54 protein-coding genes and 2 tRNA genes (2 of these 56 running past the window's edge) are annotated in these 56,029 nt (G+C 64.3%); 13 read left to right on the top strand and 43 right to left on the bottom strand.

What is annotated here, in order from left to right; genetic code table 11:
• On the bottom strand, window positions 1-749 hold the 5' portion of the coding sequence (locus tag WH265_RS22055; RefSeq protein WP_027011401.1) for a type III pantothenate kinase. Its footprint begins 25 nt before the window's first position; the window shows 749 of its 774 coding nt (coding positions 1-749); the start codon lies at window positions 747-749; its stop codon lies beyond the left edge, outside the window.
• Between the two features lie 176 nt (window positions 750-925).
• Between WH265_RS22055 and lysM the strand changes: the two genes are divergently transcribed.
• Complete coding sequence (gene lysM, locus WH265_RS22050; protein WP_021028981.1) at window positions 926-1,390, top strand: peptidoglycan-binding protein LysM; 465 nt, start codon at window positions 926-928, stop codon at window positions 1,388-1,390.
• Between the two features lie 78 nt (window positions 1,391-1,468).
• On the opposite strand, the gene WH265_RS22045 is transcribed toward lysM, so the two are convergent.
• The 6 genes from WH265_RS22045 to WH265_RS22020 all read right to left on the bottom strand — a co-directional run bounded on the left by WH265_RS22045 (window position 1,469) and on the right by WH265_RS22020 (window position 9,011).
• A complete protein-coding gene (locus WH265_RS22045) occupies window positions 1,469-4,315 on the bottom strand; it encodes a class I SAM-dependent methyltransferase (RefSeq protein WP_339559659.1) in 2,847 nt (948 codons plus the stop codon).
• Entirely contained in the window at window positions 4,312-5,694 is a 1,383-nt protein-coding gene (locus tag WH265_RS22040; protein ID WP_339559658.1) for an ABC transporter ATP-binding protein, read from the bottom strand. The genes WH265_RS22045 and WH265_RS22040 overlap by 4 nt, the downstream gene beginning before the upstream one ends.
• On the bottom strand, window positions 5,684-6,511 hold the full coding sequence (locus tag WH265_RS22035) for an ABC transporter permease (RefSeq protein WP_027011402.1): 828 nt from the start codon (window positions 6,509-6,511) through the stop codon (window positions 5,684-5,686). Before WH265_RS22035 ends, WH265_RS22040 begins: the two co-directional genes overlap by 11 nt.
• 101 nt (window positions 6,512-6,612) lie before the next feature.
• The gene (locus tag WH265_RS22030; protein ID WP_021028985.1) at window positions 6,613-7,044 is read right to left on the bottom strand and encodes a rhodanese-like domain-containing protein; all 432 of its coding nucleotides are present in this window, start codon (window positions 7,042-7,044) and stop codon (window positions 6,613-6,615) included.
• A 40-nt stretch (window positions 7,045-7,084) separates the two neighbouring features.
• Window positions 7,085-8,101, bottom strand: a complete 1,017-nt coding sequence (locus tag WH265_RS22025; RefSeq protein WP_445228568.1) for a M48 family metallopeptidase — start codon at window positions 8,099-8,101, stop codon at window positions 7,085-7,087.
• A gap of 82 nt (window positions 8,102-8,183) precedes the next feature.
• Complete coding sequence (locus WH265_RS22020) at window positions 8,184-9,011, bottom strand: lysophospholipid acyltransferase family protein (RefSeq protein ID WP_339537019.1); 828 nt, start codon at window positions 9,009-9,011, stop codon at window positions 8,184-8,186.
• Window positions 9,012-9,793: 782 nt separating this feature from the next.
• Between WH265_RS22020 and priA the strand changes: the two genes are divergently transcribed.
• Window positions 9,794-11,902 (top strand): replication restart helicase PriA, encoded by a 2,109-nt coding sequence (gene priA, locus WH265_RS22015; RefSeq protein ID WP_339559700.1) that lies wholly within the window; start codon window positions 9,794-9,796, stop codon window positions 11,900-11,902.
• On the opposite strand, the gene WH265_RS22010 is transcribed toward priA, so the two are convergent.
• From WH265_RS22010 to WH265_RS21990, 5 genes are all read right to left on the bottom strand, one after another.
• Complete coding sequence (locus WH265_RS22010) at window positions 11,899-12,849, bottom strand: AEC family transporter (RefSeq protein ID WP_339559656.1); 951 nt, start codon at window positions 12,847-12,849, stop codon at window positions 11,899-11,901. The genes priA and WH265_RS22010 overlap by 4 nt on opposite strands.
• A gap of 164 nt (window positions 12,850-13,013) precedes the next feature.
• Window positions 13,014-13,373 carry a hypothetical protein gene (locus tag WH265_RS22005; protein WP_021028991.1) on the bottom strand — a complete coding sequence of 120 codons (360 nt, stop codon included), beginning with the start codon at window positions 13,371-13,373 and terminating at the stop codon, window positions 13,014-13,016.
• A 109-nt stretch (window positions 13,374-13,482) separates the two neighbouring features.
• The gene (locus WH265_RS22000; RefSeq protein ID WP_021028992.1) at window positions 13,483-13,881 is read right to left on the bottom strand and encodes a roadblock/LC7 domain-containing protein; all 399 of its coding nucleotides are present in this window, start codon (window positions 13,879-13,881) and stop codon (window positions 13,483-13,485) included.
• Complete coding sequence (locus WH265_RS21995) at window positions 13,878-14,444, bottom strand: GTP-binding protein (protein WP_339559655.1); 567 nt, start codon at window positions 14,442-14,444, stop codon at window positions 13,878-13,880. Before WH265_RS21995 ends, WH265_RS22000 begins: the two co-directional genes overlap by 4 nt.
• Window positions 14,441-15,145, bottom strand: a complete 705-nt coding sequence (locus tag WH265_RS21990; RefSeq protein WP_312986299.1) for a hypothetical protein — start codon at window positions 15,143-15,145, stop codon at window positions 14,441-14,443. Before WH265_RS21990 ends, WH265_RS21995 begins: the two co-directional genes overlap by 4 nt.
• 272 nt (window positions 15,146-15,417) lie before the next feature.
• Between WH265_RS21990 and WH265_RS21985 the strand changes: the two genes are divergently transcribed.
• The 3 genes from WH265_RS21985 to WH265_RS21975 all read left to right on the top strand — a co-directional run bounded on the left by WH265_RS21985 (window position 15,418) and on the right by WH265_RS21975 (window position 19,182).
• Window positions 15,418-17,496 carry an ATP-dependent helicase gene (locus tag WH265_RS21985; RefSeq protein WP_312986298.1) on the top strand — a complete coding sequence of 693 codons (2,079 nt, stop codon included), beginning with the start codon at window positions 15,418-15,420 and terminating at the stop codon, window positions 17,494-17,496.
• Window positions 17,497-17,502: 6 nt separating this feature from the next.
• The gene (locus tag WH265_RS21980) at window positions 17,503-17,928 is read left to right on the top strand and encodes a hypothetical protein (RefSeq protein ID WP_339559654.1); all 426 of its coding nucleotides are present in this window, start codon (window positions 17,503-17,505) and stop codon (window positions 17,926-17,928) included.
• A gap of 63 nt (window positions 17,929-17,991) precedes the next feature.
• A complete protein-coding gene (locus tag WH265_RS21975) occupies window positions 17,992-19,182 on the top strand; it encodes a phospholipase A (protein ID WP_339559653.1) in 1,191 nt (396 codons plus the stop codon).
• A gap of 46 nt (window positions 19,183-19,228) precedes the next feature.
• On the opposite strand, the gene WH265_RS21970 is transcribed toward WH265_RS21975, so the two are convergent.
• Genes WH265_RS21970 through WH265_RS21910 form a run of 13 tightly spaced genes read right to left on the bottom strand, consistent with a single transcriptional unit; the run spans window position 19,229 to window position 32,499 of the window.
• Complete coding sequence (locus tag WH265_RS21970; RefSeq protein ID WP_339559652.1) at window positions 19,229-20,125, bottom strand: alpha/beta hydrolase; 897 nt, start codon at window positions 20,123-20,125, stop codon at window positions 19,229-19,231.
• Entirely contained in the window at window positions 20,115-20,513 is a 399-nt protein-coding gene (locus tag WH265_RS21965) for a RidA family protein (RefSeq protein ID WP_312986293.1), read from the bottom strand. The genes WH265_RS21970 and WH265_RS21965 overlap by 11 nt, the downstream gene beginning before the upstream one ends.
• Before the next feature lie 27 nt (window positions 20,514-20,540).
• Window positions 20,541-20,996, bottom strand: coding sequence for an acyl-CoA thioesterase (locus WH265_RS21960; protein WP_339559651.1), 456 nt, complete (start codon window positions 20,994-20,996; stop codon window positions 20,541-20,543).
• Between the two features lies 1 nt (window position 20,997).
• Window positions 20,998-21,708, bottom strand: coding sequence for an ABC transporter ATP-binding protein (locus WH265_RS21955; protein WP_339520101.1), 711 nt, complete (start codon window positions 21,706-21,708; stop codon window positions 20,998-21,000).
• Window positions 21,708-22,472, bottom strand: coding sequence for an ABC transporter ATP-binding protein (locus WH265_RS21950; RefSeq protein ID WP_339559650.1), 765 nt, complete (start codon window positions 22,470-22,472; stop codon window positions 21,708-21,710). The genes WH265_RS21955 and WH265_RS21950 overlap by 1 nt, the downstream gene beginning before the upstream one ends.
• Before the next feature lie 11 nt (window positions 22,473-22,483).
• The gene (locus WH265_RS21945) at window positions 22,484-23,494 is read right to left on the bottom strand and encodes a branched-chain amino acid ABC transporter permease (protein ID WP_339520105.1); all 1,011 of its coding nucleotides are present in this window, start codon (window positions 23,492-23,494) and stop codon (window positions 22,484-22,486) included.
• A complete protein-coding gene (locus WH265_RS21940) occupies window positions 23,487-24,407 on the bottom strand; it encodes a branched-chain amino acid ABC transporter permease (protein WP_312986286.1) in 921 nt (306 codons plus the stop codon). Before WH265_RS21940 ends, WH265_RS21945 begins: the two co-directional genes overlap by 8 nt.
• Before the next feature lie 3 nt (window positions 24,408-24,410).
• Window positions 24,411-25,595: an ABC transporter substrate-binding protein gene (locus WH265_RS21935; protein ID WP_339520106.1), complete on the bottom strand. Its 1,185-nt coding sequence runs from the start codon at window positions 25,593-25,595 to the stop codon at window positions 24,411-24,413.
• A 44-nt stretch (window positions 25,596-25,639) separates the two neighbouring features.
• Window positions 25,640-27,271, bottom strand: a complete 1,632-nt coding sequence (locus tag WH265_RS21930; RefSeq protein ID WP_339559649.1) for a benzoate-CoA ligase family protein — start codon at window positions 27,269-27,271, stop codon at window positions 25,640-25,642.
• A gap of 59 nt (window positions 27,272-27,330) precedes the next feature.
• Window positions 27,331-28,506, bottom strand: a complete 1,176-nt coding sequence (locus WH265_RS21925) for an acyl-CoA dehydrogenase family protein (RefSeq protein WP_339559648.1) — start codon at window positions 28,504-28,506, stop codon at window positions 27,331-27,333.
• 1 nt (window position 28,507) lies between these two features.
• Window positions 28,508-29,362: an enoyl-CoA hydratase family protein gene (locus WH265_RS21920; protein WP_339559647.1), complete on the bottom strand. Its 855-nt coding sequence runs from the start codon at window positions 29,360-29,362 to the stop codon at window positions 28,508-28,510.
• Between the two features lie 23 nt (window positions 29,363-29,385).
• Window positions 29,386-30,159 carry an SDR family NAD(P)-dependent oxidoreductase gene (locus WH265_RS21915; protein WP_339559646.1) on the bottom strand — a complete coding sequence of 258 codons (774 nt, stop codon included), beginning with the start codon at window positions 30,157-30,159 and terminating at the stop codon, window positions 29,386-29,388.
• Window positions 30,160-30,171: 12 nt separating this feature from the next.
• On the bottom strand, window positions 30,172-32,499 hold the full coding sequence (locus WH265_RS21910; protein ID WP_339559645.1) for a bifunctional salicylyl-CoA 5-hydroxylase/oxidoreductase: 2,328 nt from the start codon (window positions 32,497-32,499) through the stop codon (window positions 30,172-30,174).
• A 116-nt stretch (window positions 32,500-32,615) separates the two neighbouring features.
• Here WH265_RS21910 and WH265_RS21905 point away from each other — a divergent pair, with 116 nt between their 5' ends.
• Window positions 32,616-33,149, top strand: coding sequence for a MarR family winged helix-turn-helix transcriptional regulator (locus WH265_RS21905; RefSeq protein WP_312986278.1), 534 nt, complete (start codon window positions 32,616-32,618; stop codon window positions 33,147-33,149).
• A gap of 76 nt (window positions 33,150-33,225) precedes the next feature.
• On the opposite strand, the gene WH265_RS21900 is transcribed toward WH265_RS21905, so the two are convergent.
• Complete coding sequence (locus WH265_RS21900; RefSeq protein WP_021029012.1) at window positions 33,226-33,711, bottom strand: universal stress protein; 486 nt, start codon at window positions 33,709-33,711, stop codon at window positions 33,226-33,228.
• 125 nt (window positions 33,712-33,836) lie between these two features.
• On the opposite strand from WH265_RS21900, the gene tgt reads away from it, so the two are divergent.
• Window positions 33,837-35,009, top strand: a complete 1,173-nt coding sequence (gene tgt / locus WH265_RS21895) for a tRNA guanosine(34) transglycosylase Tgt (protein WP_339559644.1) — start codon at window positions 33,837-33,839, stop codon at window positions 35,007-35,009.
• A 377-nt stretch (window positions 35,010-35,386) separates the two neighbouring features.
• Window positions 35,387-36,808, top strand: a complete 1,422-nt coding sequence (locus tag WH265_RS21890; protein WP_148293327.1) for a GGDEF domain-containing protein — start codon at window positions 35,387-35,389, stop codon at window positions 36,806-36,808.
• Here the strand turns inward: WH265_RS21890 and WH265_RS21885 are convergent.
• From WH265_RS21885 to WH265_RS21875, 3 genes are read right to left on the bottom strand one after another with little or no spacing between them, the layout of a single operon-like run.
• On the bottom strand, window positions 36,805-37,590 hold the full coding sequence (locus tag WH265_RS21885) for a DUF2145 domain-containing protein (protein WP_339559643.1): 786 nt from the start codon (window positions 37,588-37,590) through the stop codon (window positions 36,805-36,807). The genes WH265_RS21890 and WH265_RS21885 overlap by 4 nt on opposite strands.
• Window positions 37,591-37,607: 17 nt before the next feature.
• Window positions 37,608-38,084, bottom strand: a complete 477-nt coding sequence (locus WH265_RS21880) for a hypothetical protein (protein WP_339559642.1) — start codon at window positions 38,082-38,084, stop codon at window positions 37,608-37,610.
• Window positions 38,085-38,122: 38 nt separating this feature from the next.
• Complete coding sequence (locus tag WH265_RS21875) at window positions 38,123-38,623, bottom strand: YiaA/YiaB family inner membrane protein (protein WP_339559641.1); 501 nt, start codon at window positions 38,621-38,623, stop codon at window positions 38,123-38,125.
• 224 nt (window positions 38,624-38,847) lie between these two features.
• Between WH265_RS21875 and mdeB the strand changes: the two genes are divergently transcribed.
• The 3 genes from mdeB to WH265_RS21860 all read left to right on the top strand — a co-directional run bounded on the left by mdeB (window position 38,848) and on the right by WH265_RS21860 (window position 44,007).
• Window positions 38,848-41,487, top strand: coding sequence for an alpha-ketoglutarate dehydrogenase (mdeB, locus tag WH265_RS21870; RefSeq protein ID WP_339559640.1), 2,640 nt, complete (start codon window positions 38,848-38,850; stop codon window positions 41,485-41,487).
• 254 nt (window positions 41,488-41,741) lie between these two features.
• Window positions 41,742-42,947: an ABC transporter substrate-binding protein gene (locus WH265_RS21865; RefSeq protein WP_021028330.1), complete on the top strand. Its 1,206-nt coding sequence runs from the start codon at window positions 41,742-41,744 to the stop codon at window positions 42,945-42,947.
• Window positions 42,948-43,098: 151 nt separating this feature from the next.
• Entirely contained in the window at window positions 43,099-44,007 is a 909-nt protein-coding gene (locus tag WH265_RS21860) for a dienelactone hydrolase family protein (RefSeq protein ID WP_339559639.1), read from the top strand.
• A gap of 83 nt (window positions 44,008-44,090) precedes the next feature.
• On the opposite strand, the gene WH265_RS21855 is transcribed toward WH265_RS21860, so the two are convergent.
• The 3 genes from WH265_RS21855 to WH265_RS21845 are packed head-to-tail and all read right to left on the bottom strand — an operon-like array spanning window position 44,091 to window position 47,299.
• Window positions 44,091-44,384 (bottom strand): putative hemolysin, encoded by a 294-nt coding sequence (locus WH265_RS21855; protein WP_339537039.1) that lies wholly within the window; start codon window positions 44,382-44,384, stop codon window positions 44,091-44,093.
• Between the two features lie 28 nt (window positions 44,385-44,412).
• Window positions 44,413-46,389: an MFS transporter gene (locus tag WH265_RS21850; protein WP_339559638.1), complete on the bottom strand. Its 1,977-nt coding sequence runs from the start codon at window positions 46,387-46,389 to the stop codon at window positions 44,413-44,415.
• Between the two features lie 55 nt (window positions 46,390-46,444).
• Window positions 46,445-47,299 (bottom strand): hypothetical protein, encoded by an 855-nt coding sequence (locus tag WH265_RS21845; protein WP_339559637.1) that lies wholly within the window; start codon window positions 47,297-47,299, stop codon window positions 46,445-46,447.
• A gap of 91 nt (window positions 47,300-47,390) precedes the next feature.
• On the opposite strand from WH265_RS21845, the gene WH265_RS21840 reads away from it, so the two are divergent.
• Window positions 47,391-48,143, top strand: a complete 753-nt coding sequence (locus WH265_RS21840; protein ID WP_116926318.1) for a helix-turn-helix domain-containing protein — start codon at window positions 47,391-47,393, stop codon at window positions 48,141-48,143.
• Here the strand turns inward: WH265_RS21840 and WH265_RS21835 are convergent.
• Together WH265_RS21835 and WH265_RS21830 are read right to left on the bottom strand one after the other, a co-directional pair.
• Complete coding sequence (locus tag WH265_RS21835) at window positions 48,140-49,393, bottom strand: FIST signal transduction protein (RefSeq protein ID WP_339559636.1); 1,254 nt, start codon at window positions 49,391-49,393, stop codon at window positions 48,140-48,142. The two genes, WH265_RS21840 and WH265_RS21835, sit on opposite strands and share 4 nt — an antisense overlap.
• Window positions 49,394-49,471: 78 nt before the next feature.
• Window positions 49,472-50,428 carry a PhaM family polyhydroxyalkanoate granule multifunctional regulatory protein gene (locus WH265_RS21830; protein WP_339559635.1) on the bottom strand — a complete coding sequence of 319 codons (957 nt, stop codon included), beginning with the start codon at window positions 50,426-50,428 and terminating at the stop codon, window positions 49,472-49,474.
• Between the two features lie 155 nt (window positions 50,429-50,583).
• On the opposite strand from WH265_RS21830, the gene WH265_RS21825 reads away from it, so the two are divergent.
• Window positions 50,584-50,997 (top strand): VOC family protein, encoded by a 414-nt coding sequence (locus WH265_RS21825; protein ID WP_027011219.1) that lies wholly within the window; start codon window positions 50,584-50,586, stop codon window positions 50,995-50,997.
• Between the two features lie 150 nt (window positions 50,998-51,147).
• Here WH265_RS21825 and WH265_RS21820 read toward each other — a convergent pair.
• The 9 genes from WH265_RS21820 to secY form a co-directional block, all read right to left on the bottom strand.
• Window positions 51,148-51,224, bottom strand: a tRNA-Met gene (locus WH265_RS21820).
• A 209-nt stretch (window positions 51,225-51,433) separates the two neighbouring features.
• Window positions 51,434-51,510: transfer RNA gene (locus tag WH265_RS21815), tRNA-Met, on the bottom strand.
• A gap of 166 nt (window positions 51,511-51,676) precedes the next feature.
• Entirely contained in the window at window positions 51,677-52,063 is a 387-nt protein-coding gene (gene rplQ, locus WH265_RS21810; protein WP_021028321.1) for a 50S ribosomal protein L17, read from the bottom strand.
• 104 nt (window positions 52,064-52,167) lie between these two features.
• Window positions 52,168-53,163, bottom strand: coding sequence for a DNA-directed RNA polymerase subunit alpha (locus WH265_RS21805; protein ID WP_021028320.1), 996 nt, complete (start codon window positions 53,161-53,163; stop codon window positions 52,168-52,170).
• Between the two features lie 119 nt (window positions 53,164-53,282).
• Window positions 53,283-53,906 (bottom strand): 30S ribosomal protein S4, encoded by a 624-nt coding sequence (gene rpsD / locus WH265_RS21800; RefSeq protein ID WP_021028319.1) that lies wholly within the window; start codon window positions 53,904-53,906, stop codon window positions 53,283-53,285.
• A gap of 82 nt (window positions 53,907-53,988) precedes the next feature.
• On the bottom strand, window positions 53,989-54,390 hold the full coding sequence (rpsK, locus tag WH265_RS21795) for a 30S ribosomal protein S11 (RefSeq protein ID WP_021028318.1): 402 nt from the start codon (window positions 54,388-54,390) through the stop codon (window positions 53,989-53,991).
• A gap of 18 nt (window positions 54,391-54,408) precedes the next feature.
• A complete protein-coding gene (gene rpsM, locus WH265_RS21790; protein ID WP_021028317.1) occupies window positions 54,409-54,774 on the bottom strand; it encodes a 30S ribosomal protein S13 in 366 nt (121 codons plus the stop codon).
• A gap of 22 nt (window positions 54,775-54,796) precedes the next feature.
• The gene (gene rpmJ / locus WH265_RS21785; protein ID WP_003050535.1) at window positions 54,797-54,910 is read right to left on the bottom strand and encodes a 50S ribosomal protein L36; all 114 of its coding nucleotides are present in this window, start codon (window positions 54,908-54,910) and stop codon (window positions 54,797-54,799) included.
• A 93-nt stretch (window positions 54,911-55,003) separates the two neighbouring features.
• A protein-coding gene (secY, locus tag WH265_RS21780) for a preprotein translocase subunit SecY (protein ID WP_021028316.1) crosses the window boundary here: on the bottom strand, window positions 55,004-56,029 show its 3' portion. It continues 294 nt past the right edge of the window; only the last 1,026 of its 1,320 coding nucleotides appear in the window; its start codon lies beyond the right edge, outside the window — the gene reads right to left on this strand; its stop codon occupies window positions 55,004-55,006.

The following is a 56,029-nucleotide window of genomic DNA, read 5'->3' as shown; positions in this document are numbered from 1 at the left end:
TGGGCGATATGCAGCAAGCCGTCAAAAATCAGGTTTTCGACCAGCTCGAAGGGCCGCGTCATGCTGGGCATCATCTTCCAGCCGGCGCCGCCGGTCATCACGCAGGCAGGCTCCTGGCCGCAGTGGGCCATCACATGCTGCACCATGCGCTCGACCGCACCGGCGATTGCATAGGTGCCGCCGCTGGTCAGTGCATCGCTGGTGTTGGTGGGAAATGGCCGCACCTCGCCGGTCGGCACATGCAGGCCGGCCGTGCCCGACTCCAGCGCCTTGAGCATGATGCCGTGGCCCGGCAGTATCAGCCCGCCCAGAAACTTGCCATCGGCATCGATGGCCTCGACGGTCACCGCCGTGCCCACCATGACCACCACCACCGGGCGCTGGCGCCCCTGGGCCAGCACATGGTGCCAGGCGCCCACCATCGCCACCCAGCGGTCCGTGCCCAGGCGGCTGGGGTGGTCATAGCCATTGGTCAGGCCCGCCTCCGCATTGGACGACACCACCCAGTTGGGCGCCAGGTCCCAGATGTCCATCTGCGTCTGCACGCGGCGGCGCACCACGTCGCCGGCCACCACGCAGCCGAGCATGTACTGCGGCTCGGGCAGCTCGGCCCAGCTGCCCTCGGCCAGGCGTTCGATATTGTCCAAAAACTCCACGCCATGGGCCAGCACGGCGGCGCCCGGTTGTGCTGCGTCATACATCGCCCACTTGAGGCGCGTGTTCCCTACGTCGATGGCCAGAAAATGCATGGGCGGCATTATCGGCCTTTTTGGCCGCCCGCCTTGTTGCACGTGCAACATCCCGGGGGCCGCGCGTCTTCCTGGCGCCACTGTGAATTTTTTTCAAGCGACCCCGTCTGACTTCATGGCGTTCACAAATAGCTATATATTGGACAGTTCCTGTAACCAACCCTCTAGGAGTCACCATGGGACTGTTCAGCTTTATCAAGGAAGCCGGTGAGAAATTGTTCGGCGGCAAGGAAGCAGCTGCCGCAACCGCAGCACAAGACCTGAACGCGACAGCGGGCGCTGCCATCGAAAAATACATTGGCACCCAGAACCTGGGCGTGTCCGATGTGAAGGTGGCCTTTGATGCCGGCAAAGTCACGGTAACCGGTGTGGCTCCCACCCAGTCGGCAAAGGAAAAAGTCACGCTGTGCTGCGGCAATGTCTCGAGCGTCAGCGATGTGGACAACCAGATGACCGTGACCAACCCCGAGCCAGAAGCCAAGTACTACGATGTGGTCTCGGGTGACACGCTGTCGGCCATCTCCAAGAAGATGTATGGCGATGCCAACAAGTACATGGTGATTTTCGACGCCAACAAGCCCATGCTGAGCGACCCCAACAAGATCTACCCCGGCCAGAAGCTGCGCATTCCTGCGCTGTAATCCAGCCCAGCAGCTTGGATAAAAAATCCCGCAGACGGCCCTGGCCGCTGCGGGATTTTTTTTGTCCAGGTGTGCTGGTTAACGGGCCTGCGTCTGCTTGAAGCGCTCGACCAGCTGGCGCAGGTCCTGCTCGGCCTTGTAGATAACCGCCAGGTACTCGTGGTTGTTGATGCCCCAGAGCGAGGAGTCCATGTCGGTGGTGTGGGCCACCAAGAACGGCAAGGTGGTGACCACCCGCATCTGGGCACGGCCCTGCAGGTAGCTGTCAATGGTGTTGGTGTGCGGGTCGCGAATGGAAGAGTTCCACTCGGACAGCGCTTCGAGCGCCGGCCGGGCGTAGATGTTGTGCACCATGCTGGTCATGCGGTCCAGCACCACAAAGGTCTCGCCGTCCTGCTCCTGCACCTCCAGCACCTGGGTGCCCGGGTGGATCTTGGCGATCAGGCCGGCAAAGATATCCCACTGGCCGTCATGGGCGGCCAGCCAGCCATCGACGCGGGCGCGGCGCTGGGCATAGTCGGGCGGCATCTCGACATCGTCTTCCATGATCTCCAGCTGCGTCGCGCCGGTCTGCAAGGCCTTGCGCGCCAGGTACTGGTAGCTCATCGCGCAGCCCAGCCAGCCGGGGCTGAAGCGCACGCCATCGAACACCGCCACCTCGGACTGCAGGCCCGGCAAGGTCTGCTCGATGAAATGGGCGCGGCGGCGCACGGTCTCGGGCATGCTCAGCACCATGCAACTGCCAGGCAGCGGCTGCTGCACCGTCAGCGCCTCCCACTGCGCCGCATCGATGCGGCCCAGCGCATAAAGCGCGCGCAGCACCATGAATTCAAACTGCTGACCGCTGCGGGCCACCTCATCCGCCAACCCTTGCTGCAGCTGTGCAGGCGCCTGCGCTTGCTGCTGCAGCATCTCCTGCACGGCCTGCACCATCGCCTGGGCGTCGCCCACCGGCGTCACCCGCAGCGCGGGGTTGTCCAGCAAGGCCGCATGCTGGTGGATATCGGCACTGCTCTCGGTCACCACAGGCGTGCCCAGGCTCAGGCATTCGTACACCCGGGTGGTTTCCAGCAAGGCGCCTTCGTAGTAGTGGATATTGACAACCACCCGCGCCTGGCGCACGGCCTGGCGCAAGGCATCACCAAACAGGTTACCCTCGATGCGCACCTTGAACTGGCGCTGCAAGGCCTGCAGCATCTCCTGGCGGCGCGGCGCATTCACATCGCCGTAGAACAGCACATCGCAGCTCGGCTCGGCGGGCGGCAATGCAGGCTCGCCGCAGTCCTGCAGCAGCTGCGAATACGCGGCCACGCCGCCAATGGGCACCAGGAAGGTGTGCGGATAGCGGATGCCCTTGGTCTCCAAAAAGGCCAGGTTGGCTGGTGCATAGTCCCAGGCGGACAGCGAGTTTTCCAAAATCGCCAGGTAGTCATCGGTGAACCAGCGCGGGCTGACGCTTTGCTCCATCTGAAAGACGATGCGCTTCTCACCGGGCGGCAGCTGCTTGAACATCTGCGGGCAGACCACGATGTACATGTCCAGGCCAAAGCCCTCGGCGGGCACATCCTGCAGCAGGCTCACTTCAAAGCCGGCCTTGCGCAGCACCTGGGCCAGCCCATGGGCGACAAACTGCGTGTGCGCCGTGGCCAAAATGCCGTAACGCCGGTTGCTGCCCGGCAGCAGGGCCACCGCCGGCATAGGCGCGCCCCGGGCCTGGCGCATCTTGCGGCGCAGCGCATGGCGCAGCCGGCGCAGGCCTGCGGGCTCATAGGGCGCCAGCTTTTGCTTGAGCCGGAAGACCACGCGCTTGCCTTTGCGCAGCAAATCAGTGATCTGCCACATCGGCGAGAGCTTGCGCGCCAGCGCCTGCATCTGCTGGGCCTGCTGCTCGATCTGCCACTGCTTTTGGGCCACATCCTGCTGTAGCGCCAGAAGCTTGATGTCTTGCTGCTGCTGGCGTGCCGTCAGCCATTGGCTCTGTGCCTGGGCCTGCTCCAGCGCATTCTGGGCTTGCTGAGCCTGGGCCTGGGAGCCCTCCAGATGGCCCCGCAGCTGCTGGCGCTCCAGCTCCAGGCTGCGGATATCTGCATCGAGCTTCTCGATCCAGCTGTGGCGCTGCTGGCCGGCCGCTTCCAAGGACTGTACCTGCTGCTGCTTGTCACCCAGCGCATGCTGCAGCGCCATCATCTCGGCCTTGGCCTCCAGGCGCGCGCCTAATGTAGCAAACACCCGGCAGACCTCACGTTGAAAGGCCGCATCACTGCGATCACAGAGGCGGCGCAGCAATGCAGGCTGCTGCGCGCCCACTAGCAGCACGCCCAGGCCATTGCTGTGCGGAAAATGCAGGCTGGGGTAGCGCCCCTCCAGCTCCGCCCAGAGCTGGTACACGCCAAAGTCATCGCGGTGCACATTGCTGTCATGGAACAGCACCACACCGCGCTCGCTCAGCTTGGGCAGCCAGGTCTCGAAATCATGGCGCACCGCCTCGTAGGTGTGCAGGCCATCGATATGCAGCACATCCACGCTGCCGTCGGCAATACTCGGCAAGGCCTCGTCAAAGCGCATGCGCATCAGGGTCGAGAACTGGGTGTAGTGCGGGTCATGGGCCTGGCGCAGGCTGGCCAAAATGCCCTCGCCGTAGGCGCCGGCATGGGCATCGCCCTCCCAGGTGTCGACCGCATAGGTGCGCGTCAGCAAGCCCTGCTCCGCAATCGCCTGGCAAAAAGCCAGGTAGGAAATGCCCGAATAAGCGCCCAGCTCGACCAGGCTGCGCGGCTGCGCCACCGCCATCAGCCAGGCGGCAAACGGAATATGCCCGGCCCAGGGGGCAGGATGGGTCAGATGGTAGGGCTCCATCAACGCGGCGGGCAGCAACCAGCCATCGCTGGCGCGCGCTTGCCCCGGGAGGTCTGTCATACGGTTCATGGGGAAGAGGTTTCCTGTTGCGCCTGGCCGGCCTGCAGCACGATGGACCGCATCGGAATGCCCAGCAGTCCGGTGGCCATGTTCGTGGACTCGGACTTGAAGTGCAGCGCATCCTGGATCCAGTGCTGCTGCACATGGTCGTGCTGCGAGCCATCAGCGAGTGCGACGTCGATCGAGTAATTACCCACCGGCATGCGGGGCATGTCAAAACTGAACTCGGCCTGCAGAACCTGGCCGCCGGCGCAGGCCACGGGCTGGCCCAGGTAGCTCAAATAGCTGTTGTCACCAAAAACGGCCTGGCCGGTGCGGTCCTTGACCACAAAGCCGACGATGGGCGACTGCAGAGGCTGATGGCACTGGGCCTGGATGCGCAAGACCACCGGCTCGCCCCCGACCACCCAGTGCAAGGGGCGCTGCTGCGTGTCCATCAGCCAGGCGCCGGTGATGCGCGCCCCGCCCAGGCCAAACGAAGGCGCCTCGGGGTTGAAGCGAAACACCTCGATATCGTTGCGCAGCGGCTCGGCGCGGAAAAAATCGCGCCGCTGGTCATGCCAGGGCAGGCCGGCATCGAACACCGGCGCCGCCGGCGCCGCAGCGGCCGGCCCACTGCCCTGCTCGGCCTCATAGCAGGCCTGCATGTAGCGGTCGCAGACCTCCTTGGTCGGGCCAATCTGCATGACCTGGCCCTTGTCGATCCAGACCACGCGGTCGCACAGGCTCTTGATGGCAGCGGTATCGTGGCTGACAAAGAGCAAGGTGCCGCGCTCCATGAAGCTGCGCAAAAAGCGCATGCACTTCTGGGTGAACACCGCATCGCCCACGGCCAGCGCCTCGTCGACCACCAGGATATCGGCGTCCACATGGGCAATCACCGCAAAGGCCAGCCGCACATACATGCCGCTCGAATAGGTCTTGACCGGCTGGTCAATGAACTCGCCAATATCGGCAAAGGCGGCAATCGAGTCAAAGCGCTCGGCGATCTGCGCATCGCTCAGCCCGAGCAGTGCCGCATTCATCGCCACATTGTCCCGGCCCGAGAACTCGGGGTTGAAGCCTGCACCCAGCTCTAGCAGGGCCGCGATGCGCCCATGGGTGGTGACCGCGCCGCAGCTGGGCGCCAGAGTGCCGCAGACCATCTGCAAGAACGTGGACTTGCCCGAGCCATTGCGGCCAATGATGCCAATGGTCTCCCCCCTGGCTACCTGCAGGTCCAGCCCGCGCAGCGCCCAGAATTCGCGGTGGTAGGGCTTGGGCTCGCGCCCCATGAGGCGCGAGAGGCGCGGCATCATAAACTGCTTCAGGCGGTCACCGGGCGCGTCATAGATATGGAAGCACTTGCCCAGGCCCTGCACTTCCAGTGCCAGAGATTCAGAGGACATCGGCAAATCCCTTGCGCGTCTTCTGGAACCAGGCAAAGCCCAGCCAGGCGACCAGGCTGCAGGCCAGCATGCTGATGGCCCAGCCGCTCCAGTCCGGCATACGGCCCCAGATAAGCACGGCGCGCGTCTGTTCAATGAAAAAAGTCAGCGGATTGAGCCACATCGCGGTCTGAAAGCTCGCAGGCAGCGCATGCACGGGAAAGAAAATCGGCGAGATAAACATCAGCATCGTCGTCATTACCCCGGTGATCTGCTTGAGATCGCGGGCAAACACGCCCAGCGACGCAAAAAACCAGCCCACGCCGACACTGAGCAAGACCAAAGGCGCCCAGACCAGCGGCAGCAGCACGGCCGTCAGCGGGATCTTGCCGTTCAGCACCAACAGCGCCACGAGCAGCACCACCAGACTGGCCAGCGCCTGGAACAGCGCCGAGCACACGGCCACCACCACCAAAATCTCCAGCGGAAACACCACGCGCTTGACGTAGTTCACATTGGCCAGCACCAGGTGCGGGGCGCGGTTGAGCACATCGGAGAACAGGCCGTAGACGATCAGGCCGGCAAACAGCACCATCGCAAACTGGGTCTTGGACTCGGGCCCCTCGCCCCAGCGTGCCTTGAACACCACCGAGAACACAAAGGTGTAGATGACCAGCATGCACAGCGGTATCAGCACCGCCCACAGCCACCCGCCGAGCGATCCCTTGAAGCGCTCACTCACTTCCCGGCGCGTCATCTTGACCACCAGCGGCCAGTGCGCACGCACGCTACCCACCAACGCGCGCGCAGAGGCAGCGCTGCCTACACCGACAGTCAATGTGAGACTCCATCCATCATGAGGCGGCCAAGTTTACAGGCTCGGCGCTATCCCGACTGCCTCGGAAGCGGCTCGGTTACAAGCGGCGACGATTACACCGCTCATTGAGACCAGGGCAAACCCTGGTAACGCCAGCCACCAAGCTGGCCACGCTGCCCCTGGGCATTCGCATCGCCCTCAAAGCCCTGCAAGATGTTGTAGGCCTCCAGCCCCAGCTGGCTGGCGCGCTGCGCCGCTGCCACCGAGCGCACGCCGCTGCGGCACAGCAGCACGATCTTGGCGCCGGGTGCCCGCTGGGCCAGGGCCAGCAGCTGGGCATCAAAATCCGGGTTCATCGCCATGCCCGGCCATTGCTTCCAGGCAATGGCCACGGCGCCAGGCACCTGGCCGACCCAGGCACGTTCGGCATCGGTGCGCACGTCGACCAGCACGGCCTGCTGGTTTTGCACCCAATGCCAGGCCAGGCGGGCACCAATATCACCGGCATAGCCATTGGCAGGCGCAATGGTCTGCTGTTCTGCGGTCAAGCTCATAGATACATCTTCCAAAAAATAGCGGGCAGACCCAGCCCCGCTATGCTGCCCGGTCCCAGGGCGGGGCCGGCATGTCCTTGAGCTGCTGGCGCAGCGCGCGGTGGTCAGGCACCACCTCGGCCACGGTATCCCAAAAGCGGGGGCTGTGGTCCATCACCCGCAAATGCGCCAGCTCATGGGCCACCACATAGTCGATCACGGCTGGCGCATAGTGCATCAGCCGCCAGTTCAGCCGGATCGAGCCATCGGACTTGGCACTGCCCCAGCGCGTCTCGGCACTCGAGAGGCGCAAGCTGGTGTAGTGCACGCCCAGCAGCGGCGCAAAATGCGCCAGCCGCGCCAAAAAATGCTGGCGCGCGCTCTGGATGAACCAGGCCTGCACCAGATCGCGGATCTGCGTGCGCCCCGCACTGGGCGGCAGCGCCAGATAGAGACGCGAGGGCGAGCCCGGCGCCTCTTCCTCGACCCGCCAGACGGCCCCGGAGCGCGCCACGCGCTGCTCGCTATCGACCACCAGCTGCAGCGGCTGGCCCAGAAAGGGCAGGCTCGCCCCATCTTCCCAGCGGATGCTGGCGCTCAGGCTGCTGGCGCGGCGCTGCTGCATCTCGGCGATCTTGCGCACAATCCAGCCGGCCTTGTCCTGCAGCGCCTCGTCAATACCCGGCTGCGTCACCCAGCGCGGCGCGCGCACCACCAAGCCTTCCTCACTCACCACAAAGCCAATACTGCGCCGCTTGGCACGCTGGAGCAAGTAGGCCACCCGCTGGCCCTGCAACAGAATGCTGCGGTTGGCCGCAGGGTGGGCCTGCAAGGAGGCTGGTGCTGCGGTGGCGGCAGGGGTGGGAAGAACGGTTGGCCGGGCGTCCGGTGCGGGCCGCGGCGCCGACATGGGCACGGGCACAGGCCGCGGAGGCGCTGCAGCGGCAGGCGCAGGCGCCAGCACAGGCTTGGCATCGGCGGCCATCGCCGCCGCAGGAGCCGGTGGTGGTGGCCGCGCAGCGGCAGCTGGCTCGCTGCGCTCCCACAGGTCCAGCGCCATCTGCACCAGGCGGCGCACATCAACCATGGCAGCACCCCGCTCTGCGGCAGCAGTAGGTCAACAAGACACGCTCAGCGGCGGACACGGCAGTCTTTTTCCTTTATTTGGTAGCGCTACCCGGCTCGGCAGCGGCGGATGCTGCTGCCATGGCCACAGCTGGCGCCTGCAGCGCCGGCTTGCCCACATAGGCCTCGGGGTCCAGGCGGCGCATTTCGGACTCGATCCAGTACTCGACCTCGGCCATCAGCTCGTCATGCTTGCGGCCCTTGCTGTCGATGGGCTTGCCCACGGACACATCGACAATGCCGGGCGTCTTGACAAAGGCCTTGCGCGGCCAGCATTTGGCCGAAGTCACCGCAATCGGCACCACCTGGGCACCGGTCATGATGGCCAGGCGCGTCGCGCCGGTCTTGTAGTCGCCGCTCTCACCACGTGCAATGCGTGTGCCTTCGGGGAACATGATCACCCAGATGCCCTGGCCCAGCAGGCGCTTGCCCTGCTCCACCACCTTGTGAAAGGCGCGGCTGCCATCCTTGCGGTCGATATGGATCATGTCCAGGCTGCCAATGGACCAGCCAAAGAACGGAATCTTCAGCAACTCCTTCTTGAACACATAGGCCAGCGGCGTGGGCATGATCGCGGGCATCAAAAAAGTCTCGAAGGTCGACTGGTGCTTGCACAGCAGCACCACACCCTTGTCACTGCCGGGCTGGCCGGCGACCGGCAAATTCTCCATGCCCTGCGTCCGGACTTTGATGCCGCAGAACCAGCCAGCGCTGTCTGCCGACAGCTTGAGCCAGCGGCGCGCCACCGCATAGCGGGCGCGGCTGCTGGCACCACAAACCCGCAGCAGCAAGATGGTCAGGGTGTAGGGAATGACCGTCAGGCCCATGAAGAGCGTATGCAGTATCGATCGGAGCAATGACATGGATCAAGTAGAAAAGGCAGGGGGACGCAAAAAGCCAGGCCCCTGGCTGGCCAACGCCAGCGGGCCCAGCCCAGAGCCGCGAACCAGCGCAGCTGCGTCGCACAGTGCGCCAAAGGCTGCTGCAAAAATTCGACCCACGCCATGCAAAACAGCAGGGCGCAGGCGTGGTTGGCGCTAAATCATATCGGAAGCCAAGGCCCCCGTCCGCAGCCGGTGGAACGAAGCTGCATAGATCGACTGCATAAGCACCCACCAAAACCCCAATTTCTGAATCACATCAAAGAATTGCGGTGGATAACTCAGCCAATTTACGAAAAAATGTGGATAAGAGGCGATGGCCTCCGCGCCCGCTCGGTGCCGCGCCTGGCACCGGAGCAAGCACTTATGCACACAATGTGGAAAGCAGACCCTCTAGCACAATATCCTGACTCTATCGACAAGATTGCCAGATCATAAAACATAACTCAATGAAAGATATAAATAAAAAAATTTTGTCAGCCAATCCTCCAAGCCAACTGACAATGTGTGGTAATTCTGATCCAGGTCAGAGCGCCGATATTTCAACAAAGTTATCCACAGAAATCCAAGTCCTGTATTGATTTTTCTTGAGATTTGCCTTGTGTATAAGTTCTTTGGTTTGTCACAAGATTGCAGTAGACCCAGATGCAATCAGGAGAAACACCATACGGGCCGGCTCAGGCACCGGGGCGGGCTTTGGCTCATGCGGTGGCGCGCCAGTCGCTACACTCGAAGCTCTCGCGTCTCTTTCCGCCCCCCCCTTGATTTTTCTGTCCATCGCCGTCCACACGCCCGCCTACAGTGCCATCAGCGCGGCCAGTGAACTGCTGACCTACCAAGCCCCCCATGCGCTGCCCGCAGGCAGCCTGGTGCGCGTGCCGCTGGGCAAACGGGAGGTGCTGGGCGTCGTCTGGGGTCCGGATACCGCATTTGCCGGCGACCCGGCCAAGATCAAACCGATCACCGCGGTGCTGGAGGCGATTGCGCCATTGCCTGCAAGTTGGCTGCGTTTGGTACATTTTGCCGCCCGTTACTACCAGCGCAGCTTGGGCGAGATGGCAATTACTGCGCTGCCCCCCGCGCTGCGGGACCTGACGGTCGAGCAACTGGCCCGCCGCCTCAAGCGCAAAAAGACGGCAATAGACAGCGATGTCGCCGCCGACCAGGCACTGGCCTTAAGCCAGGAGCAGATGGCAGTTTGCGCGCAAATAGACAAAAATCCGGGCCCATTCCTGCTTTTTGGCAGCACTGGCAGCGGCAAGACCGAGGTCTACCTGCACCAGGCCGAGGCTTTGCTCGAACGCGATCCCCAGGCCCAGGTGCTGGTGATGGTGCCGGAGATCAACCTGACGCCCCAGCTGGAGGCCCGTTTCCAGGCACGCTTTTCGGCCCGCCTGGGCGACAGTGCGGTCGTCAGCATGCACAGCGGCATGACGGCACCCCAGCGCCTCAAGAGCTGGCTCGCGGCCCATACCGGCCAGGCACGCATTGTGCTGGGCACACGCATGTCGGTGTTTGCCTCACTTCCCCATTTGCGGCTATTGATCGTCGACGAGGAGCATGACGCCAGCTACAAGCAGCAGGAAGGGGCGCGCTACTCAGCGCGCGACCTGGCCATCTGGCGCGGCCATGACCTGCAGGCCCAGGTGATTCTGGGCTCGGCCACCCCCTCGCTGGAGAGCTGGTGGGCCAGCCGGCCTGCCAGCGGCGAGGATGCCGGCGGCCGCTACCTGCGGCTGGCCATGCCCAGCCGCATTGGCGCCGGCCAGATGCCCCGGCTGCGCCTGGTCGATATGCGCCAGCAGCCGCGCCAGGCACTGTTCTCACCCGCGCTGCTGCAGGCCATTACACAGCGGGTGGAGCGGGGCGAGCAGGCGCTGGTGCTGCTCAACCGGCGCGGCTTTGCGCCGGTGCTGTTCTGCGGCGACTGCGGCTGGAAAAGCGATTGCCCGCACTGCAGTGCGCACCAGGTCTTCCACAAGATAGACCGCACGCTGCGCTGCCACCACTGCGGCTACAGTCAGCGCGTGCCGCTGGCCTGCCCCAGCTGTGGTAACCCGGATATTCTGCCGCTGGGCAAGGGCACCGAGCAGCTGGAAGAGGCGCTCGAGCGCCTGCTGCGCAATGTGCAGCGTCCCGATGGCCAGCCGGCCCGCATCGCCCGCATCGATGCCGACACCACCAAGGCCAAGGGTGCGCTGGAAGAAAAGATGGCCGATGTGCATGCCGGCGATGTCGATGTGCTGGTCGGCACGCAAATGGTCGCCAAGGGCCATGATTTTCGGCGTGTGACCCTGGTCGCCGCCGTGCAGCCCGATGATGCGCTGATGTCCAGCGACTTCCGCGCGCCCGAGCGCCTGTTCTCGCTGCTGCTGCAGGCGGCCGGCCGCGCCGGGCGCGATGCGGCTTACGTGGCCGCCCAGGGCAGCGCCGTCGAGATGTGGCTGCAGACCCAGCAGCCCGAGCATGCCGTCTACCAGGCCCTGCGCCAGTGGGACTACAGCGGCTTTGCCGCCCAGCAGCTCAAGGAGCGGCGCGATGCGGCCATGCCGCCCTTCGCCCACCAGGCCATCATCCGCGCCGATGCAAGGTCGCAGCAGGAGGCCCAGGCCTTTTTGCGCACCGCCTCCGAGCTCGCGCACAGCCAGCAGCTGCTGGACGGCAACGAAGTCTTTGTCTACCCGCCGATTCCGTTGTCGATGCAGCGCGTGGCCAATGTGGAGCGCGCCCAGATGCTGATCGAGAGCCCCTCACGCAAGGCCTTGCAGCAGTTCCTGCGCGCCTGGCAGCCTTGCCTGCACTGGCTGCGCGCGCATCCGGAGCACAAGGGCCTGGTGCGCTGGCTGGTCGATGTCGACCCCCAGGCTATCTAGACCAACCAGGTCACCGCCGCCGAAAAGCTGACAAAGGCCAGCGCCGTGCTGACCAAGATAATGTGCGCAATGCGGCCATTGTGGGCGCCATAGCGCCCGGCCAGCAAGGTGACATTGCTGGCACTGGGCAACGCAGCCACCAGTGCGACGACCAGCAGCGCAAACGGCTGGATCGGCAGGCCCGCCGCCATCGCGGCATGGCCCAGGCCCAGTACCAAGAGCGGATGCACAAAAAGCTTGACCAGCGCCAGCGGCACATAGCTGGCGGGGGCCGCGTATTCCTCTTCCACCATCTTGGAGCGGGCCAGCACCGCGCCCACGGCAAACAGCGCCACCGGGGTGGCAGCGCTGCCCAGCAGGCCTGCGGTCTGGTCCAGCGCCTGGGGCAGCTTCCACTCCATGAACGAGGCCAGCGCGCCCAGCAAGATGGCCCAGGGCATGGGGTTGGTGAGCACACCCTTGAGCGCCTTGAGCAGCGCCGCACGTGCATTGCCTGCCGCCCCGTCCATGCGCGACAGCGCCAGGCACAGCGACGTGGTGAACACCATGTCGACCAGCATCGTGACGATGGCCGGGCCGGCCGCCGCATCGCCCAGCAGCGCCACCAAGAGCGGCAAGCCCATGAACCCGGTATTGGGAAAAGCCGTCACCAGCGCGCCAAAAGCGCTGTTGTTCCAGTCCATGCCGCGCAGGCGCGAGGCCGCCACGCAGCCCACCACCAGCAAGAACTGGCACAGCACATACAGCAGCAAGATGGGCAGGTTCATCAGCTGCGCAAAAGGCAGCGACGAGCCGGCCTTGTACAGCATGCAAGGCAGCGCGAAATACAGCACAAAGGCATTCACGCCCGCAATCGCGGGCAGCGGAAAAATGCCGCGCCGCGTGGCCACAAAGCCGCACAGAACCAGCGCAAAAAACGGAAAGGTGACTTGGAAGACGGACAGCACGGCTCGATTGTGCCCAGAATGCGCCAGCACAGATGTAGCGCGAGGGACCGGCACTGGCTGGCGCGCGGTCCACAAAAGAAAAGACCGGCCCCATCGATGGCCGGTCTTGCAAGGCCCTGTCTACACCTGCGTGTCAGATCAGAGCCCAAAACGATCTAAAGCACTTAGATCGTCACCAATTTCTCGACTTCCGCGCATTTACGCCGGGCCAGCGCCAGGTTGCTGCGCTGCTTGTCCAGCACCAGGTACAGGAACAGACCTTCCTTGAGCGCCACCGGGCGGATGATGTGGTACTGCGAACCCAGGGTGATCAGGATGTCATCGATCGAGTCTTGCAGACCCAGCGATTTCATCGTCTTGAGCTTGGCCCGCACAACCTCGGTGTTGCCGGCCGCTGCCAGCTCCAGGTCCAGGCCCGATCCGGCACTGCCCAAAAGCATGCCGCTGCCACTGTCCACCAGCGCGGCGCACATGGCGCCCTCCACCGTCAAAAGTTGCGTCAACGTGTCTTGAACCGAAGCCATCTCACTCCCCCTTCACACACTGGCGGTTTATCGTTGCTGCGCCATGCGGCCAGTGCGGCGCATACGCAGCTCTCCCACAACAAGGTGCCGGCCGCAGCCAGACTTGCCATCAGACTTTGTTCATCTCCGCGCCCACTTCGGCCGCGGCCCACAGCACGCGGCCCAGGATCGCATTGGTATCGAGAACCATGCACAGAATGCAGGGGAACTCGGAGGTGACCGACTGGAACACGACCACGCCGCTCTCGGTCTCGAAGGTCAGGCGCTTGCAGCCGGTGTGGTTGATTTCGCGCCCCACGGCACGCGCCATCGCCATCAGCGAGCCGGCCATGGCCGACAGGCGGTTGAGCTGCAGCTCGCTGTTCGTGCGCAAGGATGCAATTTCAAATCCATCGGGCGTGCTCAGCAGTGCCACACGCACGCCATCAACAGGACCAATAAGCTTATCAAGCGCCTGCTGGCCTGCCTTGACGACCTGGGCAGGGATCAGAGGTTGTGATGCAGTCATGAATTCTCGCTTTGCAGGGACAGCATGGAAACAAGTACGCTCATCGCATCCAGCAGCTGCCCACGGTCGCGCGGGTCCGCTTCCAGAACGGGAATCACCCCATGGCCAGCAGAATACACGCCTTGGGCGAATGTTTCAATTTGTTCTGTTTCGGCCGGGCGTGCGCTCAGCACCAGCGTGACAGGTGGCTGGGGCAGTTGCGCGATCTCGTCGAGGATATGGTTGGTCTCGGCCAGGCTGGTCGGGCTGTTTACATCGGTCATGATGAACACGCCCATCGACACCGACAGCACCCACTGGCGCACAAAGCTGAAACGCTCCTGGCCCGGGCAGCCGCAGATCTGCACCACCTCACCGCCACCCAGATCGATCTCGCCAAACTCGGTGCCAACTGTGGTGAGCTCCTTGCTGTGGGCCGCCAGATCGAGGTTGCGGACATCGGAGCTGGACATCAGCGCACCGCACAGCGAACGCACGGCGGTGGTCTTGCCAATGCCCATGGGCCCGCACAGCGCAATGCGCGGCATCTTGTGCGGCCCGACTCCGCCTGATTCTTGATTCATCCCGGCTTACCTCCCCCTCGTATCCATCGGCCCAAACGGCTGAGCAAACCTTTGGAGTGTAGCGGCTCGCGATGGTGGGAGGGGGAAGAAGCAGCGGAAATGACAGGCATGGCCACGCCGCGCAGCACGCCGCGCCGGCCCAGCTCGACCAAAAGGCCACGGGCCACCGTGTTGTCCAGCCCGCTGTGCAGGCACAGCTGGACGATGGAGACCGGTTCGCGTGAAAGCAGCGCCAGCGCGCGGATGCAGGGACCGGTATTGAAAGGCGCGCCCACCGACACCCAGGACTTGAGCTGGTAGCGGAACTCCTGGCGGGTCGTCGGTGCAGGCTGTGCAGCGGCCTGCACCGATTCCTGGCGGATGACCTTGTTGCGCGCATCCCAGTCGAGCAGAAAGACCGCTGCGCGGTCAAACATGTCGATCAAATCGCTCAAGGTGTAGTCCGCCTCCAGCCGACCCACCCAGCTGGCGCCATCGAGCATCGCCGTCTTGACCTGCCCGATGCAGACCACGCAAGGTGCCTTGCCCAGCGACGAGATTGCATCGGCCATGCCCTGGTCCAGCACAATCAGCTGGGCGCGGTCACGGGGTACCTCCTTCCAGGGAAGCACCGATTTGCGCGAGGCCACGCCATACAGCGGCGCAAAGCGGTTGCGGCTGCTGGGGGTCAGCAATTCTGCGGAAATACCGGCGGTCTGCATGGCGATAATTTCACACTTTTATTGGCTTAATTAATAGGGTTTGCCACTTAGCCGCAGCAATACTATCGGCATTCTAAAAGCTTGCTTGCCAGACGCAAGTGTTTCTTTGGGGGTTTTACCATCTGCTCTACATTCATTGACAATTTCAAAAAATCTGTGGTTTTTTGTGTAAGCAAACATGTAAAAGCCAAAGTCCTGAATCTGCAGATGCCTGTCGTTGCGGCTATTCTTCTGCGCTCTCCTTCCTGATCTGCAAAGGTACGCTCGCCACCATGGCCGCTGGTCTCAATCTCGCCCAATTACAAGCTGTGCACTACACCCAGGGCCCCTGCCTGGTGCTCGCCGGTGCCGGATCGGGCAAGACCCGGGTGATCACCCACAAGATTGCCCGCCTGATCGAGACCGGCATGGCGCCGCGCAAGATTGCGGCCATCACCTTCACCAACAAGGCCGCCTCCGAAATGCGCGAGCGCGCCAAGAGCCTCATCGGCCGCCAGGCCAAGGATGTGCTGGTCTGCACCTTCCATGCGCTGGGGGTGAAGATGGTGCGCGAGGACGGCCATGTGCTCGGGCTCAAGCCCCAGTTCAGCATTCTGGACAGCGACGACGTGGTCGGCATCCTCAAGGATGCCGCTGGCGGCACCGCCGATGTGGCCACCGCCCGCCAGTGGCAGTGGACCATCAGCAAATGGAAGAACATGGGCCTCGACTACAAGGAGGCGCTGGCCCAGGCTGCCGATGACAACGAGCGTGCCATTGCCGTGCTGATGCAGCGCTACGACGAGCGGCTGACCGCCTACCAGAGCGTGGACTTTGACGACCTGATCGGCATGCCGCTGCGCCTGCTGCGCGACCACCCCGAGGTCCGCGCCAAATGGCAGGCCAACCTGGGCCATGTGCTGGTCGACGAATACCAAGACACCAATGCCACCCAGTACGAGCTGCTCAAGCTGCTGGTGGGCGAGCGCGGCCATCTCACCGCCGTGGGCGATGACGACCAGAGCATCTACGGCTGGCGCGGCGCCACCTTGGACAACCTCAAGAAGCTGCCGGTCGACTACCCCCAGCTCAAGGTCATCAAGCTCGAGCAGAACTACCGCTCGACCAGCGCCATCCTGCGCGCGGCCAACAATGTGATCCAGCCCAACCCCAAGCTGTTTCCCAAGACCTTGTTTTCTGAGCTGGGCGAGGGCGAGCCGGTGCGCATCGTCGATTGCGACTCCGAAGAGCACGAGGCCGAGCGCGCCGTCGCCCGCATCCTGAGCCTGCGCGCAGCGGCCAACCCGCCGCCGGACTGGAAGAACTTCGCCATCCTCTACCGCGCCAACCACCAGGCCAAGCCTTTCGAGAAGGCGCTGCGCAAGGCCAATGTGCCCTACAAGGTATCGGGCGGCACCAGCTTTTTTGACCGCGCCGAAATCCGCGACCTCTGCGCCTGGTTCCGGCTGTGGATCAACAACGACGACGACCCGGCCTTTCTGCGCGCCATCACCAACCCCAAGCGCGGCATCGGCCACACCACCTTGGGGCGCCTGGGCGAATTCTCCAAGGCCCACCGCTGCAGCATGTTCGGTGCGCTATTCAATGCCATGCTCGAAGACGCGATGCCCGCCAAGGGCCGCGAGAGCCTGCTGGAGTTTGGCCGCTATATCAATGACCTGGAATACCGCGCCCGCCAGACACGCGGGGCCGAGCAATCGCTGGCCTTTCTGCTCGACTGGCTCAAGGAGATCGGCTACGAGCAGCACCTCTATGACGCCGAAGACAGCGAGAAGGTCGCCGCCGCCCGCTGGACCAATGTACTGGAGTTCTGCGACTGGATGGCCCAGCGCGCAGGCGGCCAGACCACGACGGCGGCCGATACCACGACCGTGAGCGAGTCCAAGAGCCTGCTCGAAGTCTCGCAGACCATCGCCCTGCTCTCGACCATCAGCGAGCGCGAAAAGGAGCAGGACATGGTGATCCTCTCCACCCTGCATGCCAGCAAGGGCCTGGAGTGGCCCCATGTGATGCTGATCGGCGTCAACGAAGGGCTGCTGCCCTTCAAGCTCGATGACGATGACGGCCGCCAGCAAAAGGTCAGCGACGATACCGCGCAGCGCCTGCAGGAAGAGCGCCGCCTGATGTACGTGGGTATCACGCGGGCCCAGCGCTCGCTGGCCGTGAGCTGGACCAAGCGGCGCAAAAAGGGCCGCGAGCTGGTCTCCGCCCTGCCCAGCCGCTTTATTGCCGAGATGGGCCTGGACAGCAGCACCGCCCGCGAAGACCCGCGCGAGAAACTGCGCCAGCTGCGCGAAGAGTTCGCGCGCAAGGCCCAGAGCACCGCTGCCGCCAGCCCCGATCCCCTCTGACTATCCATGACCAAGACCCTGATCCTGACCGTTTTTTGCGCAGCGCTGAGCAGCGCCTGCACCAGCCCCCCCGCACCCCGCCCCGCCTGCCCCAGCGCGCTGCAGATGGAGCAGCCCGAGCTGCTGGGCCACTGGCAGGCCGAGCTGCCCGGCCTGCCCGGGCCCGTCACCCTGCAGCTGGCCCCCCACCCCGAATGGAACGGCACCGTCAAAGGCCAGATCCAGCGCCCCGGTGGCACGGCCATCGTCGTTGGCGATGTGGACAAGGGCAAGCTGACGATGGAAGAGTCGGCCGATGGCAAAAAGGTCTCGGGCACCTGGCTGGGCGAGGTGGTCGACGGCAGCTGCGGCCGCGAGATCCGGGGCGAATGGTTGGATGCGAACGACAACAGCCACGCCTTCGTCATGCGCAAGCCATCGAAAACGCCCTAATCGCCGCAATAATGGGCATCCGCGCAGCCGTCCCAGCCACGCGTCCTACCTTCCTCCTCGACCATGACAACAACGAAATTTCTGCGCTCGCCAGCACCGCTGGCGGCGAGCCTGCTGATGGCCGGTCTGCCGCTGGGCAGCTTTGCGCAAACCCCTGCCAGCGCCAGCGCCACAACGGCCACGGTGTGGCAGCAGTGCACGGCGCTCAGCGACGGCCCGGCCCGCCTGGCCTGTTTTGACCAATGGGCGCAGCAGCAGTCGCAGCAGCCCCTGCTCAGCCAGCAGGCCCAGCCCGCAGCCAGCACCCCTGCCGCCTCGGCCAACGCCATGGTCGGCCTGACCCCGCCAGCTGGCGCCCTCGCCGCCGCCGATGCGCCCGCCCCGATTGGTGGCTGCCGCGATGACGCCTACACCGAGATGTCGCGCTTTTGGGAGCTGGAAGCGGGCACCGATTGCGGCCAGTTCAGCTTCCGTGGCTACCGCCCACTGTCGGTGTCGGTGGCCGTCGGCGACAAGGTCAACCGCCAGCCCAGCTCGCTCAATCCGGTCAATTCGGCCACCACCGAGACCGACTACCAGCGTCAGGAGATGCGCATCCAGCTGTCGGTGCGCACCAAGCTGGCGCAAAACCTGCTCACCGACCCCAATGGCAAGCTGCGTGATTCGCTGTGGATTGGCTACACCGGCCTGTCCTACTGGCAGGTGTTCAACTCGGACCTCTCGCGCCCCTTCCGCACGACCGACCACCAGCCCGAGATCTTCTACGTCTACCCGACCACCGCCCAGCTGCCCTTTGGCTGGCGCTGGCGCTACAGCGGCGTTGGCCTGGAGCACCAGTCCAACGGCCAGAGCGACCCGCTCTCGCGCAGCTGGAACCGCACCTACCTGATGACCGGGTTTGAGCTGGACAACCGCTGGCAGCTGCAGGCCAAGATCTGGCACCGCATCAACGAGAGCGCGGAAGACGACAACAACCCCAATATCCAGAACTACATCGGCCGCAGCGAGCTGAAACTGGGCTGGAACGTCAACCAGCGCAACTGGATGGGCGTGACCGCACGCGGCTCGCTCAACGGCCATGGCAAGGGTTCTGGCCGCGTCGAATGGATGCATACCCTGGGTGATGGCTGGATGGGCGGCAAGAGCAACCTGCGCCTGCATGCCCAGCTCTTCCACGGCTATGGCGACAGCCTGATCGACTACAACTACAAGCGGACTGTGTTCTCGCTGGGCTTCAGCCTGCTGGACTTTTAAACAGGACGTCTGCTCAGCAGACGTTTCCCGCTGCCCGAGAGGATCTTTAGGCAGACAGCCGCAGCAGGCGCTGGCACAGATCCGACTGCGGATCCTCCAGCCCATGGAGCACCGTGAAATGGTCGCAGCCGGGCAGCGCCGCCTGCTCGGCCACATTGCCCGCCGCCTGCCAGGCGCTGTGCATCAGCAGCGACTGGCGCTCAAACTCGCTTTGTTCGCGCCCGCCCCAGACCAGGTGCATGGGGGTGGCGCAGCGCCTGGCCGCAAACGCGGGCGAGTTGCGCGCAACCAGCCCGTCGTCAAGCTGGATCAGCGGCTGCAGGTAGCTGTAGCGCAGCGGCGCGATATCGTAGAGGCCGCTGATCAGCAGCGCGCCGCGCAGCGGGTCATCGGGCAGGCCATAGTCGCGCTCCCAGCGCGTTTGCAGGCACATCGCAGCCAACTGGCCACCAGCAGAATGCCCGCCCACCACCACCCTTGCCGGGTCGCCGCCATAGGCCTCGATATGGCGCAGCACCCAGGCCAGGCTGGCGCGGCACTGGCGCACGATTTCGTCAATGCTCACCTGCGGGCACAAGGCATAGTTCACCACCACGGTGCAAAAGCCCAGCGCCTGCGGGCCGAAGGCGACGCAGCTGAACTCCTTGGAGGTGTTGGCCCGCCAGTAGCCACCATGCAGATAGACAAACACGGGCGCCGCCGCGCCGCCCTCGGCCGGGAAGATATCCAGCGTCTCGGCCAGAGTCGGGCCAAACGGCACATCCAGCGTGCAGCGCAGCCCCCTACGCGCCTGGGCACTGCGCTCGGCAAAATGCTGGCGGGCGGCAGCCGGGTCGGCCACCGGGCGCAGCGGGTCGTACTGTGCATCAATCTGCGCCTGCGATTCAAAATCGCGGTACAGCTTGAAAGGCCCGGGCGCAGCCATGGCCGGGTCAGCCGGCATCGGGCACCACGGCGGTGACCTCGATCTCCACCTTGGCGCGGTCCTCGATTAAGGCCACGACCTGCACCGCCGTCATCGCGGCGTTGAAGCTGCCGATCAGCTCGCGGTAGGCCTTGCCGATCTCCGCCTGCTGGGCCATATAGGCCTCTTTGTCGGTGATGTACCAGGTCATGCGCACGATATGCTCGGGCCGGGCGCCGCCCTCTTCGAGCACCGCCACAATGTTCTGTAGCGCCTGGCGCACCTGGCCGGCCAGGTCGTCGGTGTGGAAGACCCCTTGCGCATCCCAGCCGATCATGCCGGCGACAAAAATCTGCCGGCCGCTGACCATCACGCCATTGGCATAGCCCTTGGGCCGGGGCCAGCCCTGGGGAAGTAGTACTTGCATGAGACGATTCCTTCTAAAAACCAAGCATTATTGAAAGCGCTCACCGGCCAGCCAGGCCGCCATGCGGCGGTGGATGGCTGGCGGTATGCGGATGGCCTCATGGCTGTCCAGGCTGGTGAACACCAGCGCCTGGTGGGCCAGTGCCCGCACCTGGCCATCGTCGCCCACACAGCGCAGCGCCAGCTGCAGCGAGCGGCTGCCCAGCCGCAGCACGGCCAGCTCCAGCTGCACCGCATCGCCCATGCGGGCAATGGCACGAAAATCACAGGCCAGGTGCACGATGGGCAGGCCGGTGCGCTCGGGCCCCAGCATCTGGGCATAGGGGTGGTGCAGCGCCTGGTTGAACCAGTCCTCCACCAGCGACTGGAACAGCACCAGGTACTGCGGATAAAACACAATGCCGGCCGGGTCGCACTGCGCAAAACGGATGCCGGTGGCCACGCGGAAAACGGGGCCGGTCTCAGGCCAGGTCAGGGCTGCCATGTCAGACCCCGATGTAGCGCTGCCACAGCGCGGGCTGCGCCTCCAGCTGCGCCGAGCTGCCCTGCCACACCACCTGGCCGCGCTCGATCAAGGTGTGCTGGTCGGCCAGCGCCATCAGCCGCTTGACGTATTTGTCGATCACCAAAATCGCCTGGCCCTGCGCGCGCAAGGCCGCCAGGCACTGCCAGATCTCCTCGCGGATCAGCGGCGCCAGGCCTTCGGTCGCCTCGTCCAGGATCAGCAGATGCGGGTTGGTCATCAGCGCCCGGCCAATGGCCAGCATCTGCTGCTCGCCGCCCGAGAGCCGGTTGCCCGGGTTACCGGCGCGCTCGGCCAGGCGCGGGAACAGCTGGTAGACACGGTCCAGCGACCAGGGGTTCTCCGAGGCATTGCGGTTGGCCGCAAAGGCCTGCAGGTTTTCCTGCACCGTCAGGTTGGCAAAGATCTGCCGGCCCTCGGGCACCACGGCCATGCCCATGCGGGCGATGCGGTCGGCAGGCAGGTGCTCGATGCGCTCGCCGCGAAACCGCACGCTGCCGGCCGATGCCGGTGTCATGCCCAGCAGGCTGCGCACCGTGGTGGTCTTGCCCATGCCATTGCGCCCCAGCAAGGTCGCAACCTCGCCCGCCGCCATGCGCAGATGGATGCCAAACAGCACCTGGCTGCTGCCGTAGCAGGTCTCCAAGGCTTCCACTTCCAGCAAAGTGCTCATCAGGCGGCCTCCTCTGCGGCTTCATCACCCAGGTAGGCGCGCCGCACATCCGGGTTGCGCCGAATCTCATCGGGCGTGCCCGTCGCGATCACCTTGCCAAACACCAGCGTCGAGATGCGGTCGGCCAGGCGGAAGACCGCGTCCATGTCGTGCTCCACCAGCAGGATCGTCGTGTCCTGGCGCAGCTGCAGCAGCAGCTGCACCATGCGCTCGGATTCGTCCGGCCCCATGCCCGCCATCGGCTCATCGAGCAGCAGCATGCGCGGCCGCGTGGCCAGCGCCAGTGCCACCTCCAGCTGGCGCTGCTCGCCATGCGCCAGCAGACCGGCGGTTTGCTGCAACTGCGCAGCCAGGCCCACGCGCTCGGCCACCTCGGCGGCCTGCGCATAGCGCGCGCTCTCGCTGCGTGCGGGCCGCCAAAAGCGCCAGCTCGATCCATCGCGTGCCTGCACACCCAGCGCAATGTTCTCCAGCACCGTCAGGCGCTTGAAGATGCTGGTGATCTGGTAGGAGCGCACCAGGCCGGCCTGCACCCGCGCGGGCATGGGCTTGCGCTCCACCGCCTCACCAGCAAACAGGATCTGCCCTTCATCGGGCGCGAGCGCCCCCGACAGCTGGTGGATCAAGGTCGTCTTGCCCGCGCCGTTGGGCCCGATCAAGGCATGGATCTGGCCAGCCTGCACCGCAAAGCTGGCATGGTCGGTGGCGGTGAGGCCGCCGAAGCGCTTGACCAGGTTCTGCACCTGCAACAAAGGGGTTGGCATCTTGGCCGTGCTCATCGCTTGCTCCACATGCCGCGCCGCAGGCTCAGCAAACCATTGGGTGCCACCAGCACCACGATCAGCAGCACGGCGCCCAGGCCCAACTGCCAGTGCACCGTGTAGGCGGCCAGCACTTCTTCCAGCAGCAAAAACACCGCCGCGCCCACCAGGCCGCCATAGAGATGGCCGACACCGCCCAGGATGACCATGATCAGCAGGATGCCCGACTGGGTCCACTGCAGCATGCCGGGGCCGACAAAGCTCCCCTGGTTGGCCAGCATCGCGCCTGCCAGCCCGGCAAAGGCACCGGCCAAGGTGAAGGCGACGAGCTTGTAGCGGTAGACCGGAAAGCCGATGGCCTGCATGCGCGTCTCGTTTTCCTTGATGGCCTGCAGCACATGGCCAAAACGGGCGTTCAGCACCCGCGCCATCGCCAGCAGGCTAGCGCTGACCAGCGCCAGCACCACGTAGTAGAAGGTCGCGTCCTGGCCCAGGTCCAGACCCAGGCCAATCTCCGAGCGGCTGGGCAGCGACAGCCCGTCATCACCGCCCAGCGATTTGAACGACATGATCAGGTAGTACAGCATCTGCGCAAAGGCCAGGGTGATCATGATGAAGTAGACGCCCTGGGTGCGCAGGCTGATGGCGCCCACCAGCAGCGAAAAGGCCGCGCCCATCAGCATCGCCAGCGGCCAGGCCAGCCAGGCGGAGGTCACACCCTGCTGCATCAGCAGGCCCACGGTGTAGGCACCCAGGCCGACAAAGGCCGCGTGGCCAAAGCTCACCATGCCACCAAAGCCGAGGATGAAGTTGAGGCTGGCAGCGGCCAGGCCAAACACCAGCACACGGCTGGCCACGCCGATGTAAAACTCTTCACCCGTCGCCTGGGCGATCAGCGGAAAGGCGATCAGCAGCGCCAACAGCGGCAATACCCAGCGCGGCTGCAAGCGGTGGTCGAAGACGCTGGGCTGCGCCGCTGGCGTGGCCTGGGCCGCAGCGGTCTGGGGGGCGGAGGTGTCAGTCATGGGCGGGGAACAGACCTTGGGGTTTGGTGAAGAGCACGGCAGCCATCAGCACATAGATCAGGATCGAGGCCACGGCCGGGCCGGCATTGGCCGCCACCTCGGGGCCCATGGCCTTGTCAAACAACAAGGGCACGAGGGTACGGCCGGCGGTATCGACCAGGCCGACCAGCAAGGCGCCCAGCAGCGCGCCCCGGATCGAGCCGATGCCGCCAATGACGATCACCACAAAGGCGAGGATCAGAATGCTCTCGCCCATGCCCACCTGCACCGCCAGCAGCGGGCCCAGCATGCCGCCCGCCACGGCACACAGCGCAGCGCCCAGCGCAAACACCAGCGTGAACAGCCGGCGCACATTGGCGCCCATGGCAGTTGCCATCTCGCGGTTGGCCGCGCCCGCGCGCACCTGCATGCCAAAGCGCGTGCGGGTCACCAGGAGCCACAGCAGCAAAGCCACGGCAAGGCCCACGCCGATGATCAGCAGCCGGTAGGCCGGGTAGGAAAAACCATCCATCAGCTGGACCGGCCCGGCCAGCGCGGCGGGTGGGTTGAGCATCAGCGGCTGCGCGCCCCAGATGATGCGCACGATCTCGTTGCTCATCAGCAAGATGGCAAAGGTGCCCATCACCTGCGACAGGTGGTCGCGGTGGTAGAGGCGGCGCAGGATCGTGTATTCCAGCAGCACGCCCACCACCACGGTGGCCAGCACCCCCAGGCCCAGGCCCAGCCAGAACGAGCCGGTGGCCTGGCTGAGGCTGGCCACCAGGTAGGCGCCGATCATGTAGAGCGAACCATGGGCCAGGTTGATCATGTCCATGATGCCGAACACGAGCGTGAGGCCAGCGGCCAGCAGGAACAGCATCAGGCCGAACTGCAGGCCGTTGAGCGTCTGCTCAAGAATCAGGATGGTGTTCATCGATCAGGAGGGCATCTTGCAGTCTTTGACGTAGGCATCCTGGTGGTTCTTGAACACCGTGCCCACCGTGCGGTTGGTCAGCTTGCCCTGCGCATCCTTGCTCACCACGCGCAGGTAATAGTCCTGCACCGGAAAGTGGTTGCTGTTGAACTTGAAGCTGCCGCGCACCGACTCGAACTTGGCCGCCTCGATGGCCTTGCGCAAGGCCGCCTTGTCATCGAGCTTGCCCTTGACATCACGCACCGCCGCGTCCATCAGGCGGGCGGCGTCATAGCCGTGCGAGGCGTAGAGCGAGGGGCTGCGGCCAAACTCCTTCTGGAAGTCGGCGACGAACTTCTTGTTCGCCGCATTGTCCAGGTCATGCGCCCACTGCGAGGTGTTGAAGGTGCCCAGCATCGAGTCACCCACCGCACGGATCACGTCCTCATCGGCCGAGAAGCCCGGCGCATACAAGGTGATGTCCTTGGACAGTCCGGCCCCGACAAACTGCTTGATGAAGTTCACGCCCAGGCCACCGGGCAGAAAGATATAGACGCCATCGACCTGGGCCGCACGCATCTTGGAGATCTCCGCGCCATAGTCCAGCTGGCTCAGCGAGGTATAGGTCTCCATGCCGATCTCGCCCTTGTAGAAGCGCTTGAAGCCGGCGATCGAGTCCTTGCCTGCGGGGTAGTTGGGTGCGATCAGCGCCACACGCTTGAAGCCCTTGTCCTGCATGGTCTGGCCCGCTGCCTCATGCAAGGCATCGTTTTGCTGCGAGACATTGAAGAAATACGGGTTGCACTGGGCGCCGGCGTACTGCGAGGGGCCGGCATTGGGGCTGATGAAGAAGGTCTTGTTCTGGAACGCCGCCGGGCCCACCGCCAGCATCACGTTGGAGAACACGGTGCCGGTCATGAAATCCACCTTGTCGCGCTTGAGCAGGCGCTCGGCCGTCTGCTTGGCCACCTCGGGGTTTTGCTGGTCATCGACCACCACCACCTCGGCGGGCAGGTTGCCGATCTTGCCGTTCATGTGCTTGACGGCCAGTTGGAAGCCGTCGCGGATATCGGTGCCCAGACCGGCGCCGGGGCCCGACAAGGTGCTCAGCAACCCCACCTTGACCTGGTCGGCGGCACTGGCGCTGCTGGCGCAGAGCAGCGCGATGGACAGACTGACAAGACTGCGATGCAAGAGATGAGGCTTCATGCTGGTTCCCTGGTTGAAGTACGTAAAAATTTGCCGAGCCGCTACTATGCCGGGCTGTGCAGACGAAACCGTTGTAGTTTTCCCGTAGCTGTGCGCGGCAGCTGCGCGACAAAATCCAGGGCCCGTGGGTATTTGTAGGGCGCCACCGTGCTTTTGACAAAATCCTGCAAGGTCTTGACCATGTCCGCGTCCGCCGCAAAGCCCGGGCGCAGCACCACAAAGGCCTTGACGATCTGGCCGCGCTCGCTGTCGGGCAGGCCAATCACCGCGCATTCGGCCACCGCCGCATGCGCGAGCAAGGCGTCTTCGACCTCGGGCGCGGCAATGTTGTAGCCCGAGGAGATGATCATGTCATCGGTGCGGGCCTGGTAGATGAAGTAGCCGTCTGCATCCATCACATAGGCGTCACCGGTCAGGTTCCAGCCCGCATGCACATACTGGGTCTGGCGGCTGTCGTTCAGGTAGCGGCAACCGGTGGGGCCCTGCACGGCCAGCTTGCCCACCGTGCCGGCCGGCACTTCCTGGCCCTGCTCATCGACCACCTTGGCGCGGTAGCCGGGCACGGCGCGGCCGGTGGCGCCGGGCCGTGCCTCGTCCTCACGGTGCGAGATAAAGATATGCAGCATCTCGGTCGAGCCGATGCCGTCGATGATCTCGATGCCGGTCGCCTCTTTCCACAGCGCGCGCGTCGAGGCATTCAAGGCCTCGCCGGCCGATACGCATTTGCGCAACCGGGTCTGGCGCAGCCGCTTGCCCTGCTGGGCCATCACGCGGTACGAGGTCGGCGCGGTGAACACCACGGTGGCGCCAAATTGTTCGATGCCATCGACCAGCTGCAGCGGTCCGGCCTTCTCCAGCAGCGCCATCGAGGCACCAATCGCCATCGGGAACAGCACCTGACCACCCAGGCCAAAGGTAAAGGCCAGCGGCGGGCTGCCGATAAAGACATCATCGGGCGCAGCCCGCAGCACATGGCGCGGCCAGCAGGCGCAAACCGCCATGACATCGCGGTGGAAATGCATCGTGGCCTTGGGCACGCCCGTGGTGCCCGAGGTAAAGCCCAGCAGGCAGGTGTCGGTGGCGGCCGTCTGCACGGCGTCAAAATGCGGCGATGCCTGGGCCATCAGCGGCTCCAGCGCCTGCGCTGCCGGCAGGCCCGTGCCGTTGAAGTAGCGCACCGCCTGCAAGCGCGGGTGGGCCGCCTGCGCTGCCTGCACCTCGGCCAGCAAGGCCGCATCGCAGAGCGCATGGCTGATCTGGGCAATCTCGATGATGGTGCCCAGCTCCTTGGCGCGCAGCAGCGGCATGGCAGCCACCGCAATGCCGCCAGCCTTGACGACGGCAAACCAGCTCGCCACCGTCATCGGGTTGTTGGGCGCGCACAGCAGCACGCGGTTGCCAGGCACCAGGCCCATCTGGGCGGTCAATACGTTGGCAATGCGGTTGGCATGGGCCTGCAGCTCGGCATAGGTCCAGCGCACACCCTGGGCCTGCAGGCACAGGCGCTCGCCCCGGCCCTCGGCCACATGGCGGTCCAGCAGCTCGGCGGCGCAGTTGAGCCGCTCGGGGAACTGCAGCTCGGGCAGCTCGAACAGGTAGTCGGGCTGCAACTCGGGCGGCGGCAGATGCTTGGCGGCAAAGCGGTCGATATGCGCGGTATAGGGCGTGGCAGACATCTCGCAAACTCCAGGCTGAAAGCAGAAACCGGGACCGGAGTCCAGGTCCTCGGCAATGGTCAAGGCGCAGCGGGCGCCACTTGTTTGAGCAGCTCACGGGCGATGATGAGCTGCTGCACCTCGGTCGCTCCTTCGTAGATGCGCAGCGCGCGGATCTCGCGGTACAGGCGCTCGACCGGTTGATCGCTGACAACACCCAGCCCGCCCCACATCTGCAGCGCCGCATCGATCACCTGCTGCGCGTTCTCGGTAGCGGTCATCTTGGCCATCGCCGCTTCGCTGGTCACGCTCTGGCCCTGGTCGCGCTGCCAGGCGGCGCGGTAGGTCAGCAGCGCGGCGCTGTCGATCTGCGTGGCCATCTGTGCGAGCTTGGCCTGGGTGAGCTGAAAATCGGCCAGCACGCCCTGGAACATGCGGCGGCTGGTGGCGCGCTGCAAGGCCTCGTCCATCGCGCGGCGCGCAAAGCCCAGCGCGGCGGCCGCTACCGAGGTGCGAAACACATCCAGGGTGCGCATCGCCAGCTTGAAACCCTCGCCCGCCGCGCCCATGCGCTGGCTGACCGGCACGCGGCAACCGTTGAAGCGCAGCCGCGCCAGCGGGTGCGGCGCGATCACTGCGATGCGCTCGGCAATCTCCAGGCCGGGCGTGTTGGCGTCGACAATTAACGCCGAGATACCACGCGCGCCCGGCGCCTCGCCAGTGCGCACAAACACCACATAGAAGTCGGCAATGCCGCCGTTCGAGATCCAGGTTTTTTCGCCGTCGATGACATAGTGGTCGCCGTCCAAGCGGGCCGCGCAGGCCATGGCGGCCACGTCCGAGCCGGCATCGGGCTCGGACAGCGCAAAGGCTGCAATCGCCTCACCCCGGGCCACCCGGCCAAGGTAGCGCGCCTTCTGCGCCTCCGTGCCCGCCAGGCTGATCGCGCCCGAGCCCAGCCCCTGCATCGCAAACGCAAAGTCGGCCAGGCCGTTGTGGCGCGCCAGGGTTTCGCGGACCAGGCAGATCGCGCGGGTGTCGATCTGCGCGGCCGCGCCGCCATGCGTCTCGCCGGCCACCGCATGGCGCAGCCAGCCCGCCTGGCCCAGCGCCTGCACCAGGCTGCGGCAATCGCCATCGGTATCGCTGCTGTGCACATGGGCCACATGCTGGGCGGCCCAGGCATCCAGCGTCTGCGCCAGCTGCGCGTGGCGCGGCTCAAAAAACGGCCACTGCAGGTAACGGGTGTCGGCCATGTCAGTTCCCCTGGAATTGCGGCTTTTGCTTAGCCACAAAGGCCTCGTAGGCGCGCTTGAAGTCTTCGGTCAGCATGCAGATGGCCTGCGCCTGCGCCTCGGCCTCAATGGCCTGGTCGATGGTCATCGCCCATTCCTGGTGCAGCTGGGTCTTGGTGATGCCATTGGCAAAGCTCGGGCCTGCGGCCAAGTCGGCGGCCATCTGCTGGGCCTGCACCAGCAGCGCTTCGGGCTCTGCCAGGCGGTTGAAAAAGCCCCAGCGCTCGCCCTCGTCGCCGCCCAGGCTGCGGCCGGTGTAGAGCAGCTCGCTGGCGCGCCCCTGGCCGATGATGCGCGGCAAAAAGGCGCAGGCGCCCATGTCGCAGCCGGCCAGGCCCACGCGGTTGAACAGGAACGCGGTCTTGCTGCGGGCCGTGCCCAGGCGCATGTCCGAGGCCATGGCCATGATGGCGCCAGCGCCCGCGCAGATGCCATCGACCGCCGCAATGATGGGCTGCGGGCAGGCGCGCATGGCCTTGATGAGCTCGCCCGTCATGCGGGTGAACATCAGCAGCTCGGGGGCCTTCAGGGCCACCAGCGGGCCGATGATTTCATGCACATCGCCGCCCGAGCAGAAGTTGCCGCCCGCGCCCACCAGCACCACGGCCTTCACATCCTGCGCCCATTTCAGCCGGTGGAACAGGTCGCGCAGCTCTGCATAGGAGTCAAAGGTCAGTGGGTTCTTGCGCTCGGGCCGGTTCAAGGTGATCGTCGCCACGCCGGCATGGACCTGCCACAAAAAATGCTGTGCCTGGTAGCCGGCCAGCTGTTGGTGGTTGCCCGCCACCAGCGCGGGGTCGATTCGGTATTCACTCATGCCTGTCTCCACAAATTCGGGGTTCACATCACTTCGCCGCCTGCCACCGCAATGGCCTGGCCAGTCATCGCGCCAGCGCCTTTACCGCAGAGCCAGACGACCGCATCGGCCACCTCTTGCGGCTGCACCAGGCGGCCCTGGGGGTTGTCGCGCACAAATTCGGCCATGGCCTGCTCGGGGCTGCGGCCGGTCTTGGCCACCACCCGGTCGATGCTGGTCTTGACCAGGTCGGTTTCGGTATAGCCCGGGCACACGGCATTGACCGTGATGCCCCGGCTTGCAACCTCCAGCGCCAGCGCCCGGGTCAGGCCCACCACGCCATGCTTGGCCGCCACATAGGCCGACACATAGGCGTAGCCGATCAGCCCTGCCGTGCTGGCCACGTTGACGATGCGGCCATAGCCGGCCGCCTGCATCGCTGGCAGCACCTGCTGCATGCACAGCATCGTGCCGGTCAGGTTCACCGCCAGCATCTGCGACCAGAGCTGGGCATCGGTCTTCATAAAGGGCGCGCTCTGCGCCTGGCCGGCGTTGTTCACCAGGATCTGGATATCGCCAAAGGCGGCGACAGCCTGCGCAAAGGCCGCGACCACCTCCGGCCCCTGCGCCACATCGGCCAGCACCCGCTGGCACTGGCCTGGGTAGGCATCCACCAGTTTTTGCAGCGGCTCGGGCCGGCGGCCCAGCACCGTCACCCGCGCGCCCTGCGCCAGCAGCTGGCGCGCAATCGCCTCGCCAATGCCCTGGCCGGCGCCGGTTACCAGTGCATGCTGTCCTTTAAAGGTCTTGCTTGGCATCGGCAGCGCTCCTCAATGGCCAGCGGCCGCTTGCTGGGCCTTTTCGCGCTCGAACAGGCTCTCCATCTGGCGCTTGCCGGCAAAGTAGGGCTTGGGCCAGGCGATGGCGGTGTAGCCAATCTTGGCCGCCTCGGTCAAGGTCCAGGCCGGGTTGGCCAGGTGCGGGCGAGCGACAGCACAGAGATCGGCGCGGCCGGCCGCAATGATGGAGTTGGCATGGTCGGCCTCGCTGATCGCGCCGACGGCCATCGTCGCAATGCCTGCCTCCTGGCGGATGCGGTCGGCAAAAGGCGTCTGGAACATGCGGCCATAGACCGGTTTTTCCTGCTTGCTGACCTGGCCGGACGAGCAGTCGATCAGGTCCGCGCCTGCGGCCTTGAAGGCCTTGGCAATCTCTACCGCGTCATCGGGGGTGATGCCGCCGGGCACCCAGTCATGGGCGGAGATGCGCACCGACATCGGCCGCTCCTGCGGCCAGACGGCACGCACGGCCCGGAACACCTCCAGCGGGTAGCGCAGGCGGTTTTCCAAGCTGCCGCCATAGGCGTCGCTGCGCTGGTTGGTCAAGGGCGAAATGAAGCTGGACAGCAGATAACCATGGGCGCAGTGCAGCTCCAGCCAATCGGCGCCGACCTCGGCGGCCATCTGGGCAGCCTGCACAAACTGCTGCTTGACCTCTGCCATCTGGGTCAAGGTCATCGCCTGCGAGATCTGGCTCACGCCTTCCAGGTACTGCTGGGGCGAGGCCGAGATGATCGGCCAGTTGCCCTCGGCGAGCGGCAGGTCCGTGCCTTCCCAGGCCAGGCGGGTGGAGGCTTTCGCTCCGGCATGGCCGATCTGCATCGCAAACTTGGCATCAGTGTGGGTGTGGATCCAGTCGCTGATGCGCTGCCAGGCCTGCTTTTGTGCCTGGCTGTAGGTGCCCGGGCAGCCGGGGGTGATGCGGCCTTCGGGGCTGACGCAGGCCATCTCGGCAAATACCAGACCGGCGCCGCCCATGGCCCGCGCCCCCAGGTGCACCAGGTGGTAGTCACCGGGCACGCCATCGACCGCCGAGTACTGCGCCATTGGCGAGACGACGATGCGGTTCTTCAAGGTCAGGCCGCGCAGGGTATAGGGCAGGAACATCGGCGGCGGCGCCTTGCCCTGTACCTCCACCCCGTTTTGCGCGGCCAGCCAGGCCTCATAGCCACCCAGCCAGGCGGCATCGCGCAGGCGCAGGTTCTCATGGCTGATGCGCTGGCTGCGCGTCAGCATCGAGTACATGAACTGCTCGGGTTCGAGCTGGTCGCAGTAGCGCTTGCCGCAGACTTCGAACCACTCCATCGCATTCCAGGCGGCATTCTGGATGCGCAAGGTCTCCACCCGGCGCAGCGCCTGGTAGGCCTCCAGCACCGCAGGTATCTGCGCCTTGCCATCGCCCAGCTGCTGGAACTGCCGCGCCAGCTCGATCGCATCTTCAATGGCCAGCTTGGTGCCCGAGCCAATCGCAAAATGCGCCGTGTGCACGGCATCACCCATCAGCACCACATGGCTGCCCTTGGCGTTTTGCAGCCACCACTGGTCGCAGACCACGCGCTGGAAATTGATCCAGGCCGAGCCGCGCAAATGGCGGGCATTGGTCATCAGCCGCGCGCCTTGCAGGTTGTCGGCAAACAGCTTTTCGCAAAAGGCAATCGACTGCGCCTGGTCGGCCGTGTCCAGGCCGCAGGCCCTCCAGGTCTCTTCGGTGGTCTCGACGATGAAGGTCGAGGTCTTGTCGTCGAACTGGTAGATATGGGCCTGGAACCAGCCGTGCTCGGTGCGCACAAAGTCAAAGGTGAAGGCCTCGTAGACCTTGTTGGCGCCCAGCCAGATAAAGCGGTTGGGGCGGGTGACGATATCGGGCTTGAAGACCTCGGCGTACTTGCTGCGGATGCGCGAGTTCACGCCATCGCTGGCGATGATCAGGTCGGCATCGGCATAGTCTTCGTCGGACTGCACATCGGTCTCGAACACGAGCTGAACACCCAGCTGCTCGCAGCGCGCCTGCAGGATGTTGAGCAAATGCTTGCGGCCGATGCCGACAAAGCCATGGCCGCCCGAGCGGATCTTGCGGCCCTTGAACAGCAACTCGATATCGTCCCAGTGGTTGAAGGCCTCTTCGATCTGCGCAGCCGTCGCCGGGTCCCATTCGCGCATGTTGTCCATCGTCGCATCAGAGAACACCACCCCCCAGCCAAAGGTGTCATAGGGCTTGTTGCGCTCGACCACGGTCACGTCATGCGCGGGGTCCATCTGCTTCATCAGCAGTGCGAAATACAAGCCGGCGGGGCCGCCGCCGATGCAGACAATTTTCATGGCCAGGACCGTCCTGAAAAATACTTTATAACTAAATTATTGATGCATAAATAATTCACTAAAATACGCACATACCCTATCACTGGAGCCGCCTGCGGTACTGCACCATGGGCGCCATGGCTGACATGCAAACCCTCTGCAACTCCCCCTCCGACACCGGTGGCGGCATGGCTGGCCGCGAGGCCGGCCTCGCCCATGACGAACACCAGGCCGTGCGCCTGTGGCTGCGGCTGATGACCTGCAGCACGCAGATCGAACAGGTGATTCGCAGCAAGCTGCGCACCCAGTTCGCCACCACCCTGCCGCGCTTTGACTACCTGGCCCAGCTCAGCCGCTTCCCCAAGGGCCTGCGCATGAAGACGCTGTCCGAGTACCTGATGGTGACGGGCGGCAATATCACCGGTCTGACGGACCAGTTGGTGGCAGAAGGCTGGGTGGAGCGGGTGGCCGATGACGAGGACCGGCGATCGATGACGGTGCGCCTGACGCGCAGCGGCAAAAAGCAGTTCAGCACCATGGCCAAGGCGCATGAGCAATGGCTGGAGCATTTGCTCGCGCCCCTGGGCGCAGATGCCGCGCGTGAGCTGTATGAGCAGCTGGGCCTGCTGCGGCAGATCGTGGGCCAGCGGGTGGAGCAGCTTGCCGACTGAGTGCCAGCCCTAAAAATGACAAAGAGCCTGCGGACCGCCCCTGGTCCGGCAGGCTCTCAGGCTTCTCTTTGAAGAATTACATCGCGGTATCGGCCTGGCTGAGGTCGCCATCGGCCTCATCGGCCTCCAGCACCTCGGGCATCTTGACGATGGTGGTCGGCACCTTGCTGTGGCGGGCCACCTCGCGCGAGACCGAGCCGATCAGAATGCTGCCCAGCATGCTCTCGCCGGTGGCACCGAGCACGATCAGGCCGCAGCCCTTCTCCTCGGCGATGTCGAGCAGGCTCGCGTAGATATCGCCCAGGCGGATCTCCACCTCATACGAGACACCGGCCAGGCGCAGCATGTCCAGCGCCGGGGCGACCAGGTCCATGCCCGCTTCCAGGCTGGCATTGGCGATCAGCTCCGAATCCTGCGTGGCCAGCTCCAGAAAGCTCGCCTCCTTTTGCACATGGGCGACCACCACATGGGCGCGCAAGCCCTGCTGCACCAGCTGCACGCCGTGCTGCACCGCCTGCAGCGAGTTGGGCGATCCGTCGACGGCGATCATGATGTTGAGCATGGGCTTCTCCTTGGCAGTGAAAGATAAGACCAGTGTAGCGATCTGCCGGCAGCCCCTGTGTCAGAGACGAGCCTGCGAAACCCGCCGCGCCGTCAACTACCGCACATCTGCGAAAATGCCCGGTTATGCTGCAGTTCGACCTTCTCAAAACCGATCCCACCAGCCACGCACGCCGTGGCACGCTCACGCTCAACCATGGCGTGGTGCAGACCCCCATCTTCATGCCCGTGGGCACCTATGGCACCGTCAAGGGCGTGATGCCACGCAGCCTCGAGGAAATGGGCGCCCAGATCATTCTGGGCAATACCTTCCACCTGTGGATGCGCCCGGGGCTGGATGTGATGAAGAGCTTTGGCGGCCTGCACGGTTTCGAGAAATGGGACAAGCCCATTCTGACCGACTCGGGTGGCTTCCAGGTCTGGTCGCTGGGCGCGATGCGCAAGATCACCGAAGAAGGCGTGCATTTCCAAAGCCCGGTCAATGGCGACAAGCTGTTCATGTCGCCCGAGGTCAGCATGCAGATCCAGACGATTCTGAACTCGGACATCGTCATGCAGCTCGACGAGTGCACGCCGTACGAGACCAACGGCAAAAAGACCACCGAGGCCGAGGCGCGCAAATCGATGGAGATGAGCCGCCGCTGGGCCAAGCGCTCCAAGGAAGAGTTCGAGCGCCTGGGCAACCCCAATGCCTTGTTCGGCATCGTGCAGGGCGGCATGTTCAAGAACCTGCGCGAGGAATCGCTGCAAGGCCTGCTGGAGATCGATTTCCCCGGCTACGCCGTGGGCGGCGTCTCGGTGGGAGAGCCCAAGGACGAGATGCTGGACATCATGCAGCACACGCCCCACCTGCTGCCTGCCAACAAGCCGCGCTACCTGATGGGCGTGGGCACGCCCGAGGACCTGGTCCAGGGTGTGGCCGATGGCGTGGACATGTTCGACTGCGTGATGCCCACGCGCAATGCGCGCAACGGCACCATCTTCACCCGCTATGGCGACCTGAAGATCCGCAACGCCCGCCACAAGACCGACCACCAGCCCATCGACACCTCCTGCACCTGCCACGCCTGCGCCGGCAAGAGCGGCGTGAGCTGGGACAACGGCGGGCGCGAGGGTTTCAGCCGCGCCTACCTGCACCACCTGGACCGCTGCGGTGAGATGCTGGGCCCCATGCTGACCACCATCCACAACCTGCACTACTACCTGAACCTGATGCAGGAAGTGCGCCAGTCGCTCGATGCCGGCCACTTTGCCCAGTTCCGCGCGCAGTTCAAGTCGGACCGGGCACGCGGTATCTAAGTTCTCGGCCCCCCCTCCCCTGCCATGCAAAGCGTGGGGGCCAAGAGACAGCGCAGCATGGCGCTTGACAGCCCCTGCGTAAAGTAAGAGACAGCGCCGTCTGGGGCTTTGCGCCCCTCGGTGCACCGCAGCTGCCCACGGCAACAGCGCTGTTTGATCCCGGCATATTTCAGATTGATGCGCCGACTGGCATGCGTTCTTAGCTCCCATTTTGGAAGCAATAGCGATTGACTGAGATTATCGATTAATCAAAATCTCAGCCAGGCCCTGCGCGGCTGCAGCACTCTGCCCACCTGCCAATGTGTGACTGGCCCACGGGGTCGGGCCCATGGCGGTGCAGGGGAGCGGGTATATTTCGCCCATCCTCCCTCACACCCATGCTGACCGCGTCGCCCGTCCACCCCTTGGAGCAACCCCATAGCGGTCGCTTGCTGCTCTGCGCCAGCTTAGCGGTGTTTGCGGCAGCGATGGTGGGCATCCTGCTGCGGCCGCTGGGTTACCTCTCGGTGTTCTGGCCTGCCAACCAGATCGTGCTGGTGCTGCTGCTGCGCTACCCGCGCCTCATGCGCCCGCTGGGGCTCGCCGCCCTTTTTGCCAGCTTTGTGCTGGCCGATCTGATCACCGGCACCTCCTTGTGGCTGTCCCTGGGCTTTACCACCGCCAACCTGTGCGGCGCCGCCTGCGGCTGGCTGTTCTTGCGCCGGCAATCCCAGCGCGATCTGCAGATGGAGGGCCAGTATTCCGCCTTGCTGGTGTTCTTTGCCAGCGGCATGGCCTCCACGGCATCGGCGGCCATTGGCGGGCCCATCAGCGCCTGGGCCTTTGATCTGTCGATGAGCCAGGGGCTGCTGATGTGGTGGACCGGCGAATGGATGAACGCGATGATGCTGCTGCCGTTCCTGCTGGCGCTGCCCTCGGCACGCAGCAGCGGCGCAAAGCAAGAGCGCCAGTCCTGGGCCTTGAAACTGCTGCCCGCACTGGCCGTGGTTGGCCTGGAGATGACCAGCTACATGGTGGGCAACAAGGTCGGCTCCTTGGTGTTCTCGCTGCCTGCGCTGCTGTGGTGCGCGCTGTCCTACCGCATCCTGACCACGGCCATCATCACCATGCTGGTGTTTGTGACCAAGGTGATCGTGATCTCCAACATCGTGGGCTTTATCCCGGCCAATGTGCTGGATGTGGCCAGCCTGCGCCTGGGCATCACGATGCTGATCCTGGGGCCGCTGTCGGTGGCGGGCTCGCACGCCGCACGCGCCGAGCTCCTGCACCGCATGCGCTACCAGGCCCACCACGACAGCCTCACCGATGTGCTCAGCCGCAATGGCTTTGTGCAGGCCAGCCACGCGCTGCTCAAGCGCCTGACCCATGAAGGCAGCTCGGCGGCGGTGCTGATGCTGGACCTGGACCATTTCAAGCGCGTCAACGACAACCACGGCCATGCCAGCGGCGACCGCCTGCTGCGCGATGTCAGCCAGGTGCTGACCGAATCGCTGCGCCCCCAGGATGTGCTGGGCCGCATCGGCGGGGAAGAGTTTGCCGTGGTGCTGCCCCATATCAGCTTTGAAGACGCCACCGCCATTGCCGAGCGCCTCTGCCATACCGTGCGCAGCGGCCACTTTCTGACGGCGCACCACGAGCCGCTGCAGGCCACGCTCAGCATCGGCCTGGCCTACAAACAAGCGCTGCGGGCGGGTGACAGCCTCGAAGACCTGCTGCGCGAAGCGGACCTGGCCCTGTACCAGGCCAAGGCCCAGGGCCGCGACTGCGCGGTCTGGACGGCGCCGCTCTCTGCGGCTTAACGCAGCAGCACCGGCGCCGACGCCAAGCCGCTGCGCTGCAAAAACGCCAACGCAGAATCCACCGTCGCCGTTTCAATATGGCCGGCAAAGCGCTTTTCGGGCGGGTGGTCGTCAAAGGCGATATTGGCGCGCGTCATGCGGCCGCCCAGCCGGGTCATCGCACCGATGCGCAAATCGCTGGGCTGGTAGCCCTGCAGCTGCAACCAGGCCTGCGCCTGGCCCCGGTCATGCACGGTTTGCGGCGCCAGCGCCTGGGCCAGGGTCTCCAGCGCCCACTGGTTGCTTTGCTGGTAACGCAGGCTCCAGGGATAGGCCAGCATGCTGTAGCGCGGCTCGTGCAGCTGCAAGGGCTGCGCGTTGGCCGACAGCGCCAGCAGCAGCTGTTGCTGCACCTCCTTGGCCGGCACCACCACCACCGCCTGGTAGCGCCACATATCGTCTAGAAAGAACTCGCCCAGGCCCTGTCGGTAGACATGGGAAGTGGCAGTGCCGCAGTCATTGAGCTTGTGCACCACACGCCAGGCGCCGGTGGCCGATTTGTAGGCCCAGCCCATGTGCGAGAACTGCAGCTGGTACTTGCGCAGATCCTGGCCCTGGCGGCCCAGCAACACCAGCTGCGCACCGCTGGCATCCAGCGCCTGAGCGACGTTTTGCGCCAGGCTCAGGCTTTGGCGCACGCTGTCGAGCGTGGGCTTTTGCGGCTCGCAGCTGCGGCCGGCCTGCGCGGCCGTGGCGGCCAGCAGTGCGGCGGCCAACAGGCCCAGGCGCAGAGGTTTCAACATGGCCATCTCCTTGGTCATCACAAGCGCTCGTTGTAGAGCAGTGCCTTACCCACCTCATTGGGAATAAAGGCAATCACCTCGCCAGCGGCCGACAGCAGCACGCCGGCCCCCACCACGCTGACGAGAATCGCCGTGCCCACACCGGCGGCGCTGGCGCCCAGGGCACCGGCCGACAGCTCAATGCTGGCCGCCGCGCCGTCCGATGCACTCTCCAGCAACCAGACCGTGCCCTTGGCCGATGCCTGCACACCCTTGACGATAAGCTGGGCGCCATCGACCGACAGCGCCACCGGCAGGGCGACCACGCTGGCCGACGCCCCCACCGAGGCCGCCGTGCCCACGACCACCGAGGCAATCGGCAGGGCCGAGAGCACCAACGACGCATCGCTTTGTGCCCGGGCCGCCGGGGCGGTGGCCAAACCCAGCACCAGGGCGGTGCTGGCCAGAGTGGAAGCAGCGCGGCGCTGCCATTTACTGAAAGTAAGATTGAACATGTGCTGCTCCCGTGTTGGCGGCATCATCCGATGGGCGCTCACACGCGCTCCTGCGGGTGGCCCGCGTCCTGCTCGCGGGGCGCGCTGCGCATGCTGCGGGCCTGTTGGATAGCGCTGGCCAGGTCCGACTCATGCTTGTCGCGCAGCATCTTGGCCAGGGTGAAGGCGGTGGTGATCATGTACATCCAGCTCACGCCCAAAAAGGCCTTGTAGGTCGGGTTGATGTCCATGCTGAGCAAACCCCAGCCGGTCAGCCCCATCGCGATCGCAAAACCGCCCCAGACCACAAAGCGCCACATGGGGGTGTCGCCAGCTGCCTGGCTGCTGCCCGCTTGCTTGTCCCGCACAAACTTGGCCAGCACAAAGGCGGCCGAGAGGCAGAACATATAGCCCATCACCATGAACGCCTGCTCCAGGTGTTGCCCTGGCAGCCAGGCCAGGCCGATCGCGCACATCGAGACCGCAATACCGAACGAGATCCATACCTGGTATTGCCATGCACGGGTGTCACGCTGAACAGGATTGGAGAATGGAGACATGGTGGGTCGGAGCAACAGGGCCCCGCTTTGGTTGAACACGCTGCGATGATGCAGGCAAGCGGCTGCACCAGCATCCCCTTTTAATGCCGGTAGCAGTTTTCAAAGAGCCAGGTATCGAAAGGCAATACTTTCAAGGCGCCGCGTTTGTCGCCGGGCCTCGCGCCTTGGCGACGCTTCCATGGCATGATTCCGAGCATTCACCAAGAACCAGACAGGAGACCACCGTGCGCCAGCCGCCCCACCATGTGCCCGCCACCCCGCAAGCTGACCCGGCCGAACTGGCCGAGTGGTGCGATGCCTTCGATGGAATGCTGGCGGCCTATGGCTCGGCGCAGGGCAAGGAGCAGGCGGGCGCGCTGCTCGATGCGCTGCTGGCCCATGCCCGCAAGCGCCATGTGGCCTGGAAGCCCTCGGGCAACACGCCCTACGTCAACACCGTCACGGTGGATGAGCAGCCGCCCTACCCCGGCGATGTGGCGCTGGAGAAAAAGCTCTCGGCCATCCTGCGCTGGAACGCGCTGGCGATGGTGGTGCGCGCCAATGCCGCGCATGGCGAGCTGGGCGGCCACATCGCCAGCTATGCCTCGGCGGCCGATCTGTTCGAGACCGGCTTCAACCATTTCTTCCGCGCCGATGATGGCCACCAGGCCGCTGACCTGGTGTACTTCCAGCCCCACTCCTCGCCCGGCGTCTATGCCCGCGCCTTTCTGGAAGGGCGCCTGGGCGAAGAGAACCTGGCCCACTACCGCCAGGAGCTGGTGGCCGCCAGCCAGGGCATCCAGGGCCTGTGCTCCTACCCGCACCCCTACCTGATGCCCGAGTTCTGGCAGTTCCCCACCGGCTCGATGGGCATCGGACCGATCAATGCGATCTACCAGGCGCGCTTCATGCGCTACCTGGCCGACCGGGACCTGGCCGATACCGCCGGCCGCAAGGTCTGGGGCTTTTTTGGCGATGGCGAAATGGACGAGCCCGAATCCATCGCCGCCCTCACCCTGGCCGCCCGCGAGGGGCTGGACAACTGCATCTTCGTCATCAACTGCAACCTGCAGCGGCTCGATGGCCCGGTGCGCGGCAATGGCCGCATCGTCGATGAGCTCGAAGCGCTCTTTAGCGGCGCGGGCTGGAACGTGGTCAAATGCCTCTGGGGCTCGGAGTGGGATGCGCTGCTGGCGCGCGACCACAGCCATGTGCTGGCGCGCACGTTTGCGCACACGGTCGACGGCGAGTTCCAGACCCTGTCGGCCAACGATGGCGCCTTCAACCGCGAGCATTTCTTCAACCAGAGCCCCGAGCTGGCGGCGCTGGTCGCCCACCTGTCCGACAGCGACATCGACCGCCTGCGCCGTGGCGGCCATGACCCGGTCAAGATCCACGCCGCCTTTGCCAGCGCCGCTGCGCACAGCGGCCAACCCACCGTGGTGCTGGCCAAGACGATGAAAGGCTATGGCATGGGCAGCATCGGCCAGGGCCGCATGACCTCGCACCAGCAAAAAAAGCTGGGCGCCGAAGACCTGCTGGCCTTCCGCGACCGCTTCAACCTGCCGCTGAGCGATGCCCAGGCCACCTCGGCCGCCTTCCTCAAGCCCGCCGATGGCAGCGCCGAGATGCGCTATCTGCTGGCGCGCCGCCAGGCGCTGGGTGGCTTTTTGCCGGCGCGCAAAGGCCAGGCCACGCCCGTGGCCGTGCCCGATCTGCAGGCGACGGCCGGCTTTGCACTGCAGGCCGAGGGCAAGCCGATGAGCACCACGATGGCCTTTGTGCGCCAGCTGGGCAACCTGCTCAAGGACCCGACCCTGGGCCCGCGCATCGTGCCCATCGTGGCCGATGAGGCACGCACCTTTGGCATGGCCGGGCTGTTCCGCCAGGTGGGCATCTACGCGCCTTTTGGCCAGCTCTACCAACCCGAGGACAACGCCTCGATGCTGCTCTACCGCGAAGCGAGCAGCGGCCAGATCCTGGAAGAAGGCATCAGCGAAGCGGGCGCGCTGTCGTCCTGGACGGCGGCCGCCACCAGCTATAGCACCCATGGCACGGCCATGCTGCCGTTCTTCATCTTCTACAGCATGTTCGGCTTCCAGCGCGTGGGCGATTTGATCTGGGCCGCTGCCGACCAGCGCGCACGCGGCTTTTTGATCGGCGCCACCTCCGGGCGCACCACTTTGGGCGGCGAAGGCCTGCAGCACCAGGACGGCAGCAGCCTGCTGAGCGCCTCCACCGTGCCCAACTGCAAGAGCTACGACCCCGCCTTTGCCGGCGAGTTGGCCGTCATCATCGACCATGGCATGCAGCGCATGCTGCAAGAGCAGCGCGACGAGTTCTTCTACATCACCGTCACCAACGAAAACGTGGCCAACCCCAGCCTGCCGCCTGAGGCCCATGAAGGCGTCATCCGGGGCATGTACCGGCTGCAGGCCGGCTCTGCGCACAGCCCGCGCCGGGTGCAACTGCTGGGCAGCGGCGCCATCATGGGCGAGGTGCTCAAGGCCGCTGCCATTCTGGAGCGCGAGCATGGCGTCGCTGCTGATGTCTGGAGTGTCACCAGCTATGCCGAGCTGGCCCGCGATGGCGAGGCCCAGCTGGAGCGCTGGCGCGCCGGCAAGGCCAGCGCCCCCAGCTGGTTTGCGCAGCAGCTGGCGTCTTCGCAAGGCCCCATCATTGCCGCCAGCGACTATGTGCGCGCCTTGCCCGAGCTGGTGCGCGCCTACCTGCCCACGGATGACCGTGGCCTGCCGCGCCAGCATTACTACACGCTGGGGACGGACGGCTTTGGCCGCAGTGATTCGCGCGCGGCGCTGCGCCAGCATTTCGCCGTCGATGCCGCCGCCATCGTGCAGACCTATCTGCGCAGCCAGCAGCGCTGAGCACCCGTTCGACGGGGGTGCGCAAAAAAGCCAAGCCACTGTGCACAAGCGCCCAGGCGGTCGCGATACTCCTGAATTGATAGCTGCCCGTGCTTTTGAGACAAGCACTGGCAGCTATTTTTATGGAAGCTGTGCCCAATAAGGCACCCGGTGCAGCGCAGTAATTGTCCCAATACCACCTGGCGCTGTGCATGCCAGTATCTGCTCCATGCGGCTGCCGCATCGAGACAACACCATAAACATCAGGAGCAACTATGCAACGCACTCGCCTGGCGCAAGCCTTGGCCACCTTGGGACTGCTGGGCTTGACCGCCGCCATGGGCACGGCCCATGCACAGGACAAGGTCAAGATCGGCTACATCTCCGACCTGTCGAGCCTCTATGCCGACCTCGAAGGCAAGGGTGGCGCCACCGCCATCCAGATGGCGATTGACGACTTTGGCGGCAAGGTGCTGGGCAAGCCGATCGAAATGCTGGTGGTCGACCACCAGAACAAGGCCGATATCGCCGCCAGCAAGGCACGCGAGTGGATCGACACGCAGAACCTGACGATGATCTTCAGCGGCACCAACTCGGGCACCGCGCTGGCGCTGGCCAAGGTGGCCGATGAGAAAAAGCGCGTGATGATCAACAACGGCGCGGGCACCTCGGCGCTGACCAACGAGGCCTGCACGCCTTACACCGTGCACTATGCCTATGACACCGTGGCGCTGTCCAAGGGTGCGGCCGGCGCCATTGTCGACAACGGCGGCAAGAACTGGTTCTTTCTGACCGCCGACTATGCCTTTGGCCATGCGATGGAAGCCGATGCCACCAAGGTCGTCAAGGCCAAGGGCGGCGCCGTGGCTGCTGCCGTGCGCCACCCGCTCAATGCCTCCGACTTCTCGTCCTTCCTGCTGCAGGCGCAAAGCTCCAAGGCCCAGGTGCTGGCGCTGGCCAATGCCGGCGGCGACACCATCAACGCCATCAAGGCGGCCAAGGAATTCGGCATCGACAAGTCGATGAAGATTGCGCCGCTGCTCGTCTTCTACAGCGACATCCACAGTCTGGGCCTGAAGAACACCGCCGGCATGCAGTTCGTCACCAGCTGGTACTGGGACATGAACGACGCAACGCGCAAGTTCGCCGACGCCTACATGAAAAAAACCCAGCGCCGCCCCACCGAAATCCAGGCCGCCGACTACTCGGCCACGATGAACTACCTCAAGGCCGTGCAGGCTGCCGGCACCACCGATGCCGACAAGGTGATGGAGACCTGGCGCGGCATGAAGATGGACGACTTCTTTGGCTCGGGCACCTTGCGCGCCGACGGCAGCTACATCCACGACATGTACCTGGTCCAGGTCAAGACCCCGCAGGAATCCAAGGGCACCTGGGACTACTACAAGATCGTCAAGAAGCTGCCCGGTGACGAGGTGTTCACGACCAAGGAAGAAACCAAGTGCGCGCTGTGGAAGTGAGCTGAGTCCAGCCACCCCCACCACGATGCCTGGCGATGCCAGGCATTTTTCTTGCATGAACACGGCGGCGCCGGCGCGCCAGCCACCTTGTCAGGGGCTGTTTTTTATCGTCCCCCATAATGGGGCTGCCATCCGCAGAAAAGGAAATCCTATGTCCCAGACTCCCAGCAATGCCGATTTCGACTCCCTTCTCCCGGGCCGCGCCACCTTGGCCGGCAGCACCCGCCGCAGCGCCCTGCAAATGGCGCTGGGCGTAGGCTACGCCGCAGCAGCGGTGCCAGTGATGGCGCAAACCGCCATCAAGACCCCCGATACCGGGCTGACGGCCGGCACGATCCAGTACACGGTTGACGGCTTCCAGGTCAGCGCCTACCGCGCAGCGCCCGCTGGCAAGACCCACCTGCCGGTGGTCCTGGTGATCCAGGAAATCTTTGGCGTGCATGACTACATTGCCGACACCTGCCGGCGCCTGGCCCAGCTGGGCTACCTGGCCATTGCACCCGAGCTGTTTGCGCGCCAGGGCGACCCGCGCAAGTACACCGAAATCAGCCAGCTGCAAAGCGAGCTGGTCAGCAAGGTACCCGATGCCCAGGTCATCAAGGACCTGGACGCCGCCCTCGCCTGGGCCAAAGAAAATGGCGGCGACACCAGCCGCGCCGGCATCACCGGTTTTTGCTGGGGCGGCCGTATCACCTGGCTGTATGCCGCCACCGGCAAGGTCAAGGCCGGTGTCGCCTGGTATGGCCGCCTGCAAGGCGCTGCCAGCGAGTTGCAGCCCACGCACCCCATTGACCTCAGCGGCGCACTCAAGGCCCCCGTGCTCGGCCTCTACGGCGGCAAGGACCAGGGCATTCCGCTTGAGTCCGTGGAGGCCATGAAGCAAAGCCTGCAAAAGGCCGGTGTCGCTGGCAATGCCGCCGCTGCTGCGTCGAGCTTTCATGTCTATCCGGAAGCGGGCCACGCCTTCCATGCCGACTACCGCCCCAGCTACCGCAAGGATGCGGCCGAAGACGGCTGGAAGCGCATGCAGGAATGGTTCAAGACGCATGGCGTGATCTAAAACCTAGATCGCCAGCGACTCCGCAAGATAAAACCCCTGCCAGCGCACGATGCGCGGGCAGGGGTTTGTCGTTGCTGGGGCGCTCAGTTCATTGGGTTGTCGCGCCAGAACAGGTCCCAGGGGTCCATTTCCTTGCCGTCGGGGAATTTGCACACCGTGTTCTTGCCCTTGGGCGTGTTGAGCAAGGCGCCGCCCATCTGCACGCAGTAGGCCGATGCGGGGCTGCGCGGGCCGGCATAGACGGTGGCGCGTGTGAAAGCCTCCTTCTCTTCAGGGTCATGCAGCGGCTTCAGGCCCGAAGTACTGGTGCAGGCGGCCAGGGCGGACATGGCCACCAGGGCTGCCACGCTTTTGTACAGAATCGTTAGAGAGGTCATCACAAAGCCATTCGTTGTCCAGCCTGCATTATCCCAAAGCGGGCGAACCGCTGCCATGGCCGCCCTCCTGGTCCAGCAACTCGCCCACGCGCTGGCGCAGCTGCTCGGCAGAGCACTCGGCGGCCGGGCTGGCAGCTCCAATGCGCAAGGTCACGCGGTTGAACAAGCCTCGGCGGAACGGGCGGGTCATCGCGCCCTTGGGCTCGATGCGGCTGAAGAACGACCCCCAGAGGTTGGTCAGCGCCATCGGCACCACAGGTACCTCCAGCCCATCGGCACGGGCCTGCTCCAGGATCTTCATCACGCCGCCCTTGAAGGCCTGCAGCTCGCCATCGCGGGTGATGCCGCCCTCGGGAAAGATAGCGAGCAGATCGCCCTCGCGCAGCACCTGCGCGGCCCGGGCAAAGGCGGCCTCGTAGACGGCAGGGTCTTCGCTGCGGGGCGCCACCGGAATCGCCTTGCACAGGCGGAACAGCCAGCCCAGCAGGGGCGTGCGGAAGATGCGGTAGTCCATCACAAAGTAGATCGGGCGCGGGCTGGCGGCCATCATCAGGATGGGGTCGACAAAGCTCACATGGTTGCAGGTCAGCAGCGCCGGCCCGCTGGTGGGGATGTGCTGCGCGCCCTGCACGCGAAAGCGGTAGACCAGGTTGGTGACCAGCCAGGCAATGCAGCGCAGCAGGTATTCGGGCACCAGCAAGAAGATGTAGGTGGCAACGATGGCATTGGCAATGCCGGTGAACAGAAAGATCTGCGGCACCGAAAAGCCCGCGCCCAGCAAGGCGCCGGCAATGACCGAGCTGGCGATCATGAACAGCGCATTCAAGATATTGTTGGCCGCAATGATGCGGGCGCGGTGCGTGGGTTGGCTGCGCAGCTGGATCAGCGCATACATGGGCACGCTGTAGAGGCCCGCAAACAGCGACAGCAGCGCCAGATCGGCCATCACGCGCCAGTGCGCCGGCTGGCTGATGAAGGCCAGCGCCGTCCAGGCCTGGGCCGGCTGCGCCAGGCCGCGCGAGGCAAAGTACAGGTCAATCGCAAACACGCTCATGCCGATGGTGCCAATGGGCACCAGGCCAATCTCCACCTGGCGGCGCGAGAGCACTTCGCACAGCAGCGAACCCAGGCCGATGCCGATGGAAAACACCACCAGCAGCAGCGAGGCCACATGCTCGTTGCCATGCAGCACCTCCTTGGCAAAGCTGGGGAACTGGCTCAGAAACACCGCGCCAAAGAACCACATCCAGCTGATGCCCAGCAGCGAGCGGAACACCACCACATTGCCGTGCGCCAGCTTCAGGTTGCGCCAGGTCTCGCTCACCGGGTTCCAGTTGATCTTAAGGCCCGGGTCGGTGGCCGGCACCACCGGCACGCCTTGCGCCGTGAGGCGCCCCACCACCGCCAGGCCCAGGCAGGCCACGCCCACCGCGGCATGGCCGATACCGGGCAGAGCCACCAGCAGGCCACCCACGACATTGCCCAGCAAGATGGCGACAAAGGTGCCCATCTCGACCATGCCATTGCCGCCGGTCAGCTCATCGTCGCGCAGCACCTGGGGCAGGTAGGCAAACTTCACCGGCCCGAACAGCGTGGAATGCAGGCCCATCAAGAACACGCAGCCCAGCAGCAGCGCCGGGCTCTCGATCCAGAAGCCCACACCAGCGATCAGCATCACGCCAATCTCCAGATCCTTGACGAAGCGGATCATGCGGTGCTTTTCGTACTTGTCGGTCAGTTGCCCCGAGGTGGCCGAGAACAGCAAAAAAGGCAGGATGAACAAGGCCCCGATCACCAGGCCGGCCATCGCAGGCGGCATCCAGGCCACCTGCAGCTGGTAGGTCACCATGACGGTGAAGGCGAACTTGAACAGGTTGTCGTTGGCGGCCCCGGCGAACTGGGTCCAGAAGAAAGGGGCAAAGCGGCGCTGGCCCAGCAAGGCAAACTGGTTGGGATGGTCTGGCGCCTCAGTGGCAGGCACAGACGGGGCATGTGGACGGTTCATGGAACAAGCATCTCCTGGCGGATCAAGGGCGGTGGGGGTGGTCGGTACCGGGCATTCAGCGCAAACGCCCTGCCCCCAGCGCGCCGCCCCCGATTGTGCCTGCGGACGCGCGGTTTGCGTGCGCCCGATGGCGCAGTTGCTGCAAGCTGCGCAGCAGCGGCAACACCGCCAGCGCAGCGGCCAGGTGCTTGAGCGCATGGCCGGCCACCAGATGGCCACTGCCGGCCCAGACAGCGGCATCGCCCAGCTCGAACAGCTTGGCCAGCGCATACCAGGCCACAACGGCGGCCAGGGGCCAGCGGATGGGATGAGCGGCCGGTGGGCTGCGCTGCTGCCACAGCGCCAGTACCACCAGCAGCACCATGCCTGCGCCTTGCAACACGGCCCAGGGCAGCAACTGCCCGGTCTGCAACCAGGTCCACAGCGCCAGCGGCCCGCCCAGCAGCACGGCGAGTGCTGTCAGCCAGGCGGCGCGGGCGTTCAGCAGCGACTGCAGCGCCAGGCCCAGCACCCCGGCAAACACCGGCACCATGCCCATGCGGTCCCAGAAGACGCGCAGATCACCGGGCAGCAGGTGGTAGTAGGACGAACCGGCGGCGGTCAGCACCAGGCCGCCAAACACCAGCAGCAACCAGGGCATCGCTCCTTGGGAGCGCAGCGTCTCTGCGGGCGTTTTGAAAGTCGCCAGCAAGCCCCAGATGCCGACCAGCAGGAACGGCAGATTGCTCAGCACATCGGCCGCGTTGACCAGGCCCAGCAGCGGGCGCTGGTCGGCAAAGTCATGGTAATGGGCCGCCTGCGGCACATGGGGCCCCAGGCAGGCCAAGGCCAGCAGGGCGGCATAGAAGGCATACAGCGCGTATTCCGCAGCCGGGCTGCGGGGGCTTGGGGGTTGGGAGGTATCAGTCATGGCCTGCACTGTGCCGCTGGCGCGCCAGAGCGTCTCGCAATCCCGGCGCGATCCCCTATGATGGCACCCAAAGTATGACAGGACGATACCCATGAGCACCACCGCCGATCTGGTACTGGCATTGAAGAAAGAGCTGAAGGCCGCACAGATGACCTATGCCGACCTGGCCGAGGCGCTGGGCATGGCTGAGTCCAGCGTCAAGCGCATGCTGGCCAAGGGCGACATGCCGCTGTCGCGCATCGATGCCATCTGCCATGTGCTGCGCCTCGATTTTGCCGACCTGGCGCGCCGCGTGGCCGACAACCAGCCGCTGATCAAGGAGCTGACGCAGCAGCAGGAGCAGGCGGTAGTGGCAGACAAGAAGCTGCTGCTGATGGCCATCTGCGTGCTCAGCCAGTGGACGCTGGAGCAGGTGCTGGCCACCTACCGCTTGAGCGAGGCCGAGGGCATCAAGTACCTGGCGCAGCTCGACCGCATCGGCATCATCGAGTTGCGCCCGATGAACCGCTACCGGCTCAAGCTGGCCAAGACCTTCCGCTGGCGCCCACATGGCCCGGTGATGGAGTATTTCCGCGAGAACGCGGTGCACGACTATTTCTCGGGCACCTTCGACAAATCCGGCGAGGGCTTGATGCTCGTGCATGGCGCCATCAGCCGCACCCTGGCGCCGGCCTTTTTGGAGCGCCTGCAGCGCGTGGCCCAGGACTTTGCACAGCAGCACCTGACCGACCAGCGTCTGCCCGAGAAGGAGCGCGAGGGCTACACCCTGCTGCTGGCCATGCGCAGCTGGGAGCTGTCGGTGTTTACCGAAATGCGGCGCCTGCAGCCGGGTGGCAACCGCTAAGCGGCCTGGGTAAACAGCATCAGCGCACCGGCATAGCGGTGCAGCTGCTGGCCGGCAATCTCGCCCTGGCTGTAAAAACCCACCAGCGGGATATCGCCCAGCACATGGTGGATCAGCTCGAGCTCGGCGCCGGGCACGCCGAAATAGGGGCTCGCCCGCTGCGCGCAGCTGATGTAGACGGCCCCTGCAATGCGGCGGCCGACCGCCGCATCGCCCAGGGCGCTATCGCCCAGCGGCAGACCGGTCTGCGCCTCGGCGGGCGACAGCGACTCTTGCAGCTCGGCACACATGCGCAGCAAATCGGCGCGGGCCGCCGACAGGTTGCGCTGGCAAAAGCACAGGTACTGCTGGGGCTGCGCCAGCTCTGACAGCACAATGCCCCGGCTGGCCATGTCCACGCCTACCAGCGGCACCACGCGCGCCTCCGGGCCCAGCTGCCCGGCGTGCACAGCCGATTCGGGCGCATGCGGCTCCAGCGCGGCATGGATATGGCGCATCGTGCGGGTGGCCCGCTCGGGGTCCGCATCCAGCCGCACGGGCATCAGCTCTTCGAGCACATCGAGCGCGGGCCGGCCATCCAAAGCCAGCACCACATGGCCTTGCATCGCGGTGATGCGCATGCGCGCGCCCATGACCTGGCAGCCCTGGGTCAGCTCCTGCACCACACCGGCATCGGCAGAGAACGCCAGGCCCGAGAGCCCACCGCGCAGCACTCCGCTGTGGCTCGGGCCCAGCGCCTTGCTCCAGGCCAGTTGCAGCGGCGCCACCGCCTCGGAGTTAAGGCCGCCAAGCACGCTGCCGGCGCGCGTACGCGCGGCCAGCTCTTCGAGCAGTTCTGCAAAATCCGGCAGGCCCGCATCGGCATGCACCAGCGCGCGCTCCCAGGGCGATGTAGGCGCCACCGGCAGTGGTGCGATGCCCGAAAACAGGCGGTAGGAATGGGCAGGCAGCTCCAGCAGCATGACCGACAGCGCTGGCTCGTTCAGGTATTCGGCATGCGAGGCCATCACGCCCACGCCGACCGAGCCGCTCCAGTCGCCGATCTGCGGAAACTCGTCCTGCAAGGCTTCCAGCAGCTGCGGCGCATGGCGCGCAAAGGCATCGGTGAAATACACCAGCCCCAGGTTGGGCGCGCTGGCATAGCCCGCCTGGGCCATGCGGCCACGCAGTTGGGCCACCACCAGCGCCACGGCCATCCGCCAGTCGGGATGGGTCACATGGCCATAGGGAAAAAGCTTTGTGCCTGCCATTGTCAAAAACCTGCTGCTGCGCGGCGGCCAGGCCAGTCCCGCGCTAAAAAATCACCAACGCTCAACCGTACTGTTGACTCAACGCTGACCGGGGGATGGCTTGCGCGGGGCGGCCTTCCGCGGGGCGGCCGTCCGCGGGGCGGCCTTGCGTGGCGCGGACTGTCGGTTGCCGTTGGTGGGCGTCGCCTTGGGGGGGGCCGTCTGCTTGCTGGCACTGCGTGCCGCGCTGGGCTGCGGCCCGCTCTTGGGCTTCTGGGTAGACGCCTTGCCAGCGTTGCCAGCGTTGGCATGGCTTGTCGAAGTCGCGCTGCGCTTGGCTGCAGCCGGCTGGCCCATCGCCGCTTTGGCCGCCGCCTTGCCGGCTTCGGCCATCTCTTCGGCTGTGCTGCGCACTGCCTGCGCGGCAGTGGCTGCCGCCTGCTGGGTGCTGGCCGCATGGGCCATCGCCTGCTCGGTGACATCCTGCACCGCCTGCTGGGCAATGTGCTGGAACTGCTGGGTCAGCGCACCCCACCACTGCATGGGATCGGTCACCGAGGCTGCTGCGGCACTGCTGGCCGGCTCGGCTTTTTCAGGGGCTTCTGCGGCGGCGGCTGGCGCGGGAGCCGGTGTGGCTGCAGGCGCTGGGCTGGGTGCGGCTTGCGCTGGGGCCGAGGCCTGCGGCGCAGCCGCTGCGGCAGCTTCTTGCGCCTGCGCTGCCGTGCTCTGCGCAAACTGCTGCCAGCTTTGCACCATGGTGCTGGCCCAGTTTTCCACCGGCACATTCATCGTCTGCAAGGCCGACAAGGTCATCTTCTGCACTTCCATCGCCTGGATGGTGGCGGCCAGTGCGCGCTGGTTCTGCTCCAGCCAGAACAGCACGGTTTTCAGCTCCTGAATCCGCTTTTCCAGGTCCGGCACATTCATCGTGGGCGCCACCCATTCCTGCCATTGCGCAAAAGCCGCAGAAGGCTTGGAGCTGCTGCCCGCTGCGAGCTTTTGCAGAAAATCGAAACCAGGGGCAAAGGGGTTGAATGACTGGGCGGAGTCCTGCATGGTGTTGTCTCCAGGGGTTGGGGCTGTTGGACGCGGTTGCAATGCCAGGGTGTATGCTGCACAGCTTAGCGGATTGTGCAGCCCCTGCCTATGTGATAAATCGCTTGCGGCTGCGTACGACCACCCTTGCAACCCTGCCTTTTGAGCCCGCCACCATGCAGAGCCTTTTCCATCTCGCCTTCCATGTGCACGACCTGGATGCTGCACGCCACTTCTACCGCGACACGCTCGGCTGCGCCGAAGGCCGCAGCACCGACAGCTGGGTGGATTTTGATTTCTTTGGCCACCAGATCTCCTGCCACCTGGGCAAGCCTTTTGAGACCAGCAATACGGGCCTGGTGGGCAACCACAAGGTGCCAATGCCGCACTTCGGTCTGGTGCTGAAACTCGAAGACTGGAAGCAGCTGGCCGAGCGCCTGCGCGCCGCCAACACCCGTTTTGTGCTGGAGCCCCAGGTGCGCTTTGAAGGCGAGCCCGGCGAGCAGTGGACGATGTTCTTCTATGACCCGAGCGGCAACCCGATCGAGGTCAAAGGCTTTCGCTCGCTGGAGCAGTTGTACGCGCATTGATGGGGCGCGGAGGCCCCGCGACTGACGGCGGGGCGGGCGCTGGTGCTACCCTGCCCTGGGCGGGTGGCGCATCGACCCTGCCCGGTTGCTTGTTGACGCACGGGGCGCGGACAACAAAAAAGCCAGCTCGAAAGCTGGCTTTTGGTGTTCTGGTTGCGCGAGAAGGATTTGAACCTCCGACCTTTGGGTTATGAGCCCAACGAGCTACCAGACTGCTCCATCGCGCACCGCAATTATAGCGCGACTTTGGTACTGCATTTTGGCCGAATGCGCTTTTAGCGTATATTTTTTGCGCTTCGACTTTTATAGCAATCTTGGCGGGGTCAAAGCGGCGGCCTTAGCGGCCCACTTTTCCGGCTGACCAGCCCGGTCCGCAACGGTGCTGCCCGGCAGCCGGGCACAAAAAAGCCAGCTCGAAAGCTGGCTTTTGGTGTTCTGGTTGCGCGAGAAGGATTTGAACCTCCGACCTTTGGGTTATGAGCCCAACGAGCTACCAGACTGCTCCATCGCGCACTTGCATTATAGCTCGGGTTTTCCTTAATACGAAGCGCTTTGTCATCATTTGGAAAACTATTTGTGCAGATGGGCCTCCAGCGCAGCCTGGAGCGGTCGGAAAACGCGCGGCGCCAAAGAAAAAGCCCACCGGAGTGGGCTTTTTCAGTCAGAACCTGCAGAGGGCTTATTCTGCTGCGGCATCACCGGCTTCTTCAGCGCGGTCCACCAGTTCAACATAGGCCATAGGCGCGTTGTCGCCCACGCGGAAACCCATCTTCAGGATACGGGTGTAGCCGCCTGGACGGTTGGCCGAGCGAGGACCCAGCACGTTGAACAGCTTGGTGACGCTGTCGCGGCTGCGCAGACGGTCAAAAGCCAGACGGCGGTTAGCCACGGTGTCCACCTTGGCCAGCGTGATCATGGGCTCGATCACCTTGCGCAGTTCCTTGGCTTTAGGAACGGTGGTCTTGATGGCTTCGTGCTCGATGAGCGAATTCATCATGTTTTGCAGCATCGCCTTACGGTGAGACGAGGTGCGGTTCAGTTTGCGGAGGCCGTGTCCGTGACGCATGGTGCTTTTCCTTTTAGATTGATTCAATCAAACAGCCGTATCAGGTACTGTTCGACGCACTACGATTGAGCTCCCCCACCATTGGGAGAGCTCTCCATTATAACTTAACGCTTTTCCAAACCAGCTGGTGGCCAGTTTTCAAGCTTCATACCCAGGGTCAGACCACGGGAAGCCAACACTTCCTTGATCTCGTTGAGCGACTTGCGACCCAGATTCGGGGTCTTGAGCAACTCATTTTCGGTGCGCTGGATCAGGTCACCGATGTAGTAGATGTTCTCGGCCTTCAAGCAGTTGGCGGAACGCACGGTCAGCTCCAGCTCGTCCACAGGACGCAGCAGGATCGGATCGAACGTGGCGTTGTTGCGCGCCTGGCCACCTGGCTGGTCGAACACATCCAATGCGCCGCCTTCGAGCTGCGCAAACACGGCGAGCTGTTCCACCAGGATCTTGGCCGACGAGCGCACTGCATCTTCTGCAGCGATGGCGCCGTTGGTTTCGATCTCGAGAACCAGCTTGTCCAGATCGGTACGCTGCTCCACACGGGCGGATTCGACCGTGTAGCTGACGCGCTTGATCGGCGAGAACGATGCGTCCAGCACAATGCGGCCGATCGACTTGGTCGACTCGTCACCGTAGCGGCGCACGTTACCGGGCACATAGCCACGGCCTTTTTCCACCTTGATCTGCATGTCCAGCTTGCCGCCTTGCGACAGGTTGGCGATGACATGATCAGGGTTGATGATTTCTACATCGTGAGGCGTCTGAATGTCAGCAGCCGTCACCACGCCTTCGCCATCCTTGCGCAGGCTCAGCGTCACTTCGTCACGGTTGTGGAGCTTGAACACCACGCCCTTGAGGTTCAGCAAGATGTTGACCACATCTTCCTGGACACCGTCGATAGACGAGTACTCGTGCAGCACACCTGCAATGGTCACTTCCGTCGCTGCATAACCCACCATCGAGGACAGCAGAACACGACGCAGCGCATTGCCCAGCGTGTGCCCGTAGCCGCGTTCAAACGGCTCCAGCTCTACCTTGGCGCGATTGTGGCCCAGCTGTTCTACGTTAATTGTCTTGGGTTTCAGCAAATTGGTCTGCATGCAAACTTCCTCTCAATACCCCCGGCTCGTTACACCGGTAAGGCTGGTGAAGCACCAGAACCGCGATGCCTCGCGGTTCTGGGACGGATACACTTTCGCAGTCGAAAACGACCGTGAAATTAACGAGAATACAATTCGACGATCAGCGATTCGTTGATGTCAGCACCGAATTCATCGCGGTCTGGAGACTTCTTGAAGACGCCTTCAGCCTTGTCAGCCGACACGTCCACCCAAGCGGGGAAGCCCACTTGACCGGCCAGTTGCAGCGACTCAACGATACGGGCTTGCTTCTTCGACTTTTCGCGCACAGCCACCACGTCGCCTTCCTTCACGGAGTAGGAAGGAATGTTGACCGATTGACCGTTCACGGTGATGGCCTTGTGGGACACCAGCTGACGCGCTTCGGAGCGGGTCGAGCCAAAGCCCATGCGGTACACCACGTTGTCCAGACGGCTTTCCAGCAGGCTCAGCAGGTTCGCGCCGGTGTTGCCACGGCGACGATCAGCTTCAGCGAAGTAACGGCGGAATTGCTTCTCCAGCACACCGTAGGTGCGCTTGACCTTTTGCTTTTCACGCAGTTGCAGACCGTAGTCCGAGGTACGCGTGCCGGAGGTACGGCCGTGTTGACCTGGCTTGGTGTCCAGCTTGACCTTGTCCGCGATCGAGCGACGTGCGCTCTTCAGGAACAGGTCTACGCCTTCGCGGCGGGAAAGTTTGCCCTTAGGGCCAATAAAACGTGCCACTTGAATATCCTTTTTTCAGCTACCGCATAAATGCGGGAGCCGCCAGTGCACCATGCACTGGCGGCGGTGGGCTTATGGTGAGTTAGATACGACGACGCTTTTGAGGGCGGCAGCCGTTGTGCGGGACTGGCGTCACGTCGGAGATCGACGTGATGCGGATGCCCAGTGCACCCAGAGCACGCACCGAAGACTCGCGACCTGGGCCTGGGCCCTTGATCTCGACGTCCAGGTTCTTGATGCCCTGTTCCATGGCAGCACGGCCGGCCACTTCGGAAGCAACCTGGGCTGCGAAAGGCGTCGACTTACGCGAGCCCTTGAAACCCTGGCCACCCGACGAAGCCCAAGACAACGAGTTGCCTTGGCGGTCGGTGATCGTGATGATGGTGTTGTTGAACGAAGCGTGAACGTGTGCAATGCCGTCAGAAATGTTCTTGCGAACTTTCTTACGTACACGTGCAGCTGCGTTGTTCTGAGACTTAGCCATTGTGTACCTTCAATCTCTTTATTTCTTCAAAGCCGCTGCGCCTTTGCGCGGACCCTTGCGGGTACGGGCATTGGTGCGGGTACGCTGACCACGCATGGGCAGACCACGACGATGACGGAAACCGCGGTAGCAGCCGATGTCCATCAAACGCTTGATGTTCATCGTGGTTTCACGGCGCAGGTCACCTTCCAGGGTCAGGTGAGCGATTGCGTCGCGGATCTTTTCCAGATCAGCGTCCGTGAAGTCCTTGACTTTCTTGGCGTAGTCGATACCAGCGGCTTCGCAGATCTTGCGAGCGGTGGTGCGACCGATGCCATAGATAGCGGTCAGGCCGATCTCCGCATGCTTGTGCGGAGGGATGTTAATACCAGCAATACGTGCCATTTGTGTCCTCTAATACTTTAGATTAACCTTGGCGCTGCTTATGGCGCTGGTCGGTGCAGATCACGCGTACGACACCCTTGCGACGGATGATCTTGCAGTTACGGCAAATCTTCTTTACCGAAGCTGAAACTCTCATTTCATTCTCCTAAAACTTCCATCCGCTCCAGTCTGTGACGGCATTTCAAATATTTAGCCCGAACAGACTGGAGGGCACACTTTCCTGTCGATCTCAGTTTTTGGCTGAGGCCTTGAAGTTCGCCTTCTTCAGAAGCGACTCATACTGCTGAGACATCATGTAGTTCTGGACCTGGGACATGAAGTCCATGGTCACCACCACGATGATCAACAAGGAAGTGCCACCGAAATAGAACGGAACGTTGTACTTCAGGATCAAGAACTCTGGCAGCAGACACACGAAGGTGATGTAAACAGCACCCGCAAGCGTCAAACGCACCAAAATCTTATCAATATAACGTGCTGTCTGATCCCCTGGTCGAATCCCGGGAATAAAGGCACCACTCTTCTTCAGGTTATCGGCCGTTTCGCGGCTGTTGAAAACCAAGGCCGTATAGAAGAAGCAGAAAAAGATGATCGCTGCGGCATAGAACATCACATAGATGGGCTGACCAGGAGTCAGCGTGCTAGCAATGTCCTTGAGCCAACGCATCGATTCGCCAGCGCTGAACCAGTTCACAACAGTGGCAGGCAGCAAGATGATCGACGAAGCGAAGATGGGAGGAATCACACCAGCCATGTTCAGCTTCAGTGGCAAGTGCGAAGACTGACCACCATACACCTTGTTTCCAACCTGACGGCGCGCGTAGTTCACCAGGATCTTGCGCTGTCCACGCTCGACAAACACGACGAAGTACGTCACGGCTGCCACTACGAGAACGATGAAGATCGCGGCAATGATGCTCATCGCACCAGTACGCACCAATTCGAGCAATCCACCGATGGAGCTGGGCAGACCCGCAGCAATACCGGCGAAAATCAGGATCGAGATCCCGTTGCCCAAACCACGCTCGGTGATCTGTTCACCCAGCCACATCAGGAACATCGTACCAGCGGTCAAGCTGACCACAGCGGTAAGACGGAACCCGAAACCAGGGCTGAGGACCAAACCGGCAGTGCCTTCCAGTGCCACGGCAATGCCGAGCGACTGGAACAGCGCAAGCGCCAATGCACCGTAACGGGTGTACTGGGTAATCTTGCGACGGCCGGCTTCGCCTTCCTTCTTCATCTGTTCGAATGT

The organism is Comamonas sp. MYb396 (assembly GCF_037479555.1).
Classification (GTDB): domain Bacteria; phylum Pseudomonadota; class Gammaproteobacteria; order Burkholderiales; family Burkholderiaceae_C; genus Comamonas.
The sequence above is the reverse complement of the archived record's forward strand: the minus strand, read 5'-3'. Positions and strand labels throughout refer to the sequence as shown.

Excerpts from the sequence above, each read along its gene's own strand:
- lysM (WP_021028981.1), top strand. The coding sequence starts at position 926 with ATGGGACTGTTCAGCTTTATCAAGGAAGCCGGTGAGAAATTGTTCGGC.
- WH265_RS22045 (WP_339559659.1), bottom strand. The coding sequence starts at position 4,315 with ATGAACCGTATGACAGACCTCCCGGGGCAAGCGCGCGCCAGCGATGGC.
- WH265_RS22040 (WP_339559658.1), bottom strand. The coding sequence starts at position 5,694 with ATGTCCTCTGAATCTCTGGCACTGGAAGTGCAGGGCCTGGGCAAGTGC.
- WH265_RS22030 (WP_021028985.1), bottom strand. The coding sequence starts at position 7,044 with ATGAGCTTGACCGCAGAACAGCAGACCATTGCGCCTGCCAATGGCTAT.
- WH265_RS22020 (WP_339537019.1), bottom strand. The coding sequence starts at position 9,011 with ATGTCATTGCTCCGATCGATACTGCATACGCTCTTCATGGGCCTGACG.
- WH265_RS22005 (WP_021028991.1), bottom strand. The coding sequence starts at position 13,373 with ATGGCTTCGGTTCAAGACACGTTGACGCAACTTTTGACGGTGGAGGGC.
- WH265_RS22000 (WP_021028992.1), bottom strand. The coding sequence starts at position 13,881 with ATGACTGCATCACAACCTCTGATCCCTGCCCAGGTCGTCAAGGCAGGC.
- WH265_RS21995 (WP_339559655.1), bottom strand. The coding sequence starts at position 14,444 with ATGAATCAAGAATCAGGCGGAGTCGGGCCGCACAAGATGCCGCGCATT.
- WH265_RS21990 (WP_312986299.1), bottom strand. The coding sequence starts at position 15,145 with ATGCAGACCGCCGGTATTTCCGCAGAATTGCTGACCCCCAGCAGCCGC.
- WH265_RS21985 (WP_312986298.1), top strand. The coding sequence starts at position 15,418 with ATGGCCGCTGGTCTCAATCTCGCCCAATTACAAGCTGTGCACTACACC.
- WH265_RS21980 (WP_339559654.1), top strand. The coding sequence starts at position 17,503 with ATGACCAAGACCCTGATCCTGACCGTTTTTTGCGCAGCGCTGAGCAGC.
- WH265_RS21975 (WP_339559653.1), top strand. The coding sequence starts at position 17,992 with ATGACAACAACGAAATTTCTGCGCTCGCCAGCACCGCTGGCGGCGAGC.
- WH265_RS21970 (WP_339559652.1), bottom strand. The coding sequence starts at position 20,125 with ATGCCGGCTGACCCGGCCATGGCTGCGCCCGGGCCTTTCAAGCTGTAC.
- WH265_RS21965 (WP_312986293.1), bottom strand. The coding sequence starts at position 20,513 with ATGCAAGTACTACTTCCCCAGGGCTGGCCCCGGCCCAAGGGCTATGCC.
- WH265_RS21960 (WP_339559651.1), bottom strand. The coding sequence starts at position 20,996 with ATGGCAGCCCTGACCTGGCCTGAGACCGGCCCCGTTTTCCGCGTGGCC.
- WH265_RS21955 (WP_339520101.1), bottom strand. The coding sequence starts at position 21,708 with ATGAGCACTTTGCTGGAAGTGGAAGCCTTGGAGACCTGCTACGGCAGC.
- WH265_RS21950 (WP_339559650.1), bottom strand. The coding sequence starts at position 22,472 with ATGCCAACCCCTTTGTTGCAGGTGCAGAACCTGGTCAAGCGCTTCGGC.
- WH265_RS21945 (WP_339520105.1), bottom strand. The coding sequence starts at position 23,494 with ATGACTGACACCTCCGCCCCCCAGACCGCTGCGGCCCAGGCCACGCCA.
- WH265_RS21940 (WP_312986286.1), bottom strand. The coding sequence starts at position 24,407 with ATGAACACCATCCTGATTCTTGAGCAGACGCTCAACGGCCTGCAGTTC.
- WH265_RS21935 (WP_339520106.1), bottom strand. The coding sequence starts at position 25,595 with ATGAAGCCTCATCTCTTGCATCGCAGTCTTGTCAGTCTGTCCATCGCG.
- WH265_RS21930 (WP_339559649.1), bottom strand. The coding sequence starts at position 27,271 with ATGTCTGCCACGCCCTATACCGCGCATATCGACCGCTTTGCCGCCAAG.
- WH265_RS21925 (WP_339559648.1), bottom strand. The coding sequence starts at position 28,506 with ATGGCCGACACCCGTTACCTGCAGTGGCCGTTTTTTGAGCCGCGCCAC.
- WH265_RS21920 (WP_339559647.1), bottom strand. The coding sequence starts at position 29,362 with ATGAGTGAATACCGAATCGACCCCGCGCTGGTGGCGGGCAACCACCAA.
- WH265_RS21915 (WP_339559646.1), bottom strand. The coding sequence starts at position 30,159 with ATGCCAAGCAAGACCTTTAAAGGACAGCATGCACTGGTAACCGGCGCC.
- WH265_RS21910 (WP_339559645.1), bottom strand. The coding sequence starts at position 32,499 with ATGAAAATTGTCTGCATCGGCGGCGGCCCCGCCGGCTTGTATTTCGCA.
- WH265_RS21905 (WP_312986278.1), top strand. The coding sequence starts at position 32,616 with ATGGCTGACATGCAAACCCTCTGCAACTCCCCCTCCGACACCGGTGGC.
- WH265_RS21900 (WP_021029012.1), bottom strand. The coding sequence starts at position 33,711 with ATGCTCAACATCATGATCGCCGTCGACGGATCGCCCAACTCGCTGCAG.
- tgt (WP_339559644.1), top strand. The coding sequence starts at position 33,837 with ATGCTGCAGTTCGACCTTCTCAAAACCGATCCCACCAGCCACGCACGC.
- WH265_RS21890 (WP_148293327.1), top strand. The coding sequence starts at position 35,387 with ATGCTGACCGCGTCGCCCGTCCACCCCTTGGAGCAACCCCATAGCGGT.
- WH265_RS21885 (WP_339559643.1), bottom strand. The coding sequence starts at position 37,590 with ATGTTGAAACCTCTGCGCCTGGGCCTGTTGGCCGCCGCACTGCTGGCC.
- WH265_RS21880 (WP_339559642.1), bottom strand. The coding sequence starts at position 38,084 with ATGTTCAATCTTACTTTCAGTAAATGGCAGCGCCGCGCTGCTTCCACT.
- WH265_RS21875 (WP_339559641.1), bottom strand. The coding sequence starts at position 38,623 with ATGTCTCCATTCTCCAATCCTGTTCAGCGTGACACCCGTGCATGGCAA.
- WH265_RS21865 (WP_021028330.1), top strand. The coding sequence starts at position 41,742 with ATGCAACGCACTCGCCTGGCGCAAGCCTTGGCCACCTTGGGACTGCTG.
- WH265_RS21860 (WP_339559639.1), top strand. The coding sequence starts at position 43,099 with ATGTCCCAGACTCCCAGCAATGCCGATTTCGACTCCCTTCTCCCGGGC.
- WH265_RS21855 (WP_339537039.1), bottom strand. The coding sequence starts at position 44,384 with ATGACCTCTCTAACGATTCTGTACAAAAGCGTGGCAGCCCTGGTGGCC.
- WH265_RS21850 (WP_339559638.1), bottom strand. The coding sequence starts at position 46,389 with ATGAACCGTCCACATGCCCCGTCTGTGCCTGCCACTGAGGCGCCAGAC.
- WH265_RS21845 (WP_339559637.1), bottom strand. The coding sequence starts at position 47,299 with ATGACTGATACCTCCCAACCCCCAAGCCCCCGCAGCCCGGCTGCGGAA.
- WH265_RS21840 (WP_116926318.1), top strand. The coding sequence starts at position 47,391 with ATGAGCACCACCGCCGATCTGGTACTGGCATTGAAGAAAGAGCTGAAG.
- WH265_RS21835 (WP_339559636.1), bottom strand. The coding sequence starts at position 49,393 with ATGGCAGGCACAAAGCTTTTTCCCTATGGCCATGTGACCCATCCCGAC.
- WH265_RS21830 (WP_339559635.1), bottom strand. The coding sequence starts at position 50,428 with ATGCAGGACTCCGCCCAGTCATTCAACCCCTTTGCCCCTGGTTTCGAT.
- WH265_RS21825 (WP_027011219.1), top strand. The coding sequence starts at position 50,584 with ATGCAGAGCCTTTTCCATCTCGCCTTCCATGTGCACGACCTGGATGCT.
- rplQ (WP_021028321.1), bottom strand. The coding sequence starts at position 52,063 with ATGCGTCACGGACACGGCCTCCGCAAACTGAACCGCACCTCGTCTCAC.
- WH265_RS21805 (WP_021028320.1), bottom strand. The coding sequence starts at position 53,163 with ATGCAGACCAATTTGCTGAAACCCAAGACAATTAACGTAGAACAGCTG.
- rpsK (WP_021028318.1), bottom strand. The coding sequence starts at position 54,390 with ATGGCTAAGTCTCAGAACAACGCAGCTGCACGTGTACGTAAGAAAGTT.
- rpsM (WP_021028317.1), bottom strand. The coding sequence starts at position 54,774 with ATGGCACGTATTGCTGGTATTAACATCCCTCCGCACAAGCATGCGGAG.
- rpmJ (WP_003050535.1), bottom strand. The coding sequence starts at position 54,910 with ATGAGAGTTTCAGCTTCGGTAAAGAAGATTTGCCGTAACTGCAAGATC.